Source organism: Pseudovibrio flavus (assembly GCF_009711345.1).
Taxonomy (GTDB): Bacteria; Pseudomonadota; Alphaproteobacteria; order Rhizobiales; family Stappiaceae; genus Pseudovibrio; species Pseudovibrio flavus.
The window spans coordinates 26,952-82,227 of the sequence record NZ_SMMA01000057.1; the positions used below are offsets into that span (position 1 = coordinate 26,952).

General features: G+C 51.0%; 61 protein-coding genes and 1 tRNA gene (1 of these 62 running past the window's edge). 40 read left to right on the forward strand and 22 right to left on the reverse strand.

What is annotated here, in order from left to right; translation table 11 throughout:
* The 4 genes from E1162_RS19500 to E1162_RS06070 form a co-directional block, all read right to left on the reverse strand.
* A partial coding sequence (locus E1162_RS19500; RefSeq protein WP_257098700.1) for a hypothetical protein occupies positions 1-191 on the reverse strand: 191 nt, incomplete at its 3' end.
* A gap of 308 nt (positions 192-499) precedes the next feature.
* Positions 500-997, reverse strand: a complete 498-nt coding sequence (locus tag E1162_RS06060; RefSeq protein WP_155128315.1) for a hypothetical protein — start codon at positions 995-997, stop codon at positions 500-502.
* Between the two features lie 178 nt (positions 998-1,175).
* Entirely contained in the window at positions 1,176-2,246 is a 1,071-nt protein-coding gene (locus tag E1162_RS06065; RefSeq protein ID WP_155128317.1) for a MaoC family dehydratase, read from the reverse strand.
* A gap of 197 nt (positions 2,247-2,443) precedes the next feature.
* Positions 2,444-2,791 carry a hypothetical protein gene (locus tag E1162_RS06070; protein WP_155128319.1) on the reverse strand — a complete coding sequence of 116 codons (348 nt, stop codon included), beginning with the start codon at positions 2,789-2,791 and terminating at the stop codon, positions 2,444-2,446.
* Between the two features lie 188 nt (positions 2,792-2,979).
* On the opposite strand from E1162_RS06070, the gene E1162_RS06075 reads away from it, so the two are divergent.
* The 5 genes from E1162_RS06075 (at position 2,980) to E1162_RS06095 (ending at position 6,565) form a co-directional block, all read left to right on the forward strand.
* On the forward strand, positions 2,980-3,357 hold the full coding sequence (locus tag E1162_RS06075; RefSeq protein ID WP_155128321.1) for a RidA family protein: 378 nt from the start codon (positions 2,980-2,982) through the stop codon (positions 3,355-3,357).
* A gap of 123 nt (positions 3,358-3,480) precedes the next feature.
* Complete coding sequence (locus tag E1162_RS06080) at positions 3,481-4,158, forward strand: carbonic anhydrase (RefSeq protein WP_155128323.1); 678 nt, start codon at positions 3,481-3,483, stop codon at positions 4,156-4,158.
* 245 nt (positions 4,159-4,403) lie between these two features.
* Positions 4,404-4,799, forward strand: coding sequence for a VOC family protein (locus E1162_RS06085; RefSeq protein ID WP_155128325.1), 396 nt, complete (start codon positions 4,404-4,406; stop codon positions 4,797-4,799).
* Between the two features lie 93 nt (positions 4,800-4,892).
* Positions 4,893-6,005, forward strand: coding sequence for a 3-isopropylmalate dehydrogenase (leuB, locus tag E1162_RS06090; protein ID WP_155128327.1), 1,113 nt, complete (start codon positions 4,893-4,895; stop codon positions 6,003-6,005).
* A gap of 143 nt (positions 6,006-6,148) precedes the next feature.
* Positions 6,149-6,565, forward strand: a complete 417-nt coding sequence (locus tag E1162_RS06095; protein ID WP_155128329.1) for a hypothetical protein — start codon at positions 6,149-6,151, stop codon at positions 6,563-6,565.
* A gap of 20 nt (positions 6,566-6,585) precedes the next feature.
* On the opposite strand, the gene E1162_RS06100 is transcribed toward E1162_RS06095, so the two are convergent.
* Complete coding sequence (locus tag E1162_RS06100) at positions 6,586-7,092, reverse strand: GNAT family N-acetyltransferase (protein ID WP_155128331.1); 507 nt, start codon at positions 7,090-7,092, stop codon at positions 6,586-6,588.
* A 56-nt stretch (positions 7,093-7,148) separates the two neighbouring features.
* Complete coding sequence (locus E1162_RS06105; protein ID WP_371311826.1) at positions 7,149-7,649, reverse strand: hypothetical protein; 501 nt, start codon at positions 7,647-7,649, stop codon at positions 7,149-7,151.
* 369 nt (positions 7,650-8,018) lie between these two features.
* Here E1162_RS06105 and E1162_RS19505 point away from each other — a divergent pair, with 369 nt between their 5' ends.
* The 4 genes from E1162_RS19505 to E1162_RS06120 all read left to right on the forward strand — a co-directional run bounded on the left by E1162_RS19505 (position 8,019) and on the right by E1162_RS06120 (position 11,039).
* Positions 8,019-8,144: a hypothetical protein gene (locus tag E1162_RS19505; protein ID WP_257098701.1), complete on the forward strand. Its 126-nt coding sequence runs from the start codon at positions 8,019-8,021 to the stop codon at positions 8,142-8,144.
* Between the two features lie 106 nt (positions 8,145-8,250).
* Positions 8,251-9,285: an aspartate-semialdehyde dehydrogenase gene (locus E1162_RS06110; protein ID WP_155128333.1), complete on the forward strand. Its 1,035-nt coding sequence runs from the start codon at positions 8,251-8,253 to the stop codon at positions 9,283-9,285.
* A gap of 233 nt (positions 9,286-9,518) precedes the next feature.
* The gene (locus tag E1162_RS06115; protein ID WP_155128335.1) at positions 9,519-10,217 is read left to right on the forward strand and encodes a TenA family protein; all 699 of its coding nucleotides are present in this window, start codon (positions 9,519-9,521) and stop codon (positions 10,215-10,217) included.
* Between the two features lie 114 nt (positions 10,218-10,331).
* On the forward strand, positions 10,332-11,039 hold the full coding sequence (locus E1162_RS06120) for a TenA family protein (RefSeq protein WP_155128337.1): 708 nt from the start codon (positions 10,332-10,334) through the stop codon (positions 11,037-11,039).
* Positions 11,040-11,074: 35 nt separating this feature from the next.
* On the opposite strand, the gene E1162_RS06125 is transcribed toward E1162_RS06120, so the two are convergent.
* Together E1162_RS06125 and E1162_RS06130 are read right to left on the reverse strand one after the other, a co-directional pair.
* Entirely contained in the window at positions 11,075-12,037 is a 963-nt protein-coding gene (locus E1162_RS06125; RefSeq protein ID WP_257098702.1) for a threonine/serine dehydratase, read from the reverse strand.
* Positions 12,038-12,078: 41 nt separating this feature from the next.
* Positions 12,079-13,254 (reverse strand): M20 aminoacylase family protein, encoded by a 1,176-nt coding sequence (locus tag E1162_RS06130; protein ID WP_155128339.1) that lies wholly within the window; start codon positions 13,252-13,254, stop codon positions 12,079-12,081.
* A gap of 210 nt (positions 13,255-13,464) precedes the next feature.
* Between E1162_RS06130 and E1162_RS06135 the strand changes: the two genes are divergently transcribed.
* Positions 13,465-13,782, forward strand: a complete 318-nt coding sequence (locus E1162_RS06135; RefSeq protein WP_155128341.1) for a hypothetical protein — start codon at positions 13,465-13,467, stop codon at positions 13,780-13,782.
* Between the two features lie 56 nt (positions 13,783-13,838).
* Here E1162_RS06135 and E1162_RS06140 read toward each other — a convergent pair whose 3' ends face one another.
* Genes E1162_RS06140 through E1162_RS06155 form a run of 4 tightly spaced genes read right to left on the reverse strand, consistent with a single transcriptional unit; the run spans position 13,839 to position 16,103 of the window.
* Entirely contained in the window at positions 13,839-14,273 is a 435-nt protein-coding gene (locus tag E1162_RS06140; protein WP_155128343.1) for an EVE domain-containing protein, read from the reverse strand.
* A 2-nt stretch (positions 14,274-14,275) separates the two neighbouring features.
* Complete coding sequence (locus E1162_RS06145; RefSeq protein ID WP_155128345.1) at positions 14,276-14,566, reverse strand: YciI family protein; 291 nt, start codon at positions 14,564-14,566, stop codon at positions 14,276-14,278.
* A 57-nt stretch (positions 14,567-14,623) separates the two neighbouring features.
* Entirely contained in the window at positions 14,624-15,631 is a 1,008-nt protein-coding gene (locus tag E1162_RS06150) for an NAD(P)H-dependent glycerol-3-phosphate dehydrogenase (RefSeq protein WP_155128347.1), read from the reverse strand.
* 25 nt (positions 15,632-15,656) lie between these two features.
* Positions 15,657-16,103 (reverse strand): NUDIX hydrolase, encoded by a 447-nt coding sequence (locus E1162_RS06155; protein ID WP_257098703.1) that lies wholly within the window; start codon positions 16,101-16,103, stop codon positions 15,657-15,659.
* Between the two features lie 222 nt (positions 16,104-16,325).
* On the opposite strand from E1162_RS06155, the gene E1162_RS06160 reads away from it, so the two are divergent.
* Positions 16,326-16,727 carry a VOC family protein gene (locus E1162_RS06160; RefSeq protein ID WP_371311827.1) on the forward strand — a complete coding sequence of 134 codons (402 nt, stop codon included), beginning with the start codon at positions 16,326-16,328 and terminating at the stop codon, positions 16,725-16,727.
* A 27-nt stretch (positions 16,728-16,754) separates the two neighbouring features.
* Here the strand turns inward: E1162_RS06160 and tsaD are convergent, their stop codons facing one another.
* A complete protein-coding gene (gene tsaD / locus E1162_RS06165) occupies positions 16,755-17,867 on the reverse strand; it encodes a tRNA (adenosine(37)-N6)-threonylcarbamoyltransferase complex transferase subunit TsaD (RefSeq protein WP_155128556.1) in 1,113 nt (370 codons plus the stop codon).
* 106 nt (positions 17,868-17,973) lie between these two features.
* Here tsaD and hemC point away from each other — a divergent pair, with 106 nt between their 5' ends.
* The 6 genes from hemC to E1162_RS06195 all read left to right on the forward strand — a co-directional run bounded on the left by hemC (position 17,974) and on the right by E1162_RS06195 (position 25,613).
* Positions 17,974-18,897, forward strand: coding sequence for a hydroxymethylbilane synthase (hemC, locus tag E1162_RS06170; protein ID WP_155128349.1), 924 nt, complete (start codon positions 17,974-17,976; stop codon positions 18,895-18,897).
* 3 nt (positions 18,898-18,900) lie between these two features.
* Positions 18,901-19,614 carry a uroporphyrinogen-III synthase gene (locus E1162_RS06175; RefSeq protein WP_155128351.1) on the forward strand — a complete coding sequence of 238 codons (714 nt, stop codon included), beginning with the start codon at positions 18,901-18,903 and terminating at the stop codon, positions 19,612-19,614.
* 101 nt (positions 19,615-19,715) lie between these two features.
* Positions 19,716-21,719: a mitofilin family membrane protein gene (locus E1162_RS06180; protein ID WP_155128353.1), complete on the forward strand. Its 2,004-nt coding sequence runs from the start codon at positions 19,716-19,718 to the stop codon at positions 21,717-21,719.
* Positions 21,716-23,575, forward strand: coding sequence for a heme biosynthesis protein HemY (locus E1162_RS06185; RefSeq protein WP_155128355.1), 1,860 nt, complete (start codon positions 21,716-21,718; stop codon positions 23,573-23,575). Before E1162_RS06180 ends, E1162_RS06185 begins: the two co-directional genes overlap by 4 nt.
* 132 nt (positions 23,576-23,707) lie before the next feature.
* Positions 23,708-23,783: transfer RNA gene (locus tag E1162_RS06190), tRNA-Thr, on the forward strand.
* A gap of 459 nt (positions 23,784-24,242) precedes the next feature.
* The gene (locus tag E1162_RS06195) at positions 24,243-25,613 is read left to right on the forward strand and encodes a site-specific integrase (RefSeq protein ID WP_155128357.1); all 1,371 of its coding nucleotides are present in this window, start codon (positions 24,243-24,245) and stop codon (positions 25,611-25,613) included.
* 484 nt (positions 25,614-26,097) lie between these two features.
* Here the strand turns inward: E1162_RS06195 and rnhA are convergent, their stop codons facing one another.
* From rnhA to E1162_RS06210, 3 genes are all read right to left on the reverse strand, one after another.
* Positions 26,098-26,562 (reverse strand): ribonuclease HI, encoded by a 465-nt coding sequence (rnhA, locus tag E1162_RS06200; RefSeq protein ID WP_155128359.1) that lies wholly within the window; start codon positions 26,560-26,562, stop codon positions 26,098-26,100.
* Positions 26,563-26,874: 312 nt separating this feature from the next.
* Complete coding sequence (gene tenpIN / locus E1162_RS06205; RefSeq protein ID WP_155128361.1) at positions 26,875-27,369, reverse strand: type III toxin-antitoxin system TenpIN family toxin; 495 nt, start codon at positions 27,367-27,369, stop codon at positions 26,875-26,877.
* A 248-nt stretch (positions 27,370-27,617) separates the two neighbouring features.
* A complete protein-coding gene (locus E1162_RS06210) occupies positions 27,618-27,905 on the reverse strand; it encodes a hypothetical protein (protein WP_155128363.1) in 288 nt (95 codons plus the stop codon).
* Positions 27,906-28,307: 402 nt separating this feature from the next.
* Between E1162_RS06210 and E1162_RS06220 the strand changes: the two genes are divergently transcribed.
* Positions 28,308-29,303, forward strand: coding sequence for a hypothetical protein (locus tag E1162_RS06220; RefSeq protein WP_155128365.1), 996 nt, complete (start codon positions 28,308-28,310; stop codon positions 29,301-29,303).
* A 219-nt stretch (positions 29,304-29,522) separates the two neighbouring features.
* Positions 29,523-29,897 (forward strand): hypothetical protein, encoded by a 375-nt coding sequence (locus E1162_RS06225; RefSeq protein WP_371311828.1) that lies wholly within the window; start codon positions 29,523-29,525, stop codon positions 29,895-29,897.
* A 174-nt stretch (positions 29,898-30,071) separates the two neighbouring features.
* On the opposite strand, the gene E1162_RS06230 is transcribed toward E1162_RS06225, so the two are convergent.
* A complete protein-coding gene (locus tag E1162_RS06230; protein WP_155128367.1) occupies positions 30,072-30,704 on the reverse strand; it encodes a hypothetical protein in 633 nt (210 codons plus the stop codon).
* A gap of 158 nt (positions 30,705-30,862) precedes the next feature.
* Here E1162_RS06230 and E1162_RS06235 point away from each other — a divergent pair, with 158 nt between their 5' ends.
* Positions 30,863-31,603 carry an IS6 family transposase gene (locus E1162_RS06235; RefSeq protein ID WP_155128369.1) on the forward strand — a complete coding sequence of 247 codons (741 nt, stop codon included), beginning with the start codon at positions 30,863-30,865 and terminating at the stop codon, positions 31,601-31,603.
* A gap of 560 nt (positions 31,604-32,163) precedes the next feature.
* Positions 32,164-32,718 (forward strand): hypothetical protein, encoded by a 555-nt coding sequence (locus E1162_RS06240; RefSeq protein WP_155128371.1) that lies wholly within the window; start codon positions 32,164-32,166, stop codon positions 32,716-32,718.
* 1,396 nt (positions 32,719-34,114) lie between these two features.
* Here E1162_RS06240 and E1162_RS06245 read toward each other — a convergent pair.
* Positions 34,115-34,672 (reverse strand): recombinase family protein, encoded by a 558-nt coding sequence (locus E1162_RS06245; protein WP_155128373.1) that lies wholly within the window; start codon positions 34,670-34,672, stop codon positions 34,115-34,117.
* A gap of 314 nt (positions 34,673-34,986) precedes the next feature.
* Here E1162_RS06245 and E1162_RS06250 point away from each other — a divergent pair, with 314 nt between their 5' ends.
* Together E1162_RS06250 and E1162_RS06255 are read left to right on the forward strand one after the other, a co-directional pair.
* Positions 34,987-35,226 (forward strand): hypothetical protein, encoded by a 240-nt coding sequence (locus E1162_RS06250; protein ID WP_155128375.1) that lies wholly within the window; start codon positions 34,987-34,989, stop codon positions 35,224-35,226.
* 149 nt (positions 35,227-35,375) lie between these two features.
* Positions 35,376-36,242: a DUF2971 domain-containing protein gene (locus tag E1162_RS06255; protein ID WP_257098704.1), complete on the forward strand. Its 867-nt coding sequence runs from the start codon at positions 35,376-35,378 to the stop codon at positions 36,240-36,242.
* Positions 36,243-36,414: 172 nt separating this feature from the next.
* Here the strand turns inward: E1162_RS06255 and E1162_RS06260 are convergent, their stop codons facing one another.
* Positions 36,415-36,732: an antibiotic biosynthesis monooxygenase family protein gene (locus tag E1162_RS06260; RefSeq protein WP_155128379.1), complete on the reverse strand. Its 318-nt coding sequence runs from the start codon at positions 36,730-36,732 to the stop codon at positions 36,415-36,417.
* Positions 36,733-36,944: 212 nt separating this feature from the next.
* The gene (locus E1162_RS06265) at positions 36,945-37,553 is read right to left on the reverse strand and encodes an outer membrane protein (RefSeq protein ID WP_155128381.1); all 609 of its coding nucleotides are present in this window, start codon (positions 37,551-37,553) and stop codon (positions 36,945-36,947) included.
* Between the two features lie 435 nt (positions 37,554-37,988).
* On the opposite strand from E1162_RS06265, the gene E1162_RS06270 reads away from it, so the two are divergent.
* The gene (locus E1162_RS06270; protein ID WP_155128383.1) at positions 37,989-38,984 is read left to right on the forward strand and encodes a Gfo/Idh/MocA family protein; all 996 of its coding nucleotides are present in this window, start codon (positions 37,989-37,991) and stop codon (positions 38,982-38,984) included.
* Positions 38,985-39,040: 56 nt separating this feature from the next.
* Here E1162_RS06270 and E1162_RS06275 read toward each other — a convergent pair whose 3' ends face one another.
* A complete protein-coding gene (locus E1162_RS06275; protein WP_155128385.1) occupies positions 39,041-40,525 on the reverse strand; it encodes a nicotinate phosphoribosyltransferase in 1,485 nt (494 codons plus the stop codon).
* 165 nt (positions 40,526-40,690) lie between these two features.
* The gene (locus E1162_RS06280; protein ID WP_155128387.1) at positions 40,691-41,836 is read right to left on the reverse strand and encodes an alpha-hydroxy acid oxidase; all 1,146 of its coding nucleotides are present in this window, start codon (positions 41,834-41,836) and stop codon (positions 40,691-40,693) included.
* A 313-nt stretch (positions 41,837-42,149) separates the two neighbouring features.
* On the opposite strand from E1162_RS06280, the gene E1162_RS06285 reads away from it, so the two are divergent.
* The 16 genes from E1162_RS06285 to E1162_RS06360 form a co-directional block, all read left to right on the forward strand.
* Positions 42,150-42,575, forward strand: a complete 426-nt coding sequence (locus E1162_RS06285) for a HutP family protein (protein WP_257098705.1) — start codon at positions 42,150-42,152, stop codon at positions 42,573-42,575.
* Positions 42,576-42,934: 359 nt separating this feature from the next.
* Positions 42,935-43,915, forward strand: coding sequence for a triphosphoribosyl-dephospho-CoA synthase MdcB (locus tag E1162_RS06290; RefSeq protein ID WP_155128389.1), 981 nt, complete (start codon positions 42,935-42,937; stop codon positions 43,913-43,915).
* A gap of 121 nt (positions 43,916-44,036) precedes the next feature.
* Positions 44,037-45,248: a Na+-transporting malonate decarboxylase, carboxybiotin decarboxylase subunit gene (gene madB / locus E1162_RS06295; protein ID WP_155128391.1), complete on the forward strand. Its 1,212-nt coding sequence runs from the start codon at positions 44,037-44,039 to the stop codon at positions 45,246-45,248.
* Positions 45,249-45,333: 85 nt separating this feature from the next.
* Positions 45,334-46,101 carry a biotin--[acetyl-CoA-carboxylase] ligase gene (locus E1162_RS06300; protein ID WP_155128393.1) on the forward strand — a complete coding sequence of 256 codons (768 nt, stop codon included), beginning with the start codon at positions 45,334-45,336 and terminating at the stop codon, positions 46,099-46,101.
* Between the two features lie 41 nt (positions 46,102-46,142).
* Entirely contained in the window at positions 46,143-47,816 is a 1,674-nt protein-coding gene (gene mdcA, locus E1162_RS06305) for a malonate decarboxylase subunit alpha (RefSeq protein WP_155128395.1), read from the forward strand.
* A gap of 14 nt (positions 47,817-47,830) precedes the next feature.
* Complete coding sequence (gene mdcC, locus E1162_RS06310; protein WP_155128397.1) at positions 47,831-48,148, forward strand: malonate decarboxylase acyl carrier protein; 318 nt, start codon at positions 47,831-47,833, stop codon at positions 48,146-48,148.
* Between the two features lie 10 nt (positions 48,149-48,158).
* Complete coding sequence (locus E1162_RS06315) at positions 48,159-49,115, forward strand: biotin-independent malonate decarboxylase subunit beta (RefSeq protein WP_155128399.1); 957 nt, start codon at positions 48,159-48,161, stop codon at positions 49,113-49,115.
* Between the two features lie 36 nt (positions 49,116-49,151).
* The gene (gene mdcE, locus E1162_RS06320; RefSeq protein ID WP_155128401.1) at positions 49,152-50,042 is read left to right on the forward strand and encodes a biotin-independent malonate decarboxylase subunit gamma; all 891 of its coding nucleotides are present in this window, start codon (positions 49,152-49,154) and stop codon (positions 50,040-50,042) included.
* Positions 50,043-50,060: 18 nt separating this feature from the next.
* Positions 50,061-51,161: an acyl carrier protein gene (locus tag E1162_RS06325; RefSeq protein WP_155128403.1), complete on the forward strand. Its 1,101-nt coding sequence runs from the start codon at positions 50,061-50,063 to the stop codon at positions 51,159-51,161.
* Between the two features lies 1 nt (position 51,162).
* Complete coding sequence (gene mdcG, locus E1162_RS06330) at positions 51,163-51,843, forward strand: malonate decarboxylase holo-[acyl-carrier-protein] synthase (RefSeq protein WP_155128405.1); 681 nt, start codon at positions 51,163-51,165, stop codon at positions 51,841-51,843.
* Positions 51,844-51,861: 18 nt separating this feature from the next.
* Entirely contained in the window at positions 51,862-52,071 is a 210-nt protein-coding gene (locus E1162_RS06335; RefSeq protein ID WP_371311829.1) for a biotin/lipoyl-containing protein, read from the forward strand.
* A gap of 79 nt (positions 52,072-52,150) precedes the next feature.
* Complete coding sequence (gene madL, locus E1162_RS06340; protein ID WP_155128407.1) at positions 52,151-52,555, forward strand: malonate transporter subunit MadL; 405 nt, start codon at positions 52,151-52,153, stop codon at positions 52,553-52,555.
* A gap of 2 nt (positions 52,556-52,557) precedes the next feature.
* On the forward strand, positions 52,558-53,319 hold the full coding sequence (madM, locus tag E1162_RS06345) for a malonate transporter subunit MadM (protein ID WP_155128409.1): 762 nt from the start codon (positions 52,558-52,560) through the stop codon (positions 53,317-53,319).
* Positions 53,320-53,470: 151 nt separating this feature from the next.
* Positions 53,471-54,160, forward strand: coding sequence for an energy-coupling factor ABC transporter ATP-binding protein (locus E1162_RS06350; RefSeq protein ID WP_155128411.1), 690 nt, complete (start codon positions 53,471-53,473; stop codon positions 54,158-54,160).
* Entirely contained in the window at positions 54,157-54,849 is a 693-nt protein-coding gene (locus E1162_RS06355; protein ID WP_155128413.1) for an energy-coupling factor transporter transmembrane component T family protein, read from the forward strand. Before E1162_RS06350 ends, E1162_RS06355 begins: the two co-directional genes overlap by 4 nt.
* A 17-nt stretch (positions 54,850-54,866) precedes the next feature.
* Positions 54,867-55,276, forward strand: partial view of a biotin transporter BioY gene (locus E1162_RS06360; protein WP_155128415.1) — the 5' portion only. Its footprint extends 154 nt past the window's final position; only the first 410 of its 564 coding nucleotides appear in the window; its start codon is at positions 54,867-54,869; its stop codon lies beyond the right edge, outside the window.

Here is a 55,276-nt window from a genome sequence, read left to right on the forward strand (position 1 = left end):
CCGTTGCCGCCTCCGTTATCATTCGGCTCATCACTATCCGGCTCGGATGCGCCTTCGGATGCGACTGCTGTTTCCGTGGTTGCTAATAAGCTTGGTGAAAGAGCGAGGGGGAGTGCTAAAAATGTGTAAAGTAAAAATCTCTTAAAATTCATGGTCCAAAAAACCTCAAATACTGGAAACTCAGCGTTCATTGGACTGGGGAATCAGTAGGTGAGCAATCATGCAATAACGGCCCACTGATAGGCCTGTGTCACTTTTGCGCTCTTTCTAGGGGCTGTGTTATCCGGACAGTTGCCGTGGCTTTCGTTGACCTCTTCGTTTTTGATCTCACTTTCAGAATGGATCTGTGAATTTGGTCGACAGGGGGTTGTTTAGTCTGGATCAAAATCTGGATTTACCTTCAGTTCCTTAGGAGCCACAGAAGCATATAGAATGAATAAAGCGCCCAATTGGGCGCTTTATTTTGTCGTTTGTAGAAAGAGATAACCTCTAGTTGGGGTTACCAGATCTTCACCTGCTTATTGACCTGACAGTAATCGCGGATCAGAAGCTGCCAATATGGCATGCACTCACAGTTTTCAGCTGCCTGCCAACGGGTGACTTTCAAGCCCCCATTGTCGAGGCGCTCGCGTTCTACAAACCAGCCTCGATGACGAGCGCAGCGGTCACGAGACTTCTTTTTGTCGCGCTCAACTACTTCTGGGATGATCGGAGGAGTTGGTTCGTCATCACCGTTGTCGTTGCACTTCTTACCTTTGCCTTTACCCTTGCCTTTTCCTTTACCCTTGCCACCTCGTTTGCCAGGTTTGCACTTCTTCTTCGGTTTCTTTTTCTTCTTTGCCTGCTTCTTTTTCTCTTCCTCTTTTATCTGGCTGATTTCTTTATCGCCTTTGAAGAAAGAGAATGACTGTGCAAATGCTGGGGCAGATATCTGCGTAAAGGTTAGCGAGAGAGAAATAATTGCTAATAATAATAATCGTTTGAAAGTTTTTACCATGAAAGCCTCGAGTGTAAGAAAACTCTGGGCTTATTGGAGTGGTAAATAAAACCTTCATCAATTGCGATATGTTGGGTTGCGCAATCTCATAGTACTTTGATTCATCATTATAAAATTATGGGTTATATTTAGGGTGCTTAACGAATTGGGTGTCGAAAAATACCGTTAGACCGCATTGTTAACGCGCTACGGTAACCCAGTAATCAAAGTCCAGTATAACGCCGTGCTGATAGGCTCCGTTTTCGTCTCGAAGCGGGTAGTCTGAGCATGGTTTATCTTTGGTGGCGACCAATCTCATGCGCAGGGCGCCGATGTCATCGCGTCCGTTGATTGGCTGTTTGTCCAGAACTTCACTCCAAGCATAAACTGTATCCCCTGCAAATAGGGGAGCGATGTGCCGCCCTCCATTGATCGCTGCAATGTGGAAGGCGTTTGCCATGCCGTTGAAGGAAAGGGCGCGGGCGAGCGAGATCACATGCCCGCCATAGATCAGCCGTCGGCCGAAACGGCTATCCTTTTCGCTATGCCGGTTGAAGTGAACCTTTGCCGTGTTCTGGTATAGGCGGGTAGCCAATTGATGCTCAGCTTCTTCAACTGTCATGCCATCAATGTGGTCAATCTTCTCGCCTACCTCATAATCTCCCCAACGGAATGGACTGCCGGATGCGGCGTTGTTCCACTCTGACAATTTTAGCGGCGGGACGCAGGTGCCAAGCAGTTCTGGAGCAACGCTGTCGGCGAGTTCCGGTTGAACGGTTTCGGGGGCAGGGGCGTCGAGGTCTCCTTTTTTGACCATCACCCAACGCACGTATTCCAGAACGGTCTCTTCGCGCTGGTTGGTGCCTGTGGTGCGTACAAAAACAACGCCAGTTTTGCCGTTGGAGTTCTGTTTCAGACCAATCACCGTGGACGTTGCGGATAGACTATCGCCAACAAAAACAGGTGCAATAAAACGCCCCTCCGCATAACCAAGGTTTGCCACGGCGTTTAGGGAAATGTCAGGAACCGACTTACCGAAAACCATATGAAACACCAGCATGTCGTCTACAGGGGCTTGAGGGTAGCCGATGCTCTGAGCAAAGCTGTCGGCAGACTGAACTGCAAAGCGTGATCCATAAAGGGCGTTGTAAAGGGCTACGTCACCATCAGTTACTGTGCGCGGTGTGCTGTGCACAATAGTCTGGCCAACTTTGAAGTCTTCAAAGAAGTTTCCGCGATTTGTTTTCGGCTGTGCCTTGATGGCTGACATGAGCGCTCCCCTCCCGTTACGCTGCGTTTGGAGTATTGAACAATACTCTATGTTGCGGTGCAACTTGCACCTTTGGAGGGTGTTTGAGTGCGGGTTGTCTCGCGCTCACAATGGACGTGAAACAACTGCAGGGTTTAGCTTAAAGGGCACTTAGGGTTTGTAACGCGAGCTTTTGCGCTTCCGCCCTCTTTGTGATCTCAGGTTTTTTGAAGCTCTAGATAAAGCGCGGCTACAAGTTCAGTGGCGTTCTGTAGGTCGCTACGTTCTGGCTGAACGACGGTCGCCTTCAGCTTGTCAGTAAACTCTGGAAGCAGGGTCTCGATTTTCCGAAGGCCCCTTGCCTCATAGCCCTGCCGCCGCATGGCAAGAGGACCCAGAACCTGCATGCGCAAAAAGCCGAGCATTTCCAACGCTTCGAAATATTCGCCCCGTGCAATCTTCTCGCTGCAATAGTGGACACATACCCAAAAGCGGTCTTCAACCCATTGTTCGTCTAGTGGCGGGTACCTGCCTGCTCCCATGCTTAGCGCTTGCTCAAGCCGCATTGGAAGCGCCTCTTCAAGGAACTTTCGGTGCTTTGCGGGGGCTGTGCTTGGAAATATCAGTTCGTCCTGCCGTATCGGTTGGGCTGCCTTATCGTTGCGATCTGCACATAATATCCCCTAAATGTCGCAGGATTTGTTTTTTGATGTAAACTCCTGAAAACGAAACACGAGAGCATTGGGAGGCTGTCATGCGCAAACTTATCTCTTCTGGATCGCCTTTTGAAAAGGTTGCTGGATACTCTCGGGCGGTTGTCGATGGTGACACGATTTATGTTTCTGGCACCACCGGCTACGATTACGCGACAATGACAATGCCGCAGGATGTTGCCGCGCAAACGGCGAACTGTCTTGAGACAATCAAGCAGGTGCTAGAAGGTGAGGGGGCATCGCTTACCAGCGTTGTTCGGGCTCGCTACTACGTCGCGGACCGCGCCTATGTTGATGCGGTTTTTGCTGTTTTGGGTGAGTACTTTGCAGATATTCGTCCGGCAGCGACGATGGTGATCTGCGATCTCATCAAGGATGAAATGAAAGTCGAAATTGAGGTAACTGCAAAACTGACCTAGTAATGCTGCCAACAGGGCAGGACAAATAGGCGGTAATAGATTGCAATTTCAGTTTTTCATCCTTGCAATCTAAATGTAGCTACCTACGTTAGCACTCGTATTTGTAAGGGGCCTTGACTAATCATGACTGATTTTCCGCATTATCTTCTCGAGGGCTATGGGCAGTACAAGGGCAAGACCTATACCCGCCTTCAGGAAGACTACGAGAATTTGGCCATTTATGGCCAAGAGCCCAAGGTAATGGTGATTTCCTGCTGCGATAGCCGCGTTACGCCAGAAGGCATTTTCCATGCCGGACCGGGCGAGCTGTTTGTCGTTCGCAACGTTGCCAACCTTGTTCCTCCTTTTGAAAACGACCTTGGTACCCATGGTACGAGTGCCGCGCTTGAATATGCTGTAACAGCGCTGAAAGTTGAGCACATCGTTGTTATGGGCCACTGCAAGTGTGGTGGTGTGCAGGCGTTTCGCGAAAGCGGCGGCAAGCTGGGCCAGACTGGCCAGTTCGTTGGTCCGTGGATCAAGCTGCTGGAACCTGCCGCGATTTCGTTGGCTTGTACCCCTGTGGAGCCTAACGACGATCCGCAGTTGGGCATGGAATATGCCGGTGTTCGCCAGAGCTTGAACAACCTCATGACCTTCCCGTTCGTGGAAAAGCAGGTAAAGCAGGGGCAGTTGAAGCTGCATGGCGCATGGTTCGACATCGGTTCTGGTGAGCTGCGTATCATGGATGGCGAGACCAAGAGATTTGAGCCAGCCACAGACTTTTTGAAGGGCGAGCTGGAAGAAGACGCTAAGGCCTAGGGGCCAAAATCAGCATTATTTAAGCTTGAGAGATTTTGAAGGGTAGCGGTGCGCCGCTGCCCTTTTTTGTTTTGCGGTGCTTGGAAACCCTGTGAGCTCCCAGATGTTTTAAAGGGTGAAAACGGCTGGCTGCGACGTGCGGCAGTCTTTTCCCTGTCACTTACTATGCTTAGAACGGGTAGAGCAGCGCTGCTGTGCTTTGAATTTCATACGGGCGGTCATAGCCCTTTTTAGAGAGACAAAAGATGGCCAAAGCCATTCACATGATGATCCGCGTTCGCGATGAAGAGCGCTCTGTTTCCTATTACAACAAGGCATTCGGTCTGGAGATCGCAGATCGCTATGACTTTGAAACCTTCACGCTTGTTTATCTTCGCAATGAAGAAACCGACTTCGAAGTTGAGCTGACCGTAAACAAGGGCCGTGAAGAGCCTTACGCTTTGGGCGATGGATACGGCCATGTTGCATTCTGTGTGGATGACGTTGCCAGCGAGCATGCCCGTTTTGCTGCTGAAGGCCTGCAGCCAGAAGACGTGAAAGAGTTCAATATTGAAGGAGAACTGTTTGCTCGCTTCTTCTTTGTGACCGACCCGGACGGCTATCGCATCGAGATACTTGAGCGCCACGGCCGGTTTCGTTGAGCTTAACTGAGGCTGCCGCGCCTTGAAAAATGCGCGGCAAAGCTGCACAAACGAGCCCAAGGAAATCTCAACTTACAAAGGGGCTCGTCAGACATGGCTGCCAACAAGCTGCTTCTCCTTCCTGGTGACGGTATCGGTCCGGAAATCATGGAAGAGGTGAAGAAGATCATCTCTTGGTTCAACTCCCGTGGTGGTGCCACGTTCGAGTGTTCTGAAGGTCTCGTAGGCGGCGCAGCCTATGATGCACATGGCGTTTCCATCTCTGAAGAAGATATGGAAAAGGCTCAGGACGCTGACGCTATCATCTTCGGTGCTGTTGGCGGCCCTAAGTGGGACAACGTGCCTTATGATGCGCGTCCTGAAGCTGGCCTGCTGCGCCTGCGTAAAGATCTGGGCCTGTTTGCAAACCTGCGCCCTGCAATCTGCTACCCAGCGCTGGCTGATGCGTCTTCCCTCAAGCAGGACGTGATCGAAGGTCTCGATATCCTCATCGTTCGCGAACTGACCGGCGGTGTGTATTTCGGCGAGCCGAAGACCATCACCGAGCTGGAAAACGGCCAGAAGCGCGCTGTTGATACACAGGTTTACGAGAGCTACGAAATCCAGCGCATCGCGGCTGTAGCGTTTGACCTTGCCCGCACCCGTGGCAACAAAGTTACGTCCATGGAAAAGCGCAACGTGATGAAGTCCGGCGTGCTCTGGAACGAAGTTGTTACCCAGACACACGCAAACGGCTATCAGGATGTTGAGCTTGAGCACATGCTGGCAGACGCTGGCGGTATGCAGCTGGTTCGCTGGCCTAAACAGTTCGACACTATCGTGACCGACAACCTGTTTGGTGACATGCTGTCCGACGTTGCTGCAATGCTGACCGGTTCTTTGGGCATGCTGCCATCTGCTTCTTTGGGTGCTACCGATGAAGCAACCGGCAAGCGCAAGGCAATGTACGAGCCAGTACACGGCTCTGCACCTGATATCGCTGGTACCGGCGCTGCAAACCCGATTGCGATGATTGCATCCTTCGCAATGGCTCTGCGCTACTCCTTCCAGATGATTGCTGAAGCAGACATGCTTGAAAAAGCGATCTCCAACACTCTGGACAAGGGCCTGCGCACCAAAGATATCGCAAAGGCTGGCGAAGCAACCATTTCTACCGTTGAAATGGGCGATGCGATCCTTGCCGAGCTGAAGGCTCTGGCTGCATAAGCCAACCGATTGCTGAATTTTGAAAAGGCGGTGCCGGAGACGGTGCCGCTTTTTTGCTTTTTGGTGCTTGCAGTCGGTTGCGTTTGAACAATCGCTCGGCCATATAGCGGAAGATACGAAGAGATAATTTGGAGCCAATGGCGATGGATGAGCGCGTAAAACCATTTCTGGGTATGTGGATTCTTGATCCGGACCAGTCCCGTTACGATCAGGGTGCTGCGCCGCTTGGCGGAAGTATGAAGGTTGCCGAGAAAGACGGCGAGATCGGCTTCTTTATCAAAACCGTGGAAGCTGATGGCCAGACCATTGAGGCGAACTTCTCCGGTATCCCTGATGGCGAAGACCGTCAAATGCCGCAGAATTCGTTTGCCGATACTCTGTCTTTGGCATTTGAGAGCAGCTCTACACTAACATCTGAAGCAAAGAAGAACGGTATTGTCATTATGACAGCGCGCCGCGAGCTGGATGATGAAGCAGGTACGCTGACCATCTATCAGACCGTTCATTTGCTGGACGTAGGTTCGTTTTCTAACGAAGCGGTTTATGTGCGGGCTCAATAAGCCCGCATCCTTTTCAGGCGCTATTGTTTGAACGCGTCGTGATAACCGATTGTCCCGTTCGGGGTTGGCTTTTTAAAGGTCAGAGCCATAAAGTACTCGGGCGGGAATCCTTCCAAAATGATGCGCGGGTCGGGCTCAAAGCCATAACGGCAGTAGAATGATGGGTCGCCCAAGACCACACACCCGCCTGCGCCGCGAGAGCGCAAAATCTCAAGCCCTTCTTGCACGAGGGCCGCACCAATGCCTTTTTCCCGACTGGTTTGAATAACGGCAACAGGGCCTAGCCCGAACCAGTCATGGTCTTTGCCATCAATTGTGATGGGCGAGAAAGCAACGTGGCCAACCAGTGTACCTTCATCCACGGCGACAAGAGACAAGGCAAGCGCCCCATCATCGCGAAGGGTATCGACAATTTCGTGCTCTGTGGGCTCGGCGTTGGGCTCGTGGCGAGGATGGTCCTTGAATGCCTCGTAGACCATTTCGCGCAGCTTCTTTACGTCATCGGGGCCTTCTTCACGAATGATCATGGCGTGCTCCGTCTTGTTCTTATTGCAAGAGCCTAGCGTGATTTCGTGAGTATATCCTAAAAGTAGCCGTAGATGCGACCGCAGCTGATTACGCCCAGCCAAGCGACAAGTGAGAAGAAGCCAGCCCAACGGAAACGGGCGATGGTGCCGCGGCTGTCTACACGGTCGAGATATCGCCACGCAGGAACGAACCGCAGCAAAATGGCGTTAAGAAGGGCAAAGAGGAAGAAGCCTGCTTTGGCCCAGAAAATCGGAGACTGTACATAAACGCGGGCATTGACCGAGAGCAGCAAAACGCCGGACAGGATTGCCAGTACAGCACCAAAGAACGCGACACGAGTGAGGACGCGGGCAAGATCTGCCAATGGTACAGCCCGCCAGAAGCCCATCATACGCAGATCAAGCGGAGCCACAGCGCCGAACAACATGGCAAGGCCGATGATGTGCACGGTGTTCGCCGCAGGATAGAACCAGCGTTCGGACTTGAAGAAAGCGGCCAACTGGGAAAGTTCCAGTTGGTGGGCAAGCTGAAGGGCGTAAGCCAGAATGTCAGGCACGGCTTTTTGTGAAGCTCCCTAAGAAATGATTGCCAATACCCTTGCGCTTCAAAGCGCGGCGATCAAGAGGGCGTGTTGGCGCTTTCCATGGTTTTCCCGTGTTGCAATGAAAATGCCCCTAAGGCTTTTGCTGGTGATGCTTTTTTGAAGTGTTGAGAATTACTCACCAACCGGTTTAAGTGAGCAGCACGGGTTGTTGATGCGCGTTGTTTTTTCAAGTCTCTTGCCAGTTAACGGGAGTTTTTTTCATTAGGGCGGCAAAGCAGGCTACAGGTGCGCGCTAGTAAGTAGCGTCAGAACTGTTGACATTGTGATGACGAGAAGGCAAGTAGTGTCTCGCGTTTACTGCAGAGCTAGAGATTCAGTCTTATGACCCATCTGACCGACATCGCGGGGAAAATGAAAGGTGCAACCATTGGTGCGCTTACCCTGTCGGCTGCACGAATGCTCACAACAAAATCCACCATCACTACGACTACCAAGACCACAGTCTGACGGTGCTTCTCTTTCCCGCGCTCCTCCCGGGATGGGAGGCGCTAAAAGGGCTCACCGGCGCATGGGGCACCGGCGGGTGATGGGGGAGAAGAGAAGGAAGAATTTGATGGGCTACAAAATTGCCGTGGCTGGTGCTACCGGAAACGTGGGTCGCGAAATGCTGGACATTCTGGCTGAGCGTGGTTTCCCTGCTGATGAAGTTGTTGCTTTGGCTTCCCGCCGCTCTCAGGGTAAAGAGATTTCTTTTGGCGATAAGACGCTGAAAGTACAGGCAATGGAGAACTACGATTTCTCCGACACAGACATTTGCTTGATGTCTGCTGGTGGTTCCATCTCTCAGGAATGGTCTCCAAAAATCGGTAAGCAGGGCTGCGTTGTCATCGATAACTCCTCTGCATGGCGCTATGACTCAGAAGTGCCGCTCATCGTTCCTGAAGTAAATGCTGACGATATCGTAGACTTCAAAAAGAAGATGATCATTGCAAACCCGAACTGCTCTACTGCGCAGCTCGTCGTTGCTCTGGCTCCTCTGCATGAAGCTGCTGGCATCAAGCGCGTTGTTGTGTCTACCTACCAGTCCGTTTCCGGTGGTGGTAAAGACGCGATGGAAGAACTGTTCAATCAGACCCGCGCTGTTTTCGTAAGCGATCCGATTGAGCCTCAGAAGTTCACCAAGCGCATTGCTTTCAACGTTATTCCGCACATCGACGTGTTCATGGAAGACGGTTACACCAAGGAAGAGTGGAAGGTTCTTGCTGAAACCAAGAAGATGCTCGACCCTAAGATCAAGGTAACCTGCACCGCTGTTCGCGTGCCTGTGTTTGTTGGTCATGCTGAAAGCGTCAACATCGAGTTCGAAAACCCGATCTCCGCTGAAGAAGCACAGAACATCCTGCGTGAAGCACCAGGCTGTCTGGTTGTCGATAAGCGTGAAGACGGCGGTTATGTAACGCCTTACGAGTCTGCCGGTGAAGATGCGACTTACATCTCCCGTATTCGTGAAGATGCGACCGTAGAAAACGGCCTGAACATGTGGGTTGTTGCTGATAACCTGCGCAAAGGTGCAGCGCTTAACGCTGTTCAGATCGCCGAGGTTCTGGTGAACCGCGGCCTGATCCAGCCGAAAAAAGACGCAGCATAATTGATTTTCAAAACGGCGGGGGCTTCTCCCGCCGTTTTCTTTGGCGCTGCCAGCAGGCACTTTGCGCCGTCCTACCTTGCTTGTAACGGTTCGTTACTTGCCCATTCCCTCTCTAAAACTTTAGTATTCGTTGCTGCCGCCATAGGCTGTAACGTCGCTTTGTGTTTTGCGCTGTGCCCGCCGCGGGTTTGATACCCGAGCAGGACACGTAAATTGCTGGATGGAGGGAATGTATGGCTGAGTTTCCGCAGTTCTTGGAGTTTTATAACGCCAATCCACGCGCCACCTTTTGTGACTGGCTGGTGAGCCAATCGCAAGAAGAGTGGGACCGTGCAACACTCCATCCCTTTACCGATGCAGTGGGAAGCGGAATGATGCCCGTTGATACCTACAAACGCTTTTTGATCGAGGATTACAGTTTTATCCGCGATCTGGCGACTATGCTTGGGTATCTGGTTGCCAAAGCTCCCAATATGGAAGCCAAAGGGGCGCTCGCCCATTATCTGTATGCCCTGACCTCCACCGGACGAGATTACTTCTTTGAGACGTTTGACGCGTTGGGTGTCTCTCGAGATGAGGTGCAGAGCGCTGAGGCGGGGCCAGTAAACAAGGCTCTTGTTGCGACTATGGTTTCAGCCGCCGAAAAGGGAAGCTACGAGGACGGCATCGTCTGCCTTGTTGCTGCTAATGGTATTTACCTTGATTGGTGCCTTAGGGAAGCTAATAGACAGCGTCCCGAGCAGCCATATCTGGCGCGCTGGATCGATATGCACGTCGAAGACGGGTTGTTCACACAGTTTGTGAGCTTTTTGCGCAATGAGGTAAATCGCATTGGACCTACTTTGCCGGCGCAGCAACAAATGGAGCTGGCCGCCCGTTTTAAGCGCATTTGCGAACTTGAATACGATTTCTTTGAAGCAGTTTGGACGTAACGTCACCTTGGGCGTCGCTGCGTTACTAGTCGATTCTGCGAACTGGAAGTAACGTCAATTTGCTACCATTCTACGTAGCTCAGGAAGACTTAGGGATTGGGAGACTTTAAGTAGATGCTGCAGGAAATAACCTACGCTCTGTATGTAAGCCAGAACAAGGGTGCCACCTTTTGTGATTGGTTGATTGCCCGTTCTCAGGTGGAATGGGACAGAGCGCGGTTCCATCCGTTTACCGAGGCGGTGGGTGATGGCACGGTAAGCGACGCGGCCTACCGTCGTTATTTGATTGAAGATTATAGTTTCATCGTTGATCTGGCTTCTGCGCTCGGCTTCCTTGTTGCCAAAGCGCCAGCTATGAAGTCCAAGGCTGTGTTGGCTGACTTCCTCGCAAAGCTGACTTCTACCGAGAACGATTACTTCCTTCGCTCATTCGAGGCGCTTGGCGTACCTGCCGAGACCTACGAAAGTGCTGATGCCAACAAGGTAACACGCGCTGTTGCAGCAACCTTGCTGGCAACCTCTGGCAAGCAGAAGTATGAGGACGGCCTCGTTTGCCTTTTGTGCGCCGAGTGGCTTTACCTCGACTGGTGCAGCCGTGAAGCAGTAAAGCCGCGGCCTGACGCATTCTATCTGTCAGAGTGGCTTGATCTGCACGTCGGTGACTACTTCGAAGGCTTTGTTGCTGCGCTCAAGGATGAGATGAACGAGCTTGGTCCGCAACTTCCAGAGCGCCGCCAGCGCGAAGTGCTTGGTCACTTCCAGCGTATGTGTCAGCTGGAAGGTGACTTCTTTGAAGCTGCGCTTAACGGTGTGCAGGACTAATTCTGATTTAGTTAATGTGGCTATGCCGGATCCGCTTAAAGGGTCCGGCAGGCTTCTTCTACCTGTTGTAGCTCTACATTGCCGCCGCAGAGCAAAATACCAACGCGCTCACCTTTTTCTGGCTGGTAAACGCCGCTGATAAGGGCAGCAAGCCCCGTAGCTGCTGCTGGCTCGACAGCCAGTTGAAGTGCCTGCCAGAGCATTGCTTGCGCCTTCAATATAGCGGCGTCTTCTACAAGAAGCGATTGAGCAATAAGGTTCTTGGCAGTTTCATAGGTGAGGGCGCCGCATTTGGACGCGCCAAGGCTATTTGCGGCAACGCTATTCAGCTCAACCTGCACAGGCTCTCCAGCTTCCATTGCTGCATGGAAGGAGCATGAACCTATTGGTTCTACTGCGATAACTTTCGGTCCGCCTTCAAGGTAGGTGGCGATACCGGACAGAAGCCCGCCGCCGCCAACGGCAATGAGAACCGTGTCAAACCCTTCTGTCTGCTCCAGCCATTCAGCGGCAACCGTTCCTTGGCCTGCAATTGTCTGCGCTGTGTCGAAGGGGTGGATGTTAAGCGCGCCCGTTGTTTCGATGTGTTTCTGGCATAGAAGGGCTGCATCTGCGTAGTTCGCCCCCGAGACATGGACATCCGCGCCGTAGCTCTTAATCTTCGCGATTTTGGTCGGGTTGGAAATTTCAGGCACGAAAATCTGTGCTTTGATGCCGAGTTCAGCAGCAGCGCAGGCAACAGCGGCACCGTGGTTGCCGCCTGAAGCTGCGGTAATACCTGCTTCGGGAATAGCATCTTGAGAAAGTGCGGAATTGAAAGCTCCGCGTGCTTTGAATGATCCAGAAGCTTGCGTGTGTTCCAGCTTAATGCTTAGCGGGTTACTCAGCCCGAAGGCTCCTTTAGGCAGTTCAAGCACTGGCGTTTTGCGAATAAACGGGCGAATGCGCTCAAAGGCAGCGAGGATATCGGACTTCTGGACAGGCATAGTTTCTTTCAAAAGTGATGGCCTCCCCGCTCGAAAGCGAGGAGGCTAAAGGATTATGCAGAGGCAGGCATTGCCGTTTCAACGAGCTTGATGAAGTAGGAGCATCCGTAAGGGATGAGCTCGTCGTTGAAGTCGTATGCCGGATTGTGCAGCTTTGCAGTGTCGCCGTTGCCTGCGAAGATGAACGCACCCGGACGATCTTCTAGATAGTAAGCGAAATCTTCGCCGCCCATGGATGGTTCGATCTCGGTGTTCACCTTGTCTTCGCCGCCTGCAACTTCAGCAGCGATCTTTGCAGCAAACGCTGTAGGGGCTGCATGGTTGGAGCAAACCGGATAGTTCTTCATGTAGTTGATATCAGCGGTTGCGCCGTGTGCTTCGCAGATGCTTTCAACCATCTTCTTGATGCGCACTTCGCACAGCTCACGGGTTTCGGTGCTGAGTGTACGCACAGTGCCGCGCAGGGTCGCGGTTTCCGGAATAATGTTGAAGGCAGAGCCGGCCTCAAACACGGTTACGGAGATAACAGCAGAATCCAGCGGCTTACGGTTACGGCTGACGATGGACTGGAAGCCGGTCACGATCTGGGAACCAACGACAATCGGGTCAACTGTCTGGTGAGGCTGTGCTGCGTGGCCGCCAAGGCCGTTGATGGTGATCTCGAATTCGTCGGTCGCTGCCATGAGAGGGCCGGAACGGATCGCAAATTCGCCAACCGGCATGCCCGGCATGTTGTGCAGGCCGTAAACCTCTTCGATGTTCCAGCGGTCCATCAGGCCGTCGTCCATCATCGCTTTCGCGCCCGCGCCGCCTTCTTCAGCTGGCTGGAAGATGAGAACGACAGTACCATCAAAGTTGCGGGTTTCTGCAAGGTACTTTGCGGTGCCTAGCAGCATGGCTGTGTGACCGTCGTGACCACAGGCGTGCATAGCGCCGTCTGTTTTAGAAGCCCACTCTTTACCGGTGATTTCGGTCAAAGGCAGAGCGTCCATGTCAGCGCGTAGTGCAATGGTTTTGCCTTCGCCGCCGTTCTTGCCTTTGATGACGCCAACAACGCCGGTCTGGCCAATGCCAGTGGTTACATCATCAATGCCGAATTCGCCCAGAAGCTCTGCAACGCGGGCCGCTGTGCGGTGCGTCTCGTAGAGGATCTCTGGGTTTTCGTGGAAGTCACGGCGCCATGCTGTGATTTCATCGTGGAATTCGGCAAGCCTATTGATGACGGGCATTGGGGTCTCCGGAAATAGATTGATCTTTATTGGAATAAGAGCAATGTGCAGAATTGCCCGTTTTTCCGCGCTACGCAACCAGCAGAGCAATGCTTAGGGCAGCATTATAAGAATGATGTTGTGTCCCATTGGAATGTTTCCGTTGCGGAAAATTCACGCATTGAGGCGTTGTAGCGTCCTTGTTGTAGTTTGACGGGAAAGATGGACGCAATGACAATCTACAATGTAACGCTTGCAAATACCTCAAGTTCCGGTGGTCAACAGACATGGACTTTGCTGGTTGGGAAAGTGCTGATCAACGCACCGGAGATCCCTTACGGGCGGTCCTCGGAAATTTGCTCGTTCAATGTTTCCGATATCACGTCACTGGTTGCCAGCGTAAACGGTAACGTGGCCGAGTTCACCTATACGCCTGCCAAGGAGGGAGGCGATAAGGATGCTCAAGGGCAGTGGGCGATGAATGGTCAGAACCAGAACTTCAAGCTGGCCGCAGATGGCAACAATCTGACGATCAGCAGCATCAACTAGGTTGTGGCGGAGCGGAAAAGATAAAGCCCGATCAGATTGACCGGGCTTTAAAATAATTAGCGTTTCAGGCTCTTGGGGTCCAAGCCACCCAGTTCGCACATAATCTCCCACTCCTCCGGTTTTACCGGCTGAACGGAAAGGCGCATGCTGGTAACCAAAGACATATCTTCAAGGCGTTCGTCGGATTTCACCTGCGCCAAAGTTACCGGCACGGGCATGTCGCAAACAGCCTTCACGTCCACGCACTCCCAGCGCGGATCGTTTGCTTTGGAATCCGGGTGGATGAGCGCACAAACTTCGACAATGCCGACCACTTCCTTACCAATGTTGGAGTGGTAGAAGAAGCCAAGGTCACCAATTTCCATCTGCCGCATGTTGTTGCGAGCCTGATAGTTACGGATGCCATCCCATTCTTCGCCAATATCGCCTTTGGCTTTTTGCTGCTCCCAGGACCATTTGTCTGGTTCGGACTTAAAGAGCCAGTATTTCAACCTTAGTTCTCCGGATTTTTGAATACCCAGTTGTATGGGCGAATCTCGACTGATTCAAACAGACCGGCCTGAGCGTACGGGTCTTCGGAGGCAATTGCGAGGGCTTCATCACGGTTTGCAGCTTCGATGATGACGAGAGAGCCGGTTGGCGTGGTCATGTCGTCAGCCATAAACGGGCCAGCAGCTTTCAGGCGGTCGCCCAGACCCTTAAGAAAGTCAACGTGAGCGGGGCGGGTGCTCTGGCGCAGTTCTACGCTGTGGGCTTTATCGGTGCAGATGAGAGCATAAAGCATGGTTGCTTCCTCCAGTTTCCAGTTTCTGTGGATTCTAAGTGAATCTATTTAGTTAGGTTACTGCGCTTCGCGCTTAAGTGGCCGTGTCATTAGGTCGCTGAGTGCGCGTTGTATCTCCAGATCCTCAGAGATCACGGCAGCCACAGCTGTCGCAATTGGCATCTCCACACCATGGGTGTGCGCCAATTCTACTGCAATATTTGCTGAAAATGCGCCCTCAGCGAGTTTTTGTCCGGGCGCAATAAGGTCTTTTGGTTTTCTGCCTCTGCCGAGCTCCAAGCCAAAGGCGAAGTTACGGGATTGGGCAGACGAACAGGTGAGAACCAAGTCGCCAAGGCCGGAAAGGCCCATGAGTGTATCCCGCTTTGCGCCCATGGCAGAGCCAAGACGGGAAAGCTCCGCAAAGCCGCGCGTTGTCAAAGCTGCTTGCGCGCTGGCGCCAAGGCCGTAGCCAACAGCCGCTCCGCACGCGATTGCCAGAACGTTTTTGAGAGCGCCGCCAATTTGAACGCCGGTGAGGTCGTCGGTTGCGTATGGGCGGAAGCTTGCTGATGCAAGGGCTTTTGCAAGCGCATCGGCAACCTCTACCTGTTCGCAGGCAATGGTGATGGCTGTAGGAAGGCCCTTTGCAATGTCGCTTGCAAAACTTGGCCCTGACAGAGCGCCAACAACAGCGCCTTCAATCTCGTCCTGCACCACTTGTGAGAGCAGCTCACCTGTTGCCGCTTCAATGCCCTTGGCACAAAGAAGAACTGGAGTGCCTGCTTCAAGATCAGGTTTGATCTTGGCGATCATCTCGCGGGTTGTTTGGGCAGGGGTTACCAGCAGCAGCGCATCTTGCCCGCGAACCGCTTCGCTGAGCTGCATGGTTGCCGTGATTTTTTCCTGCCAGACGAGATCGGGTAGGTACTTTGGATTGCTGTGGCTGGTGTTGATTGCCTCAACCGTGGCTTCATCGCGTGCCCAAATGGTTACGTCTCTACCAGCGCGGGCTGCTGCCAGCGCGAGAGCCGTTCCAAATGCACCGCCGCCAATTACGCCGATTGATTGCAGTTCACGAGCCATTTGCGGCAAATCCTTCTTTTCGTTTTTAAATCAAACGCCTTAACTGGTGCAGCTGATTGTAAAATCCAGCGTAGAACAGTTCCTCTTTGTTCGCCATATCGCTGTTAAGGTCCAGCCAGAAAAAGCGAAACAGGATCGGTGCGGCCCCATTATTAGGGGACATTTCAAAGTGGTCCCATGCTGTTTTGGGTTTCAGGTTAACTTTCGTATGAAAGAATCGCCGACGATGCAGGTCCGGTCCATGGGGCTCTTCGAAAATAAAATCTTCATCAGCAAGGTGGTGAAGGGCAGAAGCCAGTTCAAGGCCGGTCTCTTCTTCAAACTCACGGCGAGCGCCGTGGAGATAGCTTTCACCGGGATCAAGCGTGCCACCGGGCACTTGCAGGCCAACCTCGGGAAAGTCGGGCTCACTGAAAACAAGCAGATGACTACCACAGGTCATGTAGACATATGCTTTGTGACGCAATCGCATAAAAACAACTCTTTCGAAAAGAACGAGTTAGCATGCATAGCGTGATTCCAGCTCCAAGCGCTATGAGCGGGTGTTCCTTCCCACCACTTTCCCTAGGGTGCGTTTCACCTTAGGTGCTGTGTACGAGCAAGTCTCGGCTTCTTGCCATTGCAGTCTGTTGAGCGTCGGCGTAGCCTTCACGCTCAAACTGGTAGGGCTTTGGCAAGTTAGGGGAGACTAAGCGTGTCTACAGAAATTCCAAGCATCATGTCGCATGTGTCAGTTGGGACCGATAACTTTGAAAAGGCTGTTGAATTTTATAAGCGCGTGCTGGCAACCATCGGCGCAAAAGTGGTGATGGAGCATCCCGGCGCTGTAGCGTTTGGTAAGCAGTTTCCTGAGTTTTGGGTGCAAACTCCCATTGATGGCCAGCCAGCAGGCGTTGGCAACGGCACGCACTTCGGCTTTATCGCGCCGAGCAACGATGCTGTGCATGCGTTTTGGGAAGTCGCACTGGAGATGGGGGCTGTGCCGGAAGGCGAGCCGGGGCCGCGCCCGCATTACGGAGAGCCGTATTATGGCTGCTTTGTCCGCGATCTGGACGGACATAAAATAGAAGCGGCTGCGTGGAACGCGCCGCTCTAAAAGCTTTGAGATGGATGGAAGAGGCGCCTAAACCTTGGCGCCTTTTTTTCCTGATCCCAGAACACTGTCGGAAAGCTGATCCAGCGGCCATCGTGGGCGCGGAGACATATCCATGTCATCGCCGATGTTGTTGCCACTCATAATTTCCGGATTTTGCTGCGCAAGCAGCTTCAGGCGTTCAAGCCCTGCCCATGCAATCATGGCTGCGTTGTCCGTGCACAGCTTGTGCGGCGGGGCAACGAGGCGTGCACCGTGTTCGGTAGCTACATCGTTCAAGCGATTGCGAATGGTCTGGTTGGCTGCAACGCCGCCAGCAATGACCATTGTAGGTGCTGCATCCGGGAACCGGTCTTTGAACATGGCAAAGGCGCGGGCTGTGCGGTTGCCGATAACATCAGCGACAGCCACTTGGAAAGCAGCGCAAAGGTCGTTCACGACTTCTTCGCTGACCGGCTCTTCCTTAAGGGCCGTGGTGCGCACCGCCGTTTTTAAGCCTGCGAAAGACATGTCCAGCCCTTCACGGTTCAGCAAAGGACGTGGAAGCGGGAAGCGATCCGGATTGCCAAGCTTTGCAGCTTTTTCAACTGCAGGCCCACCTGGATAACCAAGGTGCAGGAGCTTTGCGGTTTTATCGAAGGCCTCCCCAACAGCATCGTCGATGGTTGTGCCAAGGCGCTCGTATTCGCCAAGGCCCTTAACCAGCAAGAACTGCGTGTGACCGCCGGAAACCAGCAGCAGCAGGTATGGAAAAGGCACATCATCTGTCAGGCGAGCGGTTAGGGCATGGCCTTCAAGATGGTTTACGGCAATAAGCGGCTTGTTGGCTGCCATTGCCAAAGATTTCGCTGTCATAAGGCCGACGATGACGCCGCCAATAAGACCGGGACCCGCCGTTGCTGCAATCGCAGAAAGCTGATCCCAGCTTACGTCTGCTTCGTTCATCGCCTGTGCTACGAGGCTATCAAGAATTTGAATGTGTGAACGAGCTGCGATTTCAGGAACGACGCCTCCAAAGACAGCATGCTCGTCAATTTGCGAGTGAATAACGTTGGACAGAATCCGACCGTTACCGCTTTGATCCATTTCAACGACCGCAGCAGCTGTTTCATCGCAACTTGTCTCAATGCCGAGGACGATCAGCACCTAGTTCTCCTTTGCCCACTTCTTAATATGTAGAATTGATTTTACGGGCTTATACATTTATCGCTCACTTACCATGAGCCCACTAACATTGGGATAGTGATCCTTGCAAACAAAACTTATTCGTATCGGAACGCGCGGCAGCGCTTTGGCACTGGCGCAAGCTCACGAAACCCGCCAACGGCTAATGGACGCGCACGGCCTGCCCGAATCATCCTTCGAGATTGTTGTGATCAAGACTACGGGTGATCAGATACAGGACCGACCACTGTCCGAAGCTGGTGGTAAGGGCCTTTTTACCAAAGAAATTGAAGAAGCGCTTTTGAATAATTCTATTCATCTCGCTGTCCACTCCTCAAAGGATATGCCGACCGAGCTGCCTGCCGGTCTTGCCCTTACGGCGTTTTTGCCGCGTGAGGATGTGCGAGATGCCTTTATTTCCCGCAAGGTTAAGCGCATTGAAGACCTGCCACACGGAGCCATTGTCGGGTCCTCATCTTTGCGCAGACAGGCCCAGATCAAACGTCTGCGTCCTGATCTGGATGTGGTAATTTATCGCGGTAATTTGCAAACGCGCATGCGGAAACTGGATGAGGGCGTTGTGGACGCAACGTTCCTTGCTTATGCGGGCCTGCGCCGGTTGGGCATGGAAAAGGAAATTGCCTCCCTTCTGGATACGGACACGTTCCTGCCTGCAGTTGGGCAGGGTGCGATCTGTATCGAGACCCGTGAGGATGATAGCGAGACTATCGAACTTCTCAGCGCGATCCACGACAGCGAGACACAAAGCCGGTTGATGCTGGAGCGGGCATTCCTTGCCGAGATGGATGGTTCTTGCCGTACACCAATTGGCGGTCTGGCTCTTGTGGATGGCGATACCATCTCCTTCAAAGGCGAGGTCATCAAGCCCGATGGCAGCGTGACCCATTCTGTGCAGCGTAGCGGCCCTCTCTCCAATGCCGAAGAAATTGGCCGCGAGGCGGGTAAAGAGCTTCGCGCCCGTGCTGGTGAAAACTTTCTGGAGATCTAGCCAGTGAAGCTGCTTGTGACCCGTCCTGAGCCTGAAGCATCAAGAACTGCTGATAGGCTTCGTGCTTTGGGTCACACAGTTTTGGTGGAACCATTATTGAAAACGGAGGCGCTTCCGGTGGGAGCGCTTCCGCTTGATGGGGCAGGGGCGCTTGCTGTTACCAGTGGTCGCGCCCTTAAAATTATGGCCTTACATAAGGATTTTCCCTCGTTATTAGGCCTTCCCGTTTACTGCGTCGGGCAGCGATGCGGTGAAATCGCGCGCAAATTGGGCTTTACCACAGTTATAACGGCGCAAGGGACCCTTGCTCAGCTAACCGAGCGCATCCTTGAAGATAAGCCCTCAAAGACCATAGTTTACCTAGCGGCCAGAGAGCGTTCTGGCGATTTGCAGGGTGAGTTGGCCCGTGCTGGCGTTACTTGCGAAATGGTCGAAGTTTATAGCATGATGCAAAAAGAACGGTTTTCTGCGCAGATCTACGAAGATTTGCGGCTAGGAAAGGTCGATGCTGTGCTGTTTTACTCTTTTCGCACAGCGGAAACCTTTATGCGCTTGATTCACCTTGAAAATGACACAGAGTGTCTTAACTCTATGAAAGCGTTCACCGTTTCGGAAAGATCTCGATCTCTTCTGAACGCATTCGGGCACGTGGAAGTTTCTGAGGAGCCCAATGAAGATTCGCTTTTTGATCTAACCTTAAGGAAGCGTGTTTTATAGCTTCTATGGACACCCGGCGGGATTGGGGTCCAATTTCCTCGGCGCCGACCCATCCGGCGGGGGAAAGCAGTCAACATTTTTAATATGGCGAGGAAACTGCAATGGCAACTGACAGGAAAAATCCTGGATCAACCGGAGGGTCGGATGCTACGACTGGCGGAAAGGCCAGACAAACTGGTCGCACCACTCAGAAGAACGAGGTGGTGCTTGACCTGACAGCAAAAGACGTGACGAAGAAAGAAGCCGCTTCGCCATCTGCTAATCAAGCAAAATCCGGTACCGTGCCAAACGCTGGTGCCAAGCCTGCGGACGCTGCGAAGAAGCCTGCAGAAGCTGAAAAAGCAAACCCTGCGGCGAAGCCAGAGGTAAAGCCTGCAGATAAGGCGCAATCCGGCGCTGCTGCTTCCGCTCAGCCAGCTGGTGCGAAAGATGACAAGAAAGCTTCTGCTCCTGAGGCTGCTGGCAAAGACAGCAAACCAGAGACGGCAAAGCCGGCTGATGTAAAGGCGAGCGCGGCAGCTGCTGCAGCAAAGCCTGCTGAAGCGGCGAAAGCTGACGAGAAGAAGCCTGCAACCGAAGCAGCAACGGGTGATGCGGCTAAGGGTGAAGCTGCAAAGGCTGATGCGGCCAAGCCAGACGCGCCTAAAGCTGCTGTAACTGACAGCAAAAAACCGGAAGCTGTAAAAGGCGCTGGTGAAGCCGCTGCCAAGGCTACGACAGCCTCCCCATCCAACGACAAGCCGTCCGGTTCCAACGGATCTGCTCCAAGCCAGCCTGTAAAAGGTGGTGTTGGCGTTGGTGGTTTGCTCGTCGCCGGTCTTCTGGGCGGCGCTATCGCACTTGGCGGTGCATACGGCATGCTCAAGTACGGTGTTCTTTCTTTGGAAGCGCCTAAGGCACAAGAAGAGCAATCCGCCTTTGATAAGTTCCTTTCTTCCTCTGAAGATCGCTTTGCTGCGATTGAGCAGAAGTTTGGCGACCTTTCCAGCTCTGTTGGCGATTTCCAGTTCGACCAGTCCAAGATCAACGATCTGACCCAGCGCGTTGCCGAGTTTGAGGCAGAAGCCAAGAAACAGCTGAGCGCTGCGGGCGAAAACGTAAGCCAAGCGGCGCAGGAACAGATTGATAGCTTGTCTTCCAGCCTTGCTGCTCTGCGTGAAGCTGTTGCATCCGGCGGCGCAGGTGAAGCTCCTGCACTAACCAGCTTGCAGCAGAGCCTTGAAGGCCTGCAGGCAAAGGTTGGTGAACTGGCATCCCGTGGTCAGGGCGCGAGTGAAGACGCTCTCAAATCCGTTCAGCAGAGCCTTTCTGGTTTGCAGGCAAAGTTTGACGAATACACCACCTTGCCAGAGGACGTTTCCAGCCTCCGCACCAGCCTAGGCGGGTTGCAGGCTAAGATTGATGCTGCATCCCAGAAACTGGCAGCGCAGGAAGCAACCCAGAACCAGTCCAACACCGAGCTTGCAAAGCTGGTGGCAGAGTTTGGTAAAGTAAATGCTGAAACCCAGCAGAAGCTCGCCAAACTGGAAGCTGCGATGGGTGATGCTAGTGCACAAGAACGTGCTGCCCGCGCGATTGCCGTTTCGTCCCTGCGTTCTGCTATTGATAGCGGCCAGCCATACCAGACAGAGCTGAGTGCTGTTGAAGCCGTCATGCCGGCAAACAGCAGCGAACTGCAGCAGCTGCAAGCCTTTGCTTCCACCGGTATTCCAACGAAAACCCAGCTGATCGCGCAGTTTGGTGACGTGGCTCGCAAGATGAGTGCTCTGCAAGAGGGAACACGGGACAGCGATGTTGTTGAGCGCCTTCTCGCAAGTGCAAAGTCTCTAATTTCCATTCGCACACCGGGTGATAGCGACAGCACAGATACCGCAGGCGCACTTGGTCGCATGGAAGCGCGCGTGTATGCCGGTAATCTGGACGGCGCTATGCAGGCATACGCACAGATGCCTGAAGCAATGAAGGAAGCTGGTAAAGACTGGGCCGGAAAAGTTGCTGCACGCTTGAGCGCGGACCAGATGAGCCAGCAGATTACTCAGGAAGTTCTTAAATCGCTGGCACCGGCTGCTGGCGCATCTGAAAACGGGAAAGGGTCGCCGCAATGATCCGCGTACTATTTTACCTCGCCATCATCTTCGTGCTCGCCTTGGGCGGTGCATGGGTTGCTGAGCGTCCGGGTATTGTGACCCTTGACTGGGAGGGCTACCGCATTCAGGCAAGCCTGATGATCTCTCTCATCGCGTTGCTTGCGGTGGTGGTCGTCTGCATTGTCGTTTGGGGTATCTTCCGCTTTATCGTGCATTCGCCGGGCATGACTTCGCGCTACTTCAAGCGACGCCGTAAAGATCGCGGCTTTGACGCTCTGTCTCGCGGCCTTCTTGCTCTGGGCGCTGGCGACTCCAATCGCGCTCGCAAGTTTGGCATGGAAGCCGACAAGCTGCTGAAAGGCAATGAACCTGCAGCCAAGCTTTTGCTGGCTCAAAGTGCGCAGATGAGCGGCAACTCTGAAGAAAGCCGCAAGCGCTTTGAGGCGATGTTGGAAGACAACCGCTCTCGCGCTGTTGGTTTGCATGGTCTGTTTATTGAAGCAGAGCGTGAGCAGGAACCAGAAGCTGCCCGTCATTTTGCAGAGCAGGCTTCCGAAATGGTGCCGGGTCTCAAATGGGCTGGCCGTGCGGTATTGGGTTATCAAGCGGTGTCTGGTGATTGGGACGCTGCGATCAAATCTTTGGAGCGCAACTACAGCGCCAAGATGATCGACAAGAAGACCTACCGCCGTCACAAAGCCGTTCTGTTGACTGCCCGTGCTCTTGAGCTTGAAAACCAGAGCCCTGATCAGGCTCGCCCAATGGCGAAGGAAGCGCATGGTCTGGCTCCAGACCTCGTGCCTGCAGCTCTTGTTGCAGCGCGCCTGTTCTCTCGTCGTGGTGACTATCGTAAGGCCTCCAAGATGCTCGAAGCGACTTGGAAACTTAGTCAGCATCCGGATATTCCAGAGGCATACAGCCACGTTCGCCCGGGTGACTCCGCGCTTGATCGTCTGAACCGCGTTAAGCATCTGGCTTCCTTGCGTTCGCACTCCACAGAAGGGGCTCTGGCGCTTGCAGAAGCGGCTATGAACTCCAAAGAGTTTGATCTTGCACGTGACAAGCTGAAGTCGGTTCTTCGCTCTGAGCCGAGCCAGCGCGCATTCTTGATGATGGCAGACCTTGAAGAAGCCGAGCACGGTGATGAGGGCCGCGTACGTGAGTGGCTGTCTCGCGCTGTTCGCGCTCCGCATGACAAGGTTTGGTACGCAGACGGTGTTGTCTCCGCCCATTGGGCTCCGGTATCGCCTAAGACTGGCCGTTTGGACGCTTATGAATGGCGTGTTCCGGAAGGTGAAGAGGTTAAGGGTGAGCAGATCGAAGCTATCGACGATAGCCTGTTCGAGCCGCCTGTACTCGCCGCACCTGCCGCACCTGCTGCGCCGGTCGCTGAAAAGCCTGAGGCCAAAGTTGCTGAAGATGTGCTGGATCTGACGCCTGCCGAAAAGGTGGAAGAAACAGAGGTCAAGCAGCCTGTTGTGGAGCAGCCTGAAGTGAAGCAGGAAGAGGCAAAGGTGGAAGCGAAAGGAGCTGCCACTGAAAAGCCTGTTGCGCCTGTTGCGCCTGTTGAAGCCGTGGCTGAGGTCGCTGAGAGCGCTGCTGAGAAGGCTCCTGAGGAAACTAAGGAACCAACTGCTGAGGCAGCGGATAAGCCTGCTGCTGAGGATGAGGCAAAGCTAAGCGAGGCTGAAGCCAAGGACGAGCAAACGTCCGAAGTGAAGCCGGAAGAGGCGAAAGCAGAGAAGGAAGAGGACGCGGAAGCGGGCAAGGAAGATAACCTTGTCAAATTCCCGATGAGCCACCTTCCTGATGACCCGGGTCCTGAGCCAGAAGGTAAAGACTCCAAGGACGATGGATACCGCTTTTTCCGTTAGGCTTTAAGCTGTAAGAATGCCGCCCACATCCTAGGTAAACAGGGGTGTGGGCAGCGCAATTGAGGTCTTGAACTTTGGCCTCAGCTTTTGTATCAAGCATCCACTCTTTTGCGGAAAACTTCCGCACAAAGTGCCGCTGTAGCTCAGATGGTAGAGCACGTCATTCGTAATGATGGGGTCGTAGGTTCGAGTCCTATCAGCGGCACCACTTCTCTCAATTAACTCAATAATTTATCAAGCATTACAAGGCTTTGCGGTCAATCAATCACATATTTGACCACATATCGCACCACACAAATGAAGTGTGAGCGATCATAAAAGAGCATAGTAATGACCTCTTGTGCACACGTTTCTATCGCACCTATTAAGCCTATCCTTGGCTCTATCTCCTGCAAACATTCCAAGACGTCATTGTTTAACCGCTACGCTAGTGAGCGTGCGCTATGGCTCTCAGTGTTTGGGCAAGGGAAGCTACTGCTAGAAGAAGGTGGATACAGAGCCAGCTTGATACTAGACCCCCACTCTTTACCATTCACGCCTGATTTCACACTCTCTGAGGTAAAGGGGTGGGTCATGGGGAAATGGTGCTTTTCTTCTATTCTGATTTCCGATCTCGCAAGTCGCACCCAAAACATTTCGAGTGGATGGGAATACGGATTGTGGGACAATGAAGCACAACTTATGGAAGCTGCTGTTTGTCTCATTCAAGAGGCTCACACCGTACAATATAGCCCTTCCTGCACCGCTTGAGGAAGCTGAAAGGCTTCTCTCTGATGCTCGCCTTAAGCTCAAGAGAAAAGCAAAACAGCATCAGAGAGAAAACCTAGCTACCTACTCAGACCGTGTGACACCGCTCCAACTGGCAAGCAAGGCAGATACTCAGTTGAAGGAATGGGGTGTTGGTCCGTTTATGCCAATGGATGAGGGAGACTTTGACCCTAGAGACGCGATTGCTGACACACTGACAAGGAACTACCCAATTGACGATGAAACGGGTAACACTATCATTGATGACGAATACACAGCTGTGCTGCTGCAAAGGATGTTTGCGAGTAAAGAGCCTGCTCCTATCACCCTCACGGATGCTGTGAGGCTTTACACAAAGGAAAAGCTCAGTGGTGAGAGTTTCAAGCTTGAAAAGGATAAGCAGCGAATAGAGCGCATTGTGCGAGAGGTTGAGGCTGTCACAGGGAGTAATCCTGTCCTGACCACGATAACCCGTGAGCAAGCAAGGCAGGTGAGAGATAATCTCTTGAAGGTAAAAAAGCCAGCGACGGTAGAGCGTGAGTTCAATACGCTGAAAGCAGTGATAAACTACGCAATCAAAGAGTTCGATCTAACAGATATGGCCAACGCCTTCAGAGAGCTATCAATGCCTCGCCATTCACAAAAGAGCGCGGCTACACATTCTGAAGCAGAGCTTAAAGAAAGGCGCTCTCTTACAGATGCTGAAACAAAGATAGTAAGCGATTATCTTGCCACCAAATTGAAACAACCAAGCGCCCTTTTTGTTTGGCGCATGCTCAAAGACAGTGGATGTAGGTTAGCTGAGATTGCTGTTTTGAAGGCGAGCGATGTAAAGCTTGATGTGGAAGGCTTACCACCGCATTTAAACATCGCACCTAATGAGCGCAGAAGACTCAAGAACGCTTCTTCTGTTCGCTTGGTCCCTTTAGTGGGTGAAGCATTAGGTGCAGCTGGTGAGGCTCTAAACCAAGCTCAGCAGCATGGGCATGATTATTTGTTCAATCCATACTCAACAGCTCAGGGAACGCACAACCTATCCAAGACCATTATGAAGCATCTTCGAAAGGTCATTGAGGATGAAAAAGCGACAACTCATAGCTTGAGACACAGGGTCAAGAACAAGCTACATGAAGTAGGCGTACCTAAGAATATCCAAGACAGCATATTAGGTCATGCTGCTGAAGGGGTTGGTGATCGTGTTTACCTTCACGCTGAGAGCAAGCTAAAGCCAGCAGCTCAAGCCATGACGTTAGCTCTATGCCCAATAGAGCGGGAAGACACAATTAACTAGCAAGACCAACAAGATGCATTGAAAGAGTGGATGGTGATTAGTGGGGTGAGAGGTAGTCAGCAGCTTTAAGGATTACCTTTAAGGACATAAAATGGAGCTTTCCACGATTACATTCAGACCTATTCATTTAAAGACTGGAATAGGCATCTGAACATTTAGCTACTCATCACTATCTCACCCTACATCTTCATTCACTCTATCAATCCACCTTATCTATCATTGATAGACCTACCCCTTTAGGAACATCTATATGATGCATCTTTAGGGGTCTTCTTATATGGGTTTTATTGGGTTGGTAGGAATAGAAGAAACATCATTCTTCACTCCTGTCGTAGCATCTTCAAGAGTCTCCTTTATGGTCCCCCTCTCTATATTTTCTCCCCTTCTCCATATGTGGGTGGTATTTGAAATGCGCACCACATAAATGAGCAGTCAGTAAAGCCCAACATACTGTCAGGCTCTGCCATGAGACACCATTCGAACGTCAATCTGCTTTAGTGAGGAGAAGGAGCGTGCTTGTTACCTTCTGCCTCAGTCTTCCTTCATTGGCTAATGCGTCTGCTCGTTCATTCATGGAAACACCCTCATGACCTTTCACCCAAACCCAATTAATTGAATGAGGTTGAATCAGTTCGTCTAGCTGCATCCATAGCTCAGGGTTCTTCACTTTCTTGAAGCCCTTGGCTTTCCAGCCTTCGAGCCATGAAGAAACACCTTCAATGACATATTTGCTGTCTGAATGAAGGACTATTTTAGAGGGCTGCTTGATGCGTTTTAGTGCCTCAACCACAGCAATTAGTTCCATGCGGTTATTGGTCGTGTGGAGTTCACCACCACAGACCTCACGCTTGTGTGTTTCATTGAAAAGAATAGCTGCCCATCCACCTCTGCCCGGATTAGGAGAGCATGAGCCATCAGTGTAGATGATAATTTCTGGACGTTCAGACATATTAAGCCTTCCTATGCCTCACATCACATCAGGCCAAACAGGCACCTTAAGTTCAACCTGCGCTGGGCGTGAGGCGCAGCACTAATAATTGACGCTAGGGAATGATGTGAAATTGATATTCATAGGTGGGCGGTAATTAGTCAGTCACTGGAATGAGCATAAGAGTCACTGAGAGTCGCTCTATTCTTGGTGATATGTAGCTCGTAAAACATGCGTATCGCACTGTGTGACTCTCCTAAGGCTTCTAAGGCATATGTCAGAGAGAGTATATTCAGGCAGCAGGCTAAATCTGACTCAGCCTTTTCAGCGGGATTAATGATCTTGTTCAGAAATTCCAAGTTCGGCGTGATAATTTATTAGGGTCGTAAACCGGTATTCTGGGTTTCCGAGCACGTTGTTGTCGTTCTTTTTGATCGATTCTACATACTTTTTGACGTACTTTTCAAATTTGTCGGTAACGTGTTTTTCCTTGCCAACTAACTTTCTACCAGCCTGTTTGCTTTTGAGTACAAAAGGGGCTGATGTAACGTGATTAGGGTCTTTAATGAGTAGGGCTTTTGAAAAATCGAGCCCCATGCCTTTGACCGCTCTATCGTTTCGGTTTACTTCCAAGATAAAAGAAGCAGCATGTTTGATGTGCGATCGGGCAGGGATTGCAAAGGTAAGGCCGTTGATAGCCACTGTTACGATTCCGTGCCCCCTTACTTTACTAGCGTCCCAAGTCCCAGTAATTTTATTAAAGTCTAACGCTTCTAAAACTGTGGGGTTATCGATATAAAATGACGGGTCTAATTTAATAAGTTTCATCGGTGACAACACAAAAACAAAAAAACCCCGACAGCCGTCAGGGTTTTAAAGATAGCTAACACAAGGAATTTGAGTTTTTAACGTGGGGATGTTCCTACCGCCACAACAAACAAGGAATTTAGGTTTTTAACGTGGGGAAGTTCCTACCGCCACAAGCTATGCATTGATTTAAACTACATATGCTCATTGATGTCAATAGTGTTTAATTGAAATCGGGTACGGATAGCTGGGAGTACATCACGGGTTACTCAGCCTCGTAGATGAGCATTGACTTGCCTTTGAACAGGGATGCGGCGTTCGTTTTCTTCTTTGAGATTGTACCCTTTGATGTACCTCAATGCTCCTTGAGCAGTGGTCACGGAAAAGTTTTCCGCCACCCCAAGATCATCAAGTTCATCCTCAATCCGTGCAATAAATTTTCTGTTTTCCACGAAGCTCTCGCCAGCCATCTCACGGGCTGGATTGATAATGAAGTTCAGGAAGTCCAAAGAGGACATAGTTTGAGTGGTGGTGGAAGTGAGTGTTAGGTTGTTCATTTTATAACTCATAGATTATACATCCACAAATGGATGCTTTAGGAGAAAAAGAAAGGACTATCCAGCACAGCTTCAAGATCAAGTGAGCCGTGTGGTGGTGTTTCAGGGAATTCAGAGGCAGGAAACTGTGTCTCTAAATCTTCTTTGAAAGTCTGAAGTGCATCCACTAATGCATACATATGGACAAAGTGAGAGCGTAATAGTTGCGCTAATCGCCATGCATTACCTGCAAGCGTTCCATAGCTATTTAGAATGCAGCGAATTGATAATTGTAAAGTGCGCTTAAAATGAGAGTTGTGTGAATAAATATCCGAAAATTAAATCTATAATAGACACACAGAGAAAGCTCATGTCTTCAATTAAAGAAGACTAGTTCACTGATTGCATTATCGGAAAACAACGATGTTAAAGATGCGACGCTTATTCGTTTTATTGCTGTTGATTCTATTCATGCTTTTTTTCGGTATTCATCTAGGTACGAAAGAGGCTAAGGCGATTTCTTGGGAAGCGGCCATCAAAGCTGTACAAGACAGAGAAGCTTCATATTATGAGCGTGCCAATGAACTTCGCAAGAAAGACCCAGCCTCTCTTGGGTCAATTTTTGGCACCTATCGAATGAGAGAACACCGCTGTTCAATTTTAGGGCGGATGGTAGGCAAAAAAGCTGCGATTGTTCATTTGGAAACCTCTGATGAACCAGAGGCAGAAACGACATATGATTATTTAGTCGCCGCCCAAAGCCTAACCAACTGGCTTCATGCCATTGATAGCCTAAAAGACCTCCACAAGACACGTAAGGTGAGACTATGGAATTCGGAATGTGTAGGACAAATGGGTATTTCCTACGCATTCCTAGTCGACGATTTGGAGCCAGATGCATTTTTTGACATCATTCAAATTGGTTACAGCAAGGAAGAAGTTCTGCACATACTGGGACCTGTGACCGAAGGCTATCACGACAGCTTGCTAGCAGCTCTCGATGCCAACCCTAACGTGACTACGGTTGCTCTTGGAAGTTCAGGGGGGAATGTGATTGAAGCAATAAATGCAGGTATTGAAATTCGGTCTAGAGGTCTAGAAACTGTCCTCTGGGGAGATTGCTTTTCTGCGTGTCCTCTAGTTTTTTGGGGCGGAACAAGGCGAACAATATGGGACCCACCTCAGCAATTGGGCATGCATCAAATCTACACCGGACGTGGCAAGTCCATACCACTAGATCATGATTTGTATAAATTGGTTGCGATCTATGCGAAGAGCATGGGCGTAAATGCGCAAAAGGCATTGTCGTACATGTATTCTGCACCGCCAGAGGACATGTTTATACCTACAAGTCAGCAACTATGTGATGCATCAATGGCAACGTGGATACAACGAAGCTGCTCAGCGCCAAATCACTAAGCACTAATAGAGAAACAATCTTCTTCACACTGTGCGCTTACACCCAGATGAGCATATAAAAATAGGGGCAGGCGCGTTTAGTTTTCTAGTTTCAATAGTGCCACTATGGGAATGTGTAACTGGTTGTATATAACTAAAATTACAATTCTAGATTTAAATTACCTAATCATGCTACCCATTTTCTCAGTATCATAGCTACATCACATAGTGGGGTTTAACGTGAAAAAGTTTGTACTGAGAAGCTTGATGTTGAGCTTGCTGGGGGGAGCTGTTGCGGGCTGTGCAGCGGCCCCCAAGTCTCCAATGGAAGTTAGATTAAATCGTGCCGCAGGTGCGCGTATCGCAGCAGAGCAGTGTCCTGCCTATGGTGGTTACGCATCCGCCCAAAAAATGCTCAGCGACGCATCCAAAAACGCTGCAGAGGCCAAGAGGCTTGGTGCCACAAAAGAAGACTATGAAAAGGCAAAGAAAAACGTGAACGGAGCATTCATGACAACGGTATTCATGGTTGGGCAGCCTGCAGCGTGCAATAGCATTATCAACCAGCTCGCAATTGGCGGCACAAAGTCACCTGAACACTCCGATGAATTCTGAGGTTAAATTACTTGGGAAACTGAGGCGTATAAACGCCTTGGTTCGCTCTTGGGAAAAGACATAAACACCCCAACACTAACAAAACCTCTATCCACGGCATAGCTATTAGCCAACATAGCTGAAGGCAAGTGTCCTTCAAGGCAGCCGTAAAATACGGCTTTCAAAAGACAAACTCTATTTTCTTAAGCAAACGCTAACGTTTTCACTTACGAGCACCTTCCGTATTTCGGTAATAAAAGCGTCATTCCTCAAAATACAAGATAGTAATTTCTTTGCTTCAAAATCATCAGCCCAAGCAAGTCCCCCACCCAATATGTCAGAAATTCCAAATGATTTGCGCACCTTCATGCAGCCAAGCGGCATTTTACATGAATCGTTTACTGCCTGTCTTTGCAACTCTTGTAATAAATGAGTATAAATGAAGGCTCGTTCAACATCACCGATCTCCGACATTGTATTCATCATATCTCTGATGGCACGGGCAGAGCGGGTGTATATTTCTTCTGGAGAGCTGTGATGTGTAGCTCTTACAGCAGCTGCCACTCGCCCTAAATTGGTGGAGTCCCCGAAATGCTCGACCATCCCACTAGTGAAATGAAAGGCATCTAGATCGCGATTGCGAATTAGGAACTTAGCTATGTCGTTACAATCCTCGTATGATTCAATAGGTTTTAAAGACAAGAAGGCATTATATCCAGCGCATACGTAAACTCTGTCAAAATAACCATCTACATTCCTAATTGAACGCTCTTGACCGATTGCTATTCCATTAGTAAACGCAAATATAACTACCAGAATAAACCTCATTTATATCCTTTCAGGAAATATAGATGTAAATAGTAAATTATATTTATCAAAAAACGAATCTAATAATACTATTTCAGATTTTTAGGCGTTTAGAAGGGGCCTGTTGCAAACTTTGCTCTGGAATGGGAGGATCAGGTTTTTCGAGACAGGCTGTATCTATGAACAACGCTTTCAAAGGTCGCCATTTCACTGGTGAAGTTGTGTTGTGGGCAGTGCGTTGGTATCGCCGGCATGGGATCAGCTATAGGGACCTCGAACAAATGATGGCTGAGCGCGGTGTTCGCGTTGATCACGCCACAATCTACCGGTGGGTTCAGTCTTATGCTCCGGAAATGGAGCGCCGATTGCGCCGGCACTGGCGCCGTCCAGTCTCAAACAGCTGGAGGGTCGACGAGACCTATGTCAAGGTTCGTGGCAAGTGGGCCTATCTGTACCGGGCCGTCGATAAATTCGGGAACACGATTGATTTCTATCTGTCTCCAACACGCAAAGCCTTGGGAGGCCTGAAAGACTGGGAAAAGCCTCACGTCATCAACACTGACAAAGCACCGACCTATGGCATAGCCATTCGTCAACTCAAAGCTGGAGGCAAGTGTCCCGAGACCACTCAGCATCACCGCGTCAAGTACCTCAACAATGTCGTTGAAGCCGATCATGGCAAGTTGAAGCAGTTGATCAGGCCGGTACGGGGCTTCAAAACCATGAAGACCGCTTATGCAACAATCAAGGGGTTCGAAGTCATGCGGGCGTTGCGCAAGGGCCAATCCAACATCTTCAACCTATCCAAAGACATTACAGGTGAGGCGCGCATTGTTGAGCGGGCGTTCGGTGTTGGCTCTTGCGCCTTGTCAGAGGCAATGGCTTTGGTCAAAAGCCGTCTTGATGGAGCAATGGCGTGAACCACAGAGCCACTTATGGCCTTAAGTCGCCCAAACTCACGGTTTGCAACAAAGCCATACGGAGCAAATATGAGTTTCAAGGCAGTTTTCATAGGTGATAATGAACTGCGGTTTATGACCTACAGGGACGGTATTTATAGTTTTTGGGGTACCAACATTGCCACCAAAGAAGTAGGCCTGCTTTCTGAGTTAACTACTGAAGAGATAAAGTAATTCCCATACTGCGTGCTCGAAGATTGCACTCCAGATCCGCAGGTTCTATTAATAATGGTCTAAGCGATCCGTTTACTGGGATTGCATTCTATATGAAGGTTTTTTCAGCGGTGCCCAAAACGCAATCAGTTGAGAACTGGACTGCGAGGGAGGTGGAAATAGCTCGAGGTTATCCTGCAGCTAGGTGGCACTTTCACGGTAGGCGGTCGGGAGGGTGTTGGTGCGACTGTGAGTTAGGACGGCCGAGTCCAGCAAGGCTGCTACTTCGTGAGAGTTAGCTGAAACACGAGACAGGTTGTTTTTGTCTTGTAGAGCATTTTTAGAAAATCTTAGCGCTAAGGGGTCCTATGCAAAACAGTAAACAGGTGCAATCCATAGATTATAAATCTGCATTCTACAGCCCTGTGGTGATATGGGTATTGTTTTGCTTTTTCTCTTACACTGTTGGTCAAGTAGTTTTTGGTAATACATTCAGCTATTTATTTATGGGCGGAGACAGCTTTATTGGCTTTCTTACGAAGCCGACAGGATTTTGCGGGGAATATTCAGGGGAGTTTGATTTAGAAACTGTCGCTTGCCGGCTTCTCTATCCAGAAGCAGTGGTAACTCTCGTATACTTACCACTTTTTTTGATAGCTTTGATTGCGTGGTGCGGGACCATGTTACACGCAAGGTGTTTCTTGTTATTTGTCGATCGACGTCAGAGGTTTATAATAGTCGTAGCAATGAGCGTTTATATGCTTATTTGGTTTGCGTTTTCTTTAAGTATGTTGCCTAAGTATTTCTTCTTTACTGGCCCTATCCATGGGTTCCATCCATTACTTCCCCTTGTAAATAGTACATTCAACTTTGTAGTTCCGGTGATTTCTTGGATTGTTTTAGATCGGGTTACAATTCGCTAGGTACGATTTAAAGGCTGAATTAGAGTTTGATCGAAATAGCTGAGACTCTCTAGTAACGGCTCCTTAGCAAAAATTTGCGCGTAAAAAGTAATTTCAGCGGATATACGCGGAGCTGAACAAGTTTGATGGAGCAATGGCGTGAAACACAGCGCCACTTATGGCCTTAAGCCGTCCATACTCACGGTTTGCAACAGTGCCCAAATTTCTCAAATCTGAACTAATTACATTTTTGTGAATTGAATACTTGTTGGAAGTCAGCCATTGACATCCCCTCCGTAACTTCGGAGGTATAAAGCAGTCCGAGCGGTCGCAGTTTCAACCAGTTCGTGTAGAATACGGACCTAGGAATTCCAACAAAATCCAGATCTTCATGCGGCGCACTTAGATTTGACAGTCAAAAATGCGCACCCATACCAGTCATTATACACCTGTCTTCTTCCGCTACGCTATCACCCCAGAAGTAAATAGCAGTTATTTCTATGATGAAGTCACCGACATATCTATCTATGCGACAATTTTTCATCTTAAATAACTGCGCATTACCTTCAACGAGTGGGAGTTCACTTTCTGATAAATCAGTTGGCGCTCTCCTCGTGAACTGTATTTCAACACTCTGAAAAGTATCTGCAAATTTCCCAGCACTTGGAGTGAAAAGGGGGAGTTCATAACTTCCTGAGTTTATCCCCATAGCACTATAAATTATTAAGTCGCCCCAAACTCGATCGTTAGCGTTTTTTGATCCAAATCGTAATCGCTTCAGCGGCTTTTTTGCTGTACTATCTTACCTTGGCTGCCTATAGACTTCTACCAAGCCCTTATCAGGCGCAAACCAATACCCGTCTTCGACATCATCAATTTCGATCATTGTTAGTGAATGGTGACACGCTCTTTCTTGAGCCGCAGCCGAAAGGCCCGAAAACACCAAGAATATGATGCAAATTGAATAGACATCAAAGCTTCGACGTCCTCCTGGGGTCACCATGTTGCCACTCCAGCAGCTCCATCTTGACCTGGCTACGGTCGCAGCGAGCCGTTTAAGGGAATTGTTTTCGATGGGAAAACTTTTTGCAACAGTGCCAAGCAGCAAGACAGAATAGTTTACGACGCTTTTGCAAGCACGGCCAAACGGCGTGTCGTCAGGCTTTGCGCGAAGCCTCGGAACAAAGGCCAGAGCCCCCTCAAGAACCCATAGCTCTTCGCGCCGTACAGAAGTCCTCGCATCTTCTGACATAACCGTACCTCTAACGCATAAAGCAACCAAATAGTGAAATGTACGTAGGGTAAGGCCGGCCAGTGGTCAATAAGGAAAACGCAGCCTACGCGAGCGTTGTTGCAAGCTGTGCGTTCGGGCGTTTTTGGCCTGGTGAACTTTTTGCAATATAGCCAGCGGCTTGCTTCAAGTCGTTTCCAGTTCCCTTGAAATTCTCCTAATAGTGCGAACATCGCAGCCGAGCTTTCGGCTGATAGCGCTCTTGTTCATACCTTGCTCCATAAGAGAAGCCACTTCGCTGCGGTCAATGGTGGGCGCTCGGCCTTTGTACTTGCCTGCTGCTTTCGCTTTGGCAATGCCTTCCATCTGGCGCTCTTTTCGCAGTTCCGTTTCGAACTCCGCAAATCCGGCCAGCATGGTAACGAAGAGCTTTCCTTCACTGGTACTGGTGTCGATACTTTGCTTTAGAATACGCAGCTCGACCCCGCGAGCCTTCAAGTCTTCCACTAGCTTCAGGAGATCTACAGCAGAGCGAGCAAGGCGGTCCATGCGCGTGACCACCAAAGTATCGCCGGACTTTACGAACTCGAGTAGTAGCTTCAATTCATCACGCCCCTCCCGCGAGGTGCCGGAAACTTTCTCTGAACGAATGAAGTCGCATCCGGCAGCTTTGAGTTCTTGTTCCTGAATAGACAAGTCCTGTCCGGTTGTGGAGACGCGGGCGTAGCCGAAGACGGTAGGCATGGTGCAGGTGTCCTTATCAAGCCCCCACTATGTGCAATCTATAAGGGAGGCATTTAGCTGCTCCATTAATAGGCGTATAAATTATAGAGTTCAAGGCCCTGTCGGACATTTGATCAAGTTTAACTTTTATGCCCTATAAATTTCAGCCATTCCCAACAACCGTTCAACTAGGGCGCTAAGGTATACTCTTGAAGACTGAATAAAAATGCTCACTAAATCAGCAACATGACAGTTGAGGCTTGAACTTCTTTTGGTTGTGTACTTAATAAATTATTTACCGCTAGTCGAATGTTGATGAATAAAGGGTGTGACGAATGGCAACGACAATGTTTTTTGAGGAATACATTCGTGATCAAAACGGCAAGGGCACGCTGACTGTGGAGTTCGGGCGCTCGTCTTACTACGCAGGGTGCACATTAAAGGATGGTAGTGAGGGGGAGTCGAGTATCTATCTCAATGTGGACGGTAAGTTAGTAATAATGGATATAGAAACAGCAAAAAAGTTCGTGTCTGCTGCAGTGGATGTTGGGGAGTATTTTGGCTTGTTAGATTGAACGTATTCGTTTTTAATGAGATTAACTATTTTAGTTAATGGAATATTATTGTGCTTACTGGTGTGGGTGGCGATATTGCGTGATTTTTGTTTTGTTCTATGAGAGAAAATATTAGTTATATTGGTGGTTCGCACTTTAAGTACATGACAATGGAAACCGCAAAAAAAGTGCTCAGTAGTGGACAGCTTCGTTGGTCTTCGCCAGCGTTGTTCAATGACGTAGCGGACATACAGTTTGGTGCACCAGTTTCGGTTGTTGCTGAAGAACTTAAAAGCATAGTAGAAAAGCGGTTGCATGCGCTTTATTCAAATGCACACCTGTCGAGTACCGTTGCGCCTGAGATTACGAGGTTAATGCGTAGAGTAAAAATGCAATACCCTAAGTTAAGTTTTGAGGAATTTTGCGATATATCAAGTAATTCAATCGAATATATTTGTAAGCTAGCCGAACTTGAATTTTCTGAATGTAAGGTCAAAATTGAGAAGCATCTTAAGACATTGAAAGTACTCTGTCTCACCGATGCGCCAGACCTTCCAAATATGTGGGGTTACTACGGTGACTCCCACAGAGGGGTCGTAATGGAGTTTGCCTCTGATCGGAAAGATAACTCCCATTGGAACAAAGCTATTGCCGTTAATTATGTAGATAGATTAGAGACTAAGCTCGGAGCACACGCCGCATTGGAAGCTGCATTGGGCAATCGACTTGTCGATGGTTTGTTGATGAAGTCCTACTGTGCCTTAACGAAACACAAGAGTTGGGAGCATGAAAGAGAGAGGCGCTTTGTAGATCAAACGAACGTTACAGATGACTATGTTGATCTGCCTTTCAATCCAAACGAGCTGGTAGGAATATATTCGGGCTTTAGAGTAGACCAAGATCAGGATTTTTCTACTCTTTTGCAAAGATATCCCAAAGCAAGACTTTACCGAATGGAGATGCAGAAAATGTCTCTAAAACCGGTACCTCAAGAAACAACCTCTGATCACATAAAAAACGCTTTACAAAGCGCGTAAGCCACTTCAGAATTTCTGCGGTTGGAAGGCTGGACCCTTCTAGTGTTTTGTTTTTGTTGGTTATTTGAGGTGTGGATCGCGCTGATTGTAAGAATTGAATCGGCCTATCAGCGGCACCACTTCTCTCAAAAAAATCTACAGAGTATTTGGCTTGGCCTTGGCGCTGGGAGTTTTATGCGTTTTCGGATGCGCTGAAGTCGTAATCGCGCTGAACTTCTGCAACGCGAATGCGGTAGGACTGGAACAGGCTATCGCGGCCCTTTGACTGGGCGAGATGGTGTTTAAGGTTTGCCTTCCATTCAGCAATCGCTGCTTCGCTCTCCCAAAAGGATAGGCTTAGAATTTTTCCTTGATTGGTGAGGCTTTCAAAGCGCTCGATGGAAATACAGCCATCCACTTGTTCCAGTTCTTTGCGTAAGGACGCTGCAATCTGCAAATACTCAGGCTTGCCTACAACTGTCGGGTACACTTCGAAAATTACGACGTGCATAGATATCGCTCCAGATAAAAACTGCGCTCTTCTACACCATCGCAGAGGCTTGGGGTATTTGAAATTGGGTGCTGGAGCAGCCTGTCAAAGCAGGGCGCGTAGCGGTATTGGCGCACCTTATTGACTGCGAAAAGGCGTTTCTATTCAAAACTTAGGCTGCTGATGGTTGCCTTGTAAGGAGAGAGCAGGCGGCCTGCCTGCTCTCAAGCGTATTAAAAATTGTAGGCTAGACCGGCAGTAAAGAGGTTTTGGGATCCTTCTATTTGGAAAGCTGAGGTTCCACTAAACTTAAAAGTCTCTTTGCTCATCTGAAGATGCTTGTAGTCGATACGTGCGGAGATATTGTTCGTAATCATCGCCTCAAAGCCTGCGCCAACGGCCAGCCCGATGTGCGTGTTGCGAGTAATTTCCGCATCGCTGAAGCGCTTAACTTCGTACTCGACGATACCTACACCTGCTGAAACATAAGGCAAAAACTCACCAGTATCGTAACCAAGTCGAACGGTGCCGATAGAATTCCATTTTGACGTAGATCGACTAAGGCCAGAACCAGACACGGCTTCATAATCTGTGGCATTTATTTCAGCTTCCACGCCCACAACAATGTTATTGAAGCTGTGGTTGTAGCCCGCGAAGGCTCCTGCAATACGGGCGTGTATTGATCCTTTATTTCCAACGGTGTCCTTGCCAGTAAATACGCCGTAGCCACCTTTTAGGCCAACATGCACGCCATCCCAGTTTCCCGAAGAAGATGGGCTATCTGCCAGTGCAATATTAGGGGCTAAGAGTGTAGTCGCGATTAAGGCATTCTTGATCATCATGAATCCGAACTCAAATTATTTACTGGTAAAAATATCAATGTAAAAATACGCATTTTGTGGTTAATGATCTCTTTAAACACGGGGCGTTGGCTGCAAAAGGCGGGGCAGGGCTGTGCAGCAGCTTTCGCTTTTCTACGAAAACCGCAACGTCTTCGCCCTTCTGTTGACATTGTTCGAAGATTAGATCTGCCATACTAGTATTGTTTCGGGCTTGTTCATGATCGGCTGATGGGGAAGGTTAGGGCCTCGCATCTGCTAGCGGTGCATATGAAAGCCTCTAGGAAAACCAGCGTTCAAGGTTGCGTTTCGTATTACCGGCTCGCGTTAGGTAGGCCCACACTTACCTGTTTCCGCTTTCTGCTTCCCTTGCGGGTGCTTTCATGCATGAATTACAAAAGCGTGGCGGGGTAACCGTCCATATTCGGGAGACGATCCATGACGACCAAATGGGGTATTGTATCAACGGCCAAGATCGGGATGGAGAAGGTTATTCCTGGTCTGCTCAAGGCCAAGGGCGTTGAGGTTGCCGCCATTGCATCTCGTAGTCTTGAAAGCGCTCAAGCTGCGGCTGACAAGCTCGGAATTCCCAAAGCCTATGGTTCCTATGAGGAGCTGCTGAACGATCCTGAAATCGAGATCATCTACAACCCGCTTCCCAACAATATGCATGTTCCGGTTACCTTGCAGGCGGTGGCTGCGGGCAAGCATGTGCTTTGTGAAAAGCCAATAGCGCTGGATGCCAAAGAAGCCGAACAGCTTCTGGACCTGCCAAAAGATCGCTTTGTGATGGAAGCGTTTATGGTGCGCTGTCATCCGCAGTGGCATCGTGCACGCGAGATTATCGAGTCTGGAGAGCTTGGCGATATTCGCGTTGTGCAGTCGGTCTTTGCATATAACAACATGGACGCAAACAACATTCGCAACCGCTTGGATGTTGGCGGCGGCGGACTGATGGATATTGGCTGCTACCCGATTGTTGCAGGCCGCTTCTTCTTCGACAGTGACCCGATCCGCGCCATTTCGATGATTGATCGTGATCCTGAGTTTGGAACAGATCGGCTAACCTCAGGCTTGATTGATTTTGGCAATGGTCGCCGTCTTGACTTCACCGTGTCCACCCAGTCTGTGCCTTACCAGCGCTTGAACATTCTGGGCACCAAGAAGCGCTTGGAACTGCTTATTCCATACAACGCGCCTCTTGGTGGAAAAACTGTGCTTCGTTTGGATGATGGCAAGGTGCTGGGTGACGGCGCGATTGAAAGCGAAACCATTGCTGAAGCAGATCAGTACCAGCTGCAGGGCGAGCTGTTTGCCCGTGTTGTTCGCGGCGAAGAGGAGCTGCCATTTGGTACAGCTGACGCGGTGATGAACATGCGCGTTATTGATGCTCTGCTGCGCTCTGAAGCAACGGAGAAGTGGGAGCAGATCTAGTTAGCTCTTTTACGCAATAGAAAAAGCCCTCATCCGCATGGTGAGGGCTTTTTTTGTTACTCGCTCTGGCTAGGCCAAGAGCCTGCAACTTTCGCCGTTTTCATATGCTTTATGCCATCTTGAGTGAGCTGGCGGATTTCATCAAACGTTTGTAGGCGGGTGATTTCACCGTCGAGGAAAACCGTTTGCAGCTGGTCTTCACGGCCTGCAAGGTCTTCAAAACGAATGGTTTCCATTATACCGCGCTCGTTCTTGATTACGGCCTGTCTGCCCGGACGGGAGAACTTTAGCCCTTCAAGAGACGTCGCCGGTTTTTTAAAGACATCACGCCACTCTCCATCAACACAGATGGCAGAAACCTTCATAGCAAAGCCAAAGGTATCGCGGTCCAGCTTTTGCAGCAGGCCAGCGCCCATACCGAAGGCCACATTGCCGATGGCAAGGTTCGCGCCCTTGAGTGCTTTGATTATGAGCGGGATGGTTTTCGGAGTAATACCATCACCCTGAATGACACGCACTTTCTCGTTTAGAAGACGGTAGCCGCTTGGTGTTTGGGTAAAGCCGAACTTTGCTCCAATCGCCTCAATAACTTTTGGCAGCTGGGTGATTGGATCGCCGCTATCTGGACGAATGACGAGGAACCCATCCGTTCTGGAAAGGACCAGTTCCTTCAGTTGGTCGCCCCAGTAGCTCTCGATGGCGCGGAAAAGATCGTAACTATCAGAAACGCAGGCGACCAAGCCACTTGGATACTGGCGCACTATATTTTCCATGGCGGAAGCTTCGCCTTCTGCGCCGCCCCAGCTTGTCATAGTGGCGTGCTCTGATGCAGGAATGGAAAAGCCTGCCATATCCGCACCGTAGTAGTTGCGGGCATAAACAAGGCCGGAAACAGTATCGGTGCCAAGAGCGGAGATCAGGTGGGCGCAGCCGCCAATCCCAGCAGCTTCGCGGCTGGTGGTGCCGCGTGCACCAAAGTCATGTAGTTTGAACTCAACGCCCTCTGAAGAGCCATCGGTTTCCTGCATAGCCTCACGAAGTGCGTCGATACACGCTGTGGAGTTGGAGGCCACAGTGGTTGGATACCAGACGGAGCGCAGAATGCGGGTTTCAAGAAATGCTGGAAGCCAGAAAAGCTCTGGGTCTGTGTTGGTAATACGCAGCAGAGCTGTGCGAATGCCGCAGACGGTGCCTTCCGGCAGCGCATCGATTTTAATTGGCAGCTTGCCGCCATGAACGGTTGCAATGCGCCGCCAGCCGTCTAGCGCCGTTTCAAAGCCGTGGGCACGGATGAATGGTTCGGCTTCATCAATAGCCTCTTCCGTTACGACTTGGCCTTGGAGCTTGGCCAGCTCCATTTGTAAGCCAAACATAACGGTGAAGTCCGTCGGGCCGTTGGGTTTGCGCGCTTCCACATAGGCTGAGACATACTCTGTGCCCGGAGGGTACTGCACAAAGTGCGAGTATTTATAGCTATCTGTGTCCAGCAGGGGGTTGTTTTCGTCTACCGCGTTGGCAAAGAGTCCACGAGTGCTTGTCATCAAGTTCCGCCCATTTAATTTCTGCTGTTACGGACACCGGTCGCGCACGGTTCCTTTGCGAAATGGCAGGACAATAAGCCCTGCCAAGCACAAGTGGAAGCCCTCGGTATCCTATCCTTTTTGTCTACAGCACTCCATATCCCCCTCGTGAGCGCTGTTGCCCGCTTAGAGCGGGTTTTTATAGATGATGGAAGAATCTACCGTATTGATATCTCGCTTACCGCAGAGGGCCATGGTGATATCCATCTCCTGACGCAGAATTTCCAGTGCCCGCGTTACGCCAGCCTTACCGCCAGCGCCCAAGCCGTATAGGAACGGCCGGCCGATGTAAGTGCTTTGAGCACCAAGCGCTTTTGCACGCAGTATGTCCTGACCAGAGCGGATGCCGCTATCGAGGTGAATTTCCATGCGCCCGTCTACTGCTTCAACAATCTCTGGCAGAACCGTAATGGAAGACGGTGCGCCATCAAGCTGACGGCCGCCATGGTTGGAAACGATCATTGCATCTGCGCCTGTTTCCAGCGCTTTAACAGCGTCTTCCTTGTCCAGAATGCCTTTGAGAATGACAGGGCCGCCCCAGCGTTCTTTGATCCACTCAACGTCTTTCCAGTTGAGCTGAGGATCAAACTGTTCGGCTGTCCATGAAGACAGTGAGGAAAGGTCGGAAACACCTTTTGCATGGCCCACAATGTTACCGAAAGAGCGGTTGCGGGTTTGCAGCATACCCATGCACCACGCCGGGCGTGTTGCCATCTGCCAGATGTGTTTTGGTGTGAATTTTGGCGGGGCAGAAAGCCCGTTGCGCAGGTCTTTATGGCGCTGTCCTAGGATTTGCAGGTCAAGGGTCAGGATCAATGCCGAACAGCCAACGGCCTTGGCGCGGTCAATCAGATCGCCAATGAAATCCTTGTCCTTCATCACATAGAGCTGGAACCAGAACGGCTTTGTTGTCTTCTCCGCGACAGCTTCCAGCGAGCAAATGCTCATGGTGGAAAGTGTGAAGGGTACGCCAAACTCTTCCGCTGCTTGTGCTGCAAGAATTTCACCGTCTGCGTGCTGCATGCCGGTCAGGCCGGTTGGCGCAAGAGCCACCGGCATCGAAACATCCTGCCCAATCATCTTGGTTGCGAGGTTTCGATTGGTCATATCTACGGCAATGCGTTGACGGAACTTGATTTTCTCAAAATCGGATTCGTTGGACTTGTAGGTTCCCTCTGTCCATGAGCCGCTGTCTGCGTAGTCAAAGAACATTTTGGGCACGCGCCTACGGGCCTGTTTTTTTAAGTCTGCAATTTCCAGAAGGGGAGCCATGGACGTTTCCTTACAACCTTTCAGTATTAAGCTAAGCAATTGCACGGATCAGAGATATGTCAAGGGTAAACACCTAGGACTTTTGATGGGAGTGCGCAGCGCAGACTCAATAAAACTGATGAAATTGGCTTAAAGTCAGCCAAAACATGGTTGTCCGCATCCGTTAAGGTAGTTTGGCTACAAAACCGCGCAGGTGCGCCTGCTTTCCCCTAGTGCGGGTAGGGAGATGGCTCTACGAAGTAATCCAACTAACTGGCGCATTGCTTGAGCTCTTCTAATTTAGCGGTGCTGCGTTTCGGGACGCGTGCGGGGGATGAAAGCGATGTATGTTTTTCCAGATAAAATAGGCAAAGTCGCCCTAATGGCGGCGATGACCTCCAAGGAGGAGGAGGGGGAGTTCAAGGCTTGGCTGGCTCAAACTCAGGAGTACAAAATCGGTATTACGGTCGTTTCAGGCTGTAAGTCACAGGTTTCAAAGTCCTTTGTTAAGTCGATGATCAACTGTGCTGTGCAGAACGAGGTTATCCATCACTGCACCGGGCATATTCATGCGGCGATCCATGCGGGCCTTGAGTGTTTGAAGGGACTCACTTCGGATGTTGCCGCTGAGTCGAGCTTGAAACTGAAAGTGGCTGTTGTTTCAGACAAAAAGTGGATCTGTGTAGTTGCCTACGGCGTTTCTGCCTACCATCCACTGACCAACCATGAGCGGGTTGGTATGGGGTTTATGCATATATAGACCCAGACCCAATGTTGACATTAGTCAATGGGGTCCTCTGGTAACCTATGGGAATCAATAGGTTACCAGCTTTTGGATACATCGTCTTATTATGTAATATATCTAATTGTTCGCTATCCATTATAATCTAGAGTTATTAATCAGAGACGGAGGCGCTTAAGGCTAGCGTCCCCACAGTGTACTAGATCAACGAAAGTGTCGTGTGATCTAGAGAACCAAATCGCCAAAGTGAATAAGTGTCCACAGTGTGGCTTAACTAAGCTTAGACCGTAAATACGTTCTTGCTTGAACGGTGTTTGCTGTCTCGAGCGGCATGCTTTGCTTTAATGCATGGCATGACAGCTTAAGGCTGTAAGGTTATGACTTGTTCGCAACTACGCGACGTTCAAAGTGGACAGACTTCCTTTCCAGTAAACCGGATTGCTTGGGAGATTGGTTCAGCCTTTCTTTTGGGCGCATTGCTTGAAGTTTCAACGCATCCAAAACCGGGTCTGGTTACACCTCTTTCCAATGGATCCCATCAAGATATGGATTTGCAGACGTTCATGCGTTCGTCTGCTGCAATTGCGCCTTGCTTTTACGAGTGTGCGCAGTTGGGTCTGTCTCACGAAGGGGCGATAACAGATCTGCTGCCGAAAGTTCGTAATACTGGCGTGTTCTATGAAGACGTTTTACTTGCGACAACCGGCGGAATTAATACCCAGCGCGGCTATTTGTTCTGCGCCGGTGTTCTTTCTGCTGCCACTGGCTATGCAGCTCGTTCTATCCGCACATTTTCCGAACGCGTAATTCTTACACTTGCTGCCCGCATGTGTGAGGGTTTGTGCAATCGTGAACTGGAACAGACCCGTTCTGCTGAAAAGCGGACTGCGGGTGAAATTCTGTTCAAGGAGCATGGCGTTCGCGGCATCCGCGGCGAGGTAGAAGACGGTTTTCCATCAGTTGCTGTGTTCGGTTTGCCTGCTTACCGCACAGCTATGGAGCGCGGCCTGCCTGAGCGTTTGGCCCGTATTCATGCACTGATCACATTGATGAGCGTGGTGCAGGACACCACCGTTCTTTGGCGGGGCGGACCGAACGCCCAAGAGTTCGTCTACAAACGGGCTCGCCACATTCTATCGCTCGGGGGGGCGATGACTGCGGAAGGGATGGAAGAAATCCATTCGTTCGATGCCGAGTTGGTCTCCCGCAATCTGAGTCCCGGCGGATGTGCTGATCTGCTGGCGGTAACTATCGCCCTTGAAAAGCTGACTAGCCGTCAAGGTGCCACCGGAACCCAGAGCTCGCGAGTCAATCAAACACATCCAAAAATCGAAAAAATGAAGGTGGGGCAATCATGAGCGTGATTACCTATTCGTTGATGACCTACGCAATTACGGCCGTCATAGCCTATGGGGTTATCGGCGTTGTTGTTGGTCTTAGTAAATTCCTATCCAAGAACGAAGCGTCAGAGTAAAACCAATGCTTGATCAACTATTTGCTGTTTTTCCGGGCATCGGAACTATGTTCGTTCAGGACCCGATCATCGCCTTCTCACGCGTTGGTTTGATGGCGGTCGGCTTCCTGCTTGCTTATCTGGGCTTCAAGCGTACTCTTGAACCACTCATCATGGTGCCAATGGGTATGGGTATGGTGGCGGTTAACGCCGGCGTGCTCTTCCTTGAAGGTGGTGCAATTGGTACTCTCGTGGTTGCTCCTATGGTGTCCGAGCCAAGCGCGCTCATCGACATCATGCAGATCAACTTCCTGCAGCCGATCTACAACTTCACATTCACCAACTCCTTGGTGGCATGTATGTTGTTCATGGGCATCGGCACAATGGCGGATATTTCCTTCATTCTTGCCCGCCCGTTTGCTTCCATCACTGTAGCGCTGTTCGCTGAGCTGGGTACCTTCGTTACTCTGGTTCTGGGTGTTTGGTTCGGTCTTGCTCCTGGTTCTGCTGCTGCTGTGGCAACCATCGGTGGCGCTGACGGTCCAATGGTTCTGTTTGCCTCTCTCATCATGGCAAAAGAACTGTTCGTTCCAATCTCCATCATCGCGTACCTCTACCTGTCCCTCTGCTACGCTGGTTATCCTTACCTCGTGCGTTGGTTGGTTCCTGAGAAATACCGCGGTCTTGAAGTTGAAATCGACTTCCCAGATGTATCCAACCGCGCGAAGTTCATCTTCATCGTTGTATCTTGCGGTCTGCTCTGCTTGCTGTTGCCTGTTGCAACTCCGCTTATTCTTTCCTTCTTCCTTGGCGTTGCTATCAAAGAAGCTGAGATCGAGCCTTACCAGCAGTTCCTCGAAAAGACTGTTACCTACGCTGCAACCCTGTTCCTCGGTCTGGTTCTCGGCGTGCTGTGTGAAGCGTCTACCCTGCTTGACCCACGCGTTCTGATCCTTCTCGTTCTGGGTATCACCGCGCTGGCAATCTCCGGTCTTGGCGGTATCGCAGGTGGCTGGTTCGTATGGTGGATTTCTAAAGGTAACTACAACCCTGCAATCGGTATTGCTGGTGTGTCCTGTCTGCCTTCCACCGCGAAGATCGCTCAGAAAGAAGCTTTCGCTGCAAGCCCTTACGCTGTGATCATGCCTCTGGCAATGGGCGCTTCCATCTGCGGTCTGATCGTATCGGCAATCGCAGTGGGCGTGTTCGCCTCCACCATCGGCTTGGTGGCTGTCTAACCAGAAATGGGGTGGGGCGCCTTTTGCGAGGAAGGTGCCTCACCCAAGCAAGCAGATCCTTATTTCGGTAACTGTGTAAACGGGTATGAAAATGCTCTCCTACGGCCTGAACAGACAAGATGGCAAGGTCATCTACTATCTGAAGACAACAGGTTCCACGAACCGCGTTGTTTGCCAACTGGCCAAGTTCCACGAGGGTGAGACTGTCGTTGTTGTTGCCGATCACCAAACCTCCGGCCGGGGGAAGGGTGAGCGGATCTGGTACTCCCATCCGGGTGATAGCCTGTGCTTTTCAGTGCTGCTGCGCCCGAATGTCGAAATCGAGCGGATCTATCAGGTCACCCTCGTTGCAGCAGTTGCGGTGCATGAAGCAATTCAAAGCGTTTGCGGTCTGTCTGCCGGGATCAAATGGCCAAACGATCTGCTGATTAACGGAAAGAAGTGCTGCGGAATTCTTAGTGAACTCCAGATGACCGAAATGAACGAGGTTGATTACGTCGTTGTCGGTATCGGGATCAACGTCTCCCAGCAGTTCAGTCAGTTCAACAGCGAAGTTTCGCATCGTGCCACCTCTCTTTCTATCGAGAGCGGCGGCTACGTGGATCGTATGGAGGTGTTTTCTAAAGTCATCGATCGTATTGACTTCAGAATAAGTGAGTGGGGCTCTAAAGGATTCTCGCCGTGCTATGAGATCATAAAGAAAAACTCTCACTCTGTTGGTAGATCAGTCACAATTAATACTGGAATTCACGAGATTTCCGGAAGTGTAGATGCGATATGTAGCGATGGATCTATTCTAATTAAAGATCAGAAAAGCATATATCATCAGTTGCACTACGGGGAGTTAATCTAGAACTACTTTGGGGAAAGTGGTTCAGGTGGAGGTAATTGTCCATGCTACAAACAAAAGTAAATAGAAGCTGGGAAAACGCGAAGCAGGATACTGCGCAGCGTATGGAGGCAGCTTCGCGGTTCATTGGCAATGGCAAGCAAGTTAAGCACGAAGATACCGTCGCGCTGCTTGAAGCTGTCATTCGTCCATATGACATCGTCAATATTGAAGGTAACAACCAGAAGCAGGCAGACTTTCTTGCAGAGTGCCTGAACAAGGTTGATCGCGGCAAGATCCACGATCTGCACATGGTGCAGTCCGCTGTGCCGCTTAAAGCGCACCTCGACCTGTTCGAGAACGGCATTGCGAAGAAACTGGACTTTGCGTTCGGTGGCCCGCAGGCTGGCCGCGTTGCTGAATTCATTCGTGATGGCAAGCTGGAACTCGGCGCGATCCATACATACCTCGAGTTGTTCGGTCGTTACTTCCTCGACCTGACGCCGAAGGTCTCTTTGATCTGTGCGTATAAGGCTGACCGCAAGGGCAACCTCTACACCGGCTTTAACACCGAAGATACGCCGACCATAGTGGAAGCAACCAAGTTCCGTCAGGGTATCGTGATCGCACAGGTCAACGAAATCGTTGATGAACTGCCACGCGTTGATATTCCGGCTGACTGGATTGATGCGGTTATTGAATCTCCGCGTCCGTTCTTCCTTGAGCCTCTGTTCACCCGCGATCCTGCGCTCGTAACCGACACCCAGATCCTGCTCGGTATGATGTGCTTGAAGGGCATTTACGGTCCTTACGGTGTGAAGCGCCTCAACCACGGTATCGGCTTCCTATCAACCGCAATCGAGTTGATGTTGCCTACCTACGGTGAAGAGCTGGGCCTGAAGGGCAAGATCTGTACACACATGATCTTGAACCCGCACCCAACCATGATCCCTGCGATCGAAAGCGGCTGGGTAGAAACCATCCACTGCTTCGGCGGTGAGCTTGGTATGGATGAATATGTGGCATCGCGCCCAGACATCTTCTTTACCGGCCCTGATGGAACGCTGCGTTCCAACCGTGCATTTGCTCAGACTGCTGGTCACTATGCGCTCGATATGTTCATCGGCGGCACCCTGCAGATCGACAAATACGGTAACTCCTCTACTGCAACTGCAAACCGCGTTGCCGGTTTTGGTGGTGCGCCGAACATGGGCTGTGATGCCAAGGGTCGTCGTCACGTAACCGAAAGCTGGTTAAAGTGTGGTCAGGAACTGCCAAACCGCGAAGCTATTCAGGGCGATATGCCTCGTGGCCGCCGTCTGGTTGTTCAGGGCGTTGAAACCTTCGGTGAAGGCCGTGCACCTGTATTCGTAGATAAGCTGGATGCTTGGAAGTTGGCTGAAAATGCTAACCTCGACCTGCCTCCTGTAATGATCTACGGCGACGACCTTACTCACATTGTGACCGAAGAAGGTATCGCATACCTCAGCCGCTGTCCGGATCTGGAAAGCCGCATGGCCGCAATTCGCGGTGTTGCCGGTTATACCGAAATTGGCCTGCAGGCCAAGCCGGAAGAAACCAAGCGCCTGCGTGAAGCTGGCATCATCATGACACCTGAAGATCTTGGCATTGACCGTTCGCGCGCCAACCGTTCGCTGCTGGCTGCAAAGAACATGCAGGATCTCGTTACTTGGTCCGGTGGTCTTTACAACCCACCAGCCCGGTTCCGCAACTGGTGATATAGGTGACTACAATGGCTCTCAATCAGCTAAATTTCTCTATCGAAAACGCAAGCCCAACCGTCGCTCTCGGCGAAGCATTCCACCTTGGTGTGGTGGGCTCTGGCGATCTGGAAATGATCATCGAGTCCAAGGAACAGGGCGGCGCTGTCAGCTTCCAGATCCTGTCTCCTGTGACCGGTTTCGATGATCTCTGGAAACGTGTTGCAGATGCATTTGTTCGCGAAAGCGGCCTTGGCAATGCGCACATCGAAATCAACGACAACAACGCGACACCAGCCGTTGTGATGCTGCGCCTTCGTCAGGCGCTGGCAGAAGCTACAGCACGCTAAGGGGGCAGACATGACTAAGTGGACTGATTTGCAATCCGCCAGCTTTCTGGAATCCAACGCCCGTGATCGCGCGCTCGGTCTCGTCGACGAAGGTAGCTTCACTGAATTCTGCGGTCCTATGGACCGTCGCCCAAGTCCCCATCTTGGTGTGCTTGGCGATGCTGTTGAATACGATGACGGTGTAGTAACCGGCGTTGGCCGCATTGGCGAAACTCCAGTGTTCGTAATCTCCCAGGAAGGCCGCTTTATCGGTGGTGCAGTGGGTGAAGTACACGGCGCGAAAATCGTAAATACCGTTCGTCTTGCAATCGAAATGCTTGACGCAATGGTTGCCAAGAACCCTGACACTCCGGAAGCACACAAGCCAATCGTTGTGTTCTCTTTCGAAACCGGTGGTGTTCGTCTTCATGAAGCAAACGCGGGTCTTCTGGCTCACGCTGAGTTCATGGATCAGGTTCAGAAAGCTCGCGGCAAAGTGCCTGTGATTGCAGTGATCGGCTCTAAAGTTGGCTGCTTCGGCGGTATGGGCTTTGTGGCTGCTGCAATGGACGCAATCGTAATGAGTGAATTCGGCCGTCTCGGCCTGACCGGTCCTGAAGTGATCGAGCAGGAAATGGGCCGCGAAGAATTCGACAGCTCTGACCGTGGTCTTGTGTTCCGCACCACCGGTGCCAAGCACAAGTACATCATGGGCGACTGCAACTTCCTCGTAAAAGACAGTGTTGCTGCATTCCGCGCTCAGATCGCTGATCTGGCCGTTCTGCCGATTGCAGACTTTGAAGCAATGCGCCGCATCGGTTCGGAAGCCGCGGTTGATAAGCAGCTGGCACTTGTTGCTCTGGCTGTTGAACTGCAGCCGAAGGACTCTCTGGATGTGTGGGCACATGCTGGCAACGAAGCACCTGCCGAGTTGAACGATGCTCCATATGAAGAGTTCATCGCAAAAGCTCAGCGCCTCGCTGTCTGATCTCTAGGCTCAATCGAAATCACAAGGCAGTTAAAAATGGAAGACATTGAAACTCTGGTTGGCCGTGGACGAGAAGCGATTGACTTCATTGTTGATGCGGACTCTTTCGAAGAAAACACCGTTGGTGCGTTGACCTTCGATGATCCGGAATTCGGCCCGGGTGCAGTTTGCGGTACCGCTACGCTTAACGGCGCAACCGTTACCGTAATTGCGAACGATGCTATGGCCATGAACGAAAAGTTCCCGGTCGTATACGGCGGTATCATCGGCATGGAAGAAGGATACAAGATGGCTAAGTCCGTCTATGCATCCATCACCGCCGATGCTGACAAAGACCTTGCCGACAAACGCGCTATCGTGCTCGTTGTCGACACTCCAGGTAACGGTCCTGGTAAGGTGGAAGAAATCTTCGGCATGAACAAGTCAACCGGTGCTTACCAGTTGGCGCTTGCTGAAGCCCGCCTCAAGGGTCACCCGATTGTAGCGATGGTTATCGGCCGCGCTATCTCCGGTGCGTTCCTGTGTCATGGCCTGCAGGCAGATCACATTCTGTCTCTGGACGCCAACTTCGGCACCATGATCCACGTTATGCCGCTGACCTCCATCTCCCGCATTATCCGCAAGGATCTGGAAACCCTGCAGGCGCTGTCTACCGGCAACCCTGTGTTCGCTGCTGGCCCTCGCTTCTTCTACGAGCTGGGTGGTGTGCAGGAACTGGTGACCGAGATCTCCGGTATGCGTGATTGCATCACCAAGCACATTGCTGAAATCCGCACTGCAAAGGCAGAGGGTCGTGAAGACGATCTTGGCCCTTGGGGTCGTGGCAAGCTCGGCAAAGAGCGCGGTGGCCGCGTCGTGCGTGACGAGGTTATGGCGCTGATGAACGAGCAGTTCGCTGCTGTCGCTGACCAGTATACGGCCAGCTAACGACAATCGGGGTGTGTCATGTCCAACGATATTAATGCACTGGAAGAAGCTGTTCTGTTGTTTGGCGGTGCGCCGACAATTGATGAAATGGCTCGTAGAGGCTTGAAAGACAAAGGTATTGCAGGGCCAACGGCTGCGCATGTGATTGAAGAAATCCATGCTCCGCTCAACCTTGCCTACCTTACCTTCACCACAGGCTCTTCTGCCTTCCAGAATATCGTTGGTGTGGCACACACCGAAATTGAAGGGCGCTCGCGGGTAGGGGCCGAAATTTTCCGCCGTCTTGGTGTGGTGGCCGGTGATGGAATGCTGGTTACCTACCCGCCGCTCGTTAATGTGTTTTCTGCCGCCGCACTGCGGGACTACGGCATTACCTGGGACTTCCTTGTTCGCTCAAGCCGGGACGCGTTTACCGTTTCCATGTGCAAGAACAAGCCGCGACTTGTTATCGGTGAATCCTCGTTTCTGCGCGTGGCGTTGCAGCAAGCGGCGGACCTTGGTTTCAAGTCGCAGTTTCCAGAGGAATGTATCCTGCTGACTGCCGGTACGCCGCTCGATCAGGACCTTCTGCCGGTGGCAGAGGCGTTCGGTTACGAGGTGCACGACCTTTACGGCTGTCAGGAATTTGGCTGGCTCGCTCTCGATGGCGTCCCACTGCGTGATGATATCAGTCTGGCTCCATCGCCGCTTGGTGGTGAGTACCGCGAGTTGATCGTGGGCGGTTTGCCAATGGGTGACAGCTTCCTCATTTCCGAAGCTGGTCACGTGTGCAACCGTGAAGGCAAGATCATCACTTATCGCCGCAAGCGAACCCATCCCGAATTTGACGTGTTTGTTGAGGCAACGACGGTTGGCTCGAAAGAGACCGTAGAACGGGCTGCGCGGACGATCTTGCGCATTAAATCCCGCATTGTTCGTGTGAGTGAGACCGTGGAGATCGGCGCGCCTGCAACGCGCTTGGTGCTGCGTCCATCGCATCAGGTGCCGGGACAGGAGGCTGTCGGGGACTTTGAGATCACAGGGCCGGATCTAACTGAAATGTTCGACTGTCTTGTTGGCGCGCAGGTGGAGTTGCAGACCAGCGAGAAGAAAGATCCGACATGGATCAAGAGGCGCTGAGATGTTGAACCTGAGGCACACGCTTGCTCATTTCTCGCCGGACCAAATGGAGCGGATGCTTGCTTCCATTCTATTTGCGATGACGCCTAAAGACCTTGATCGGGAGCAGCTGGATGGTGCGCTGAAGGCCCTTCGCTCCTATCGGGTGCCGGGCATAGTGTGCCGCCCGCTTACGGAGCTTCCAGAGGGGCAGGGACAAGTCGGGTTCTCTTTGCCGCTGAAGCGGGGTGCGCAGCGACTCAGGGCCTCTGTCACGGTCAGCGAAGGGGATGTAGTCAGTTTTTCAACACCTTATGAGGTCATGGAACGGGCGCTGGAAATTGGCGATATGCCGGTTTCTCCGCTGCTGAGAACGCTGAAAGCGTGGGCGGACGACCTCGATATCGAGCTTGGACTCATCGGTTCTTGGGCTCTGCGTGCGCAAAGCGGACTGGCGTACACGACCAGCGATTCCGACATCGATCTGGTTCTGAAAAGTTCCTCACAAGAAAATATGCGAGAATTCCACGGTTTAAAGTCTACTTTAAGTAATAAATCAAAAATAAATATTGACTGTGAAGTATTATTGAAAGGTAATAGTGGTATTAAACTTGATGAATTAGTTTCTGATAGTTCATTTATACTGTGCAAATCCATAACTGGTGTAGCGCTTATAAGTAAAAACGAGCAAATGTTCGCTTGATGTAAAAGGAGAAATAAAGTGGACGTAAAAGCAAAAATGCCATCGGTTGTTATTTCGATCACGGCTTCTGTTGGTGACACCGTCGCAAAAGGTGACTCCCTGGGTGAAGTAGAAGCCATGAAAATGAAAAACAAAATCATGGCCCCATGTGACGGTAATGTATCTGCAATTCACATCGCAGTTGGCGATAGAGTGAAGCCAGGCGGCCTGATGTTTACCATCGAATAATGGGGGAAAGAGGTGGCAGCGCTAAAAGGCAGTGCCGCCTCTTACTTTTTGCCGTAGTGCAATTTAGGGGAGAACTAAGATGGTAATCTACGGATTGGCTTTGATGGGGGGCTGCATGATTGTCGGCTCTTTCATCGGTCGAAGCTTGGGGTGGCTTCTGGGAATTAATGCTGACGTTGGTGGCGTGGGCTTTGCGATGCTGTTTCTGGTTGTGGTCGGCCAGCGTCTCATGGACAAGGACCAGCTTTCCAAAGCAGCGCAGAGCGGTATCGCTTTCTGGAGCGCGATGTACATTCCTGTCGTTATCGCAATGTGCGGTACACAGAACGTTGTTGCAGCTCTGACAGGTGGCCCTTTGGCGTTTATCGCCGGTCTTGGCACTGTTGTTGCCGGCTTCCTGCTCATTAAACCAATCAGTGCTCTTGGTGGTAAGTCCGAGCCGGTTGACAGCGCAGCGAATAAGCAAAAGGGAGCTGCGGAATAATCATGGATCAGGTCATCATTAAAGCCTTTACAAGCTATCCGCTTGTTACAGCCTTCGTGCTTGTTGGTGTTATTACCTGGATTGCAGGCATCATCTCCAAAGCCATGGGCAACCGCATTGCGGGTTCCGCTGTTGCGATTGTTATCGGTCTGATCCTGTCTTACATCGGTGGTGTAATGACTGGCGGCTCCAAAGGTTTGTCAGACGTCAGCCTGTTCTCTGGTCTGGCTCTGCTGGGTGGTTCCGTATTCCGCGATTTCGCTATCGTGTCTACAGCTTTTGGTGCTCGTCTAGAGGAGCTTAAGAAAGCAGGTCTTCCGGGTGCAGCCTCCCTCGTCGTATCGGTGATTGTATCTATCACCATCGGTGCGGCTGTTGGTCTTGCGTTCGGTTATACCGACCCGGTCAGCCTTGCAACAATTGCTGGCGGTGCAACCACCTTCATCGTTGGTCCTGTTACCGGTGCTGCACTTGGTGCGTCTTCCGACGTTATCGCGCTTTCCATCGCAGCTGGCGTTGTGAAGTCTATCGCGATCATGATCATGACCCCGCTCGTTGCAAAGCGAGTAGGTCTCGATAACCCTCAGGCTGCAGCGGTTTATGGCGGTTTGATGGGCTCCACAAGTGGCGTTGCTGCCGGATTGGCTGCCACCGATCCTAAGCTTGTTCCTTATGGAGCCCTGACGGCTACCTTCTACACCGGTTTCGGCTGTCTGGTATGTCCATCCATCGGTTACATCGTTCTTGCAGCAATCTTTGGCTAAGAAACCGGAGCTTTTGACAGCTCTGGACTGACAACGATGTCCGAACTCAACAGGTAGGGGCGCATGCATAGTCTGTCAACTCGTTTGCAGGCGGTGCCCCTATCCTTGAGGGAACTACTCAACCCTTAAGTTTGGCCCTCCCATGAATGTAATGCCCTTCAAAACAATTATAGAATTCAATGCTGTAGGCTATCAAAGCGGCGAACACGAAATCCTTAAAGAGCTTAACCTCTTTATGTCAGAGCCGCGCATTGGCATTGTGGGCAGCAACGGGTCTGGCAAAAGTACTTTCCTGCGTTTGATCAATGGTCTGCTTGTACCAACCACGGGTGAGGTATGGGTGGATGGCTTGGAAACCCGCCGCTGCGCCAAACAGGTGCGCGATCGTATTTCCTTCGTCTTTCAAAACCCCGATAACCAGATTGTTCTGCCAACTGTTGAGGAAGATCTCGCCTTTGGTCTCAGCCGTTCCGACCTGTCAGCGGAAATTATCGCTAAACGGGTTGATGATGTGCTTGAGCGGTTGGATCTGGCCCACAAGCGGCATGAACCCTGCCACGTTTTAAGTGGTGGTCAAAAACAGTTGCTGGCGATTGCAGGTGCTTTGGTGCGCCGTCCCGCTACCATCATTTTTGACGAGCCGACGACGCTTCTGGATTTGCGCAATGCGCGCCGGATTGCGGACGTTATTTACTCTCTGGAGCAGAACGTGATTACCGTGACGCACGACCTCACTCTTCTAGAGGGGTTTGATCGCGTTATGGTTATGAACGACGGCGAGGTGGTTGCTGACGACACTCCAAAGGCAGCTCTTAGCTACTACCGGCGGCTGATGTCATGACCGCTTCGTTCTACATACATAAGGAAAGCTGGCTGCACCGTTTGGCTGCCGGGCGAAAGCTGTTTTGCTTGGCGGTTCTAGGTACCGGCATCTCCTTTGTTTCAGATCTATGGTTACTTGCGGGCGCACTTTCGCTGTGTGTGTGTTTGTTTCCAGCCGCACAGCTTCGCTTGGTGGTTGCGTATAATCAGGTGCGTCCGCTTTTTTGGATTATGGCTGCGCTGTTCGTAGCCAAACTGTTTACTGGGCCCTTAAGCGATGCATTTGTCGTTATTTTGCGACTTTGCATCCTTGTTCTTGCTGCCGGTTTAATAACCGTGACAACGAAAACATCAGCGCTTTTGACTGTGCTTGAGCGGGTTTTAACGCCGCTTTCGGTTTTTGGTTTTTCTGCCCCTCGCATGGCTTTTGCGCTTTCACTTGTCATTCGGTTCATTCCGGTAGTGGGGCAGATTTCGCAGGAGGTCAGGGAAGCGCAGCAAGCACGCGGACTTGGCACCAATATCTTTGCCTTGATCATTCCGTTCGTCCTGCGGATTGTGAAAATGGCTGAACAGGTTTCGCAGGCCATAGACGCCCGAGGTGGTCTGCCTGATGCAAAACCCTCTCCTGCAGTTATGCGGCGCTCCCAAGCTGTCCGTAGATCGGTCTCCGCTCCTATGGGGGCGGAGACTGATCAACCCCATTAGGTCACTGGAGAAAAATAATGAATACTCGTGATACTGTGCTCGTGGCCCTTTTCGCGGCCTTTACCGTTGCCCTTGCTTTCTTTCCGCCAATCACTATTCCGCTGGTTGGCGTGCCCATTACAGCTCAGTCTCTTGGTGTGATGCTGGCAGGCGCTGTGCTTGGTGCAAACCGCGGCGCGCTTTCTATGGGCTTGGTGCTGGCGCTTGTGGCTGTTGGCTTGCCTGTTCTTGCAGGTGGCCGTGGCGGCCTTGGCGTGTTTATGGGGCCAACAGCGGGCTATCTGGTTGGCTGGCCGCTGGCAGCTTATGCAACTGGTCTGTTGTTTGAGCGCTTTTCCGGCAAAGCAAACTATCTCGTATTTTCCAGTCTGTTCTGCATTGTGGGCGGCATCTTCGTTATGCATCCGGTGGGCGTTTTGTGGCTGTC

Bases quoted from the DNA above. Each gene is read 5' to 3' on its own strand.
- E1162_RS06060 (WP_155128315.1), bottom strand. From the start codon at position 997: ATGGTAAAAACTTTCAAACGATTATTATTATTAGCAATTATTTCTCTC.
- E1162_RS06065 (WP_155128317.1), bottom strand. From the start codon at position 2,246: ATGTCAGCCATCAAGGCACAGCCGAAAACAAATCGCGGAAACTTCTTT.
- E1162_RS06070 (WP_155128319.1), bottom strand. From the start codon at position 2,791: ATGCGGCTTGAGCAAGCGCTAAGCATGGGAGCAGGCAGGTACCCGCCA.
- E1162_RS06075 (WP_155128321.1), top strand. From the start codon at position 2,980: ATGCGCAAACTTATCTCTTCTGGATCGCCTTTTGAAAAGGTTGCTGGA.
- E1162_RS06080 (WP_155128323.1), top strand. From the start codon at position 3,481: ATGACTGATTTTCCGCATTATCTTCTCGAGGGCTATGGGCAGTACAAG.
- E1162_RS06085 (WP_155128325.1), top strand. From the start codon at position 4,404: ATGGCCAAAGCCATTCACATGATGATCCGCGTTCGCGATGAAGAGCGC.
- leuB (WP_155128327.1), top strand. From the start codon at position 4,893: ATGGCTGCCAACAAGCTGCTTCTCCTTCCTGGTGACGGTATCGGTCCG.
- E1162_RS06095 (WP_155128329.1), top strand. From the start codon at position 6,149: ATGGATGAGCGCGTAAAACCATTTCTGGGTATGTGGATTCTTGATCCG.
- E1162_RS06100 (WP_155128331.1), bottom strand. From the start codon at position 7,092: ATGATCATTCGTGAAGAAGGCCCCGATGACGTAAAGAAGCTGCGCGAA.
- E1162_RS19505 (WP_257098701.1), top strand. From the start codon at position 8,019: ATGACCCATCTGACCGACATCGCGGGGAAAATGAAAGGTGCAACCATT.
- E1162_RS06110 (WP_155128333.1), top strand. From the start codon at position 8,251: ATGGGCTACAAAATTGCCGTGGCTGGTGCTACCGGAAACGTGGGTCGC.
- E1162_RS06115 (WP_155128335.1), top strand. From the start codon at position 9,519: ATGGCTGAGTTTCCGCAGTTCTTGGAGTTTTATAACGCCAATCCACGC.
- E1162_RS06120 (WP_155128337.1), top strand. From the start codon at position 10,332: ATGCTGCAGGAAATAACCTACGCTCTGTATGTAAGCCAGAACAAGGGT.
- E1162_RS06130 (WP_155128339.1), bottom strand. From the start codon at position 13,254: ATGCCCGTCATCAATAGGCTTGCCGAATTCCACGATGAAATCACAGCA.
- E1162_RS06135 (WP_155128341.1), top strand. From the start codon at position 13,465: ATGACAATCTACAATGTAACGCTTGCAAATACCTCAAGTTCCGGTGGT.
- E1162_RS06145 (WP_155128345.1), bottom strand. From the start codon at position 14,566: ATGCTTTATGCTCTCATCTGCACCGATAAAGCCCACAGCGTAGAACTG.
- E1162_RS06150 (WP_155128347.1), bottom strand. From the start codon at position 15,631: ATGGCTCGTGAACTGCAATCAATCGGCGTAATTGGCGGCGGTGCATTT.
- E1162_RS06155 (WP_257098703.1), bottom strand. From the start codon at position 16,103: ATGCGATTGCGTCACAAAGCATATGTCTACATGACCTGTGGTAGTCAT.
- E1162_RS06180 (WP_155128353.1), top strand. From the start codon at position 19,716: ATGGCAACTGACAGGAAAAATCCTGGATCAACCGGAGGGTCGGATGCT.
- E1162_RS06185 (WP_155128355.1), top strand. From the start codon at position 21,716: ATGATCCGCGTACTATTTTACCTCGCCATCATCTTCGTGCTCGCCTTG.
- E1162_RS06195 (WP_155128357.1), top strand. From the start codon at position 24,243: ATGAAGCACAACTTATGGAAGCTGCTGTTTGTCTCATTCAAGAGGCTC.
- rnhA (WP_155128359.1), bottom strand. From the start codon at position 26,562: ATGTCTGAACGTCCAGAAATTATCATCTACACTGATGGCTCATGCTCT.
- tenpIN (WP_155128361.1), bottom strand. From the start codon at position 27,369: ATGAAACTTATTAAATTAGACCCGTCATTTTATATCGATAACCCCACA.
- E1162_RS06210 (WP_155128363.1), bottom strand. From the start codon at position 27,905: ATGAACAACCTAACACTCACTTCCACCACCACTCAAACTATGTCCTCT.
- E1162_RS06220 (WP_155128365.1), top strand. From the start codon at position 28,308: ATGTTAAAGATGCGACGCTTATTCGTTTTATTGCTGTTGATTCTATTC.
- E1162_RS06230 (WP_155128367.1), bottom strand. From the start codon at position 30,704: ATGAGGTTTATTCTGGTAGTTATATTTGCGTTTACTAATGGAATAGCA.
- E1162_RS06235 (WP_155128369.1), top strand. From the start codon at position 30,863: ATGAACAACGCTTTCAAAGGTCGCCATTTCACTGGTGAAGTTGTGTTG.
- E1162_RS06240 (WP_155128371.1), top strand. From the start codon at position 32,164: ATGCAAAACAGTAAACAGGTGCAATCCATAGATTATAAATCTGCATTC.
- E1162_RS06245 (WP_155128373.1), bottom strand. From the start codon at position 34,672: ATGCCTACCGTCTTCGGCTACGCCCGCGTCTCCACAACCGGACAGGAC.
- E1162_RS06250 (WP_155128375.1), top strand. From the start codon at position 34,987: ATGGCAACGACAATGTTTTTTGAGGAATACATTCGTGATCAAAACGGC.
- E1162_RS06255 (WP_257098704.1), top strand. From the start codon at position 35,376: ATGGAAACCGCAAAAAAAGTGCTCAGTAGTGGACAGCTTCGTTGGTCT.
- E1162_RS06260 (WP_155128379.1), bottom strand. From the start codon at position 36,732: ATGCACGTCGTAATTTTCGAAGTGTACCCGACAGTTGTAGGCAAGCCT.
- E1162_RS06265 (WP_155128381.1), bottom strand. From the start codon at position 37,553: ATGATGATCAAGAATGCCTTAATCGCGACTACACTCTTAGCCCCTAAT.
- E1162_RS06270 (WP_155128383.1), top strand. From the start codon at position 37,989: ATGACGACCAAATGGGGTATTGTATCAACGGCCAAGATCGGGATGGAG.
- E1162_RS06275 (WP_155128385.1), bottom strand. From the start codon at position 40,525: ATGACAAGCACTCGTGGACTCTTTGCCAACGCGGTAGACGAAAACAAC.
- E1162_RS06280 (WP_155128387.1), bottom strand. From the start codon at position 41,836: ATGGCTCCCCTTCTGGAAATTGCAGACTTAAAAAAACAGGCCCGTAGG.
- E1162_RS06285 (WP_257098705.1), top strand. From the start codon at position 42,150: ATGAAAGCGATGTATGTTTTTCCAGATAAAATAGGCAAAGTCGCCCTA.
- E1162_RS06290 (WP_155128389.1), top strand. From the start codon at position 42,935: ATGACTTGTTCGCAACTACGCGACGTTCAAAGTGGACAGACTTCCTTT.
- madB (WP_155128391.1), top strand. From the start codon at position 44,037: ATGCTTGATCAACTATTTGCTGTTTTTCCGGGCATCGGAACTATGTTC.
- E1162_RS06300 (WP_155128393.1), top strand. From the start codon at position 45,334: ATGAAAATGCTCTCCTACGGCCTGAACAGACAAGATGGCAAGGTCATC.
- mdcA (WP_155128395.1), top strand. From the start codon at position 46,143: ATGCTACAAACAAAAGTAAATAGAAGCTGGGAAAACGCGAAGCAGGAT.
- mdcC (WP_155128397.1), top strand. From the start codon at position 47,831: ATGGCTCTCAATCAGCTAAATTTCTCTATCGAAAACGCAAGCCCAACC.
- E1162_RS06315 (WP_155128399.1), top strand. From the start codon at position 48,159: ATGACTAAGTGGACTGATTTGCAATCCGCCAGCTTTCTGGAATCCAAC.
- mdcE (WP_155128401.1), top strand. From the start codon at position 49,152: ATGGAAGACATTGAAACTCTGGTTGGCCGTGGACGAGAAGCGATTGAC.
- E1162_RS06325 (WP_155128403.1), top strand. From the start codon at position 50,061: ATGTCCAACGATATTAATGCACTGGAAGAAGCTGTTCTGTTGTTTGGC.
- mdcG (WP_155128405.1), top strand. From the start codon at position 51,163: ATGTTGAACCTGAGGCACACGCTTGCTCATTTCTCGCCGGACCAAATG.
- madL (WP_155128407.1), top strand. From the start codon at position 52,151: ATGGTAATCTACGGATTGGCTTTGATGGGGGGCTGCATGATTGTCGGC.
- madM (WP_155128409.1), top strand. From the start codon at position 52,558: ATGGATCAGGTCATCATTAAAGCCTTTACAAGCTATCCGCTTGTTACA.
- E1162_RS06350 (WP_155128411.1), top strand. From the start codon at position 53,471: ATGCCCTTCAAAACAATTATAGAATTCAATGCTGTAGGCTATCAAAGC.
- E1162_RS06355 (WP_155128413.1), top strand. From the start codon at position 54,157: ATGACCGCTTCGTTCTACATACATAAGGAAAGCTGGCTGCACCGTTTG.